At 67.1% G+C, this 57671-nt stretch carries 48 protein-coding genes (2 of these 48 only partly in view); 14 read left to right on the top strand and 34 right to left on the bottom strand.

What is annotated here, in order from left to right:
• Together ACUYV6_RS09305 and ACUYV6_RS09310 are read right to left on the bottom strand one after the other, a co-directional pair.
• Positions 1-380: the 5' portion of a hypothetical protein gene (locus ACUYV6_RS09305; protein WP_449278381.1), read on the bottom strand. Its footprint begins 31 nt before the window's first position; 380 of the gene's 411 nt are visible here — the first part of the coding sequence; it begins with the start codon at positions 378-380; its stop codon lies off the left edge, out of view.
• 82 nt (positions 381-462) lie between these two features.
• Complete coding sequence (locus tag ACUYV6_RS09310; protein ID WP_449278382.1) at positions 463-1686, bottom strand: phosphotransferase; 1224 nt, start codon at positions 1684-1686, stop codon at positions 463-465.
• A 90-nt stretch (positions 1687-1776) separates the two neighbouring features.
• On the opposite strand from ACUYV6_RS09310, the gene ACUYV6_RS09315 reads away from it, so the two are divergent.
• A complete protein-coding gene (locus tag ACUYV6_RS09315; protein WP_449278383.1) occupies positions 1777-3396 on the top strand; it encodes a sensor histidine kinase in 1620 nt (539 codons plus the stop codon).
• A complete protein-coding gene (locus ACUYV6_RS09320) occupies positions 3381-4055 on the top strand; it encodes a response regulator transcription factor (protein ID WP_449278384.1) in 675 nt (224 codons plus the stop codon). Before ACUYV6_RS09315 ends, ACUYV6_RS09320 begins: the two co-directional genes overlap by 16 nt.
• Before the next feature lie 11 nt (positions 4056-4066).
• Here the strand turns inward: ACUYV6_RS09320 and ACUYV6_RS09325 are convergent, their stop codons facing one another.
• Genes ACUYV6_RS09325 through ACUYV6_RS09335 form a run of 3 tightly spaced genes read right to left on the bottom strand, consistent with a single transcriptional unit; the run spans position 4067 to position 5653 of the window.
• A complete protein-coding gene (locus tag ACUYV6_RS09325) occupies positions 4067-4840 on the bottom strand; it encodes a hypothetical protein (protein ID WP_449278385.1) in 774 nt (257 codons plus the stop codon).
• A gap of 52 nt (positions 4841-4892) precedes the next feature.
• Positions 4893-5441, bottom strand: coding sequence for a DUF488 domain-containing protein (locus tag ACUYV6_RS09330; RefSeq protein ID WP_449278386.1), 549 nt, complete (start codon positions 5439-5441; stop codon positions 4893-4895).
• Positions 5438-5653: a DUF2945 domain-containing protein gene (locus ACUYV6_RS09335; RefSeq protein WP_449278387.1), complete on the bottom strand. Its 216-nt coding sequence runs from the start codon at positions 5651-5653 to the stop codon at positions 5438-5440. Before ACUYV6_RS09335 ends, ACUYV6_RS09330 begins: the two co-directional genes overlap by 4 nt.
• Before the next feature lie 457 nt (positions 5654-6110).
• Here ACUYV6_RS09335 and mgtE point away from each other — a divergent pair, with 457 nt between their 5' ends.
• The gene (gene mgtE, locus ACUYV6_RS09340; RefSeq protein ID WP_449278388.1) at positions 6111-7469 is read left to right on the top strand and encodes a magnesium transporter; all 1359 of its coding nucleotides are present in this window, start codon (positions 6111-6113) and stop codon (positions 7467-7469) included.
• 97 nt (positions 7470-7566) lie between these two features.
• Here the strand turns inward: mgtE and ACUYV6_RS09345 are convergent, their stop codons facing one another.
• The 8 genes from ACUYV6_RS09345 to ACUYV6_RS09380 all read right to left on the bottom strand — a co-directional run bounded on the left by ACUYV6_RS09345 (position 7567) and on the right by ACUYV6_RS09380 (position 18988).
• Positions 7567-8448, bottom strand: coding sequence for a lytic transglycosylase domain-containing protein (locus tag ACUYV6_RS09345; RefSeq protein ID WP_449278389.1), 882 nt, complete (start codon positions 8446-8448; stop codon positions 7567-7569).
• Between the two features lie 80 nt (positions 8449-8528).
• Positions 8529-9326 carry a class I SAM-dependent methyltransferase gene (locus ACUYV6_RS09350; protein ID WP_449278390.1) on the bottom strand — a complete coding sequence of 266 codons (798 nt, stop codon included), beginning with the start codon at positions 9324-9326 and terminating at the stop codon, positions 8529-8531.
• Positions 9327-9345: 19 nt separating this feature from the next.
• Entirely contained in the window at positions 9346-12063 is a 2718-nt protein-coding gene (locus ACUYV6_RS09355) for a choice-of-anchor M domain-containing protein (RefSeq protein ID WP_449278391.1), read from the bottom strand.
• Positions 12060-13034, bottom strand: a complete 975-nt coding sequence (locus ACUYV6_RS09360) for an anchored repeat-type ABC transporter permease subunit (RefSeq protein ID WP_449278392.1) — start codon at positions 13032-13034, stop codon at positions 12060-12062. Before ACUYV6_RS09360 ends, ACUYV6_RS09355 begins: the two co-directional genes overlap by 4 nt.
• Positions 13034-13780, bottom strand: a complete 747-nt coding sequence (locus ACUYV6_RS09365; RefSeq protein ID WP_449278393.1) for an anchored repeat-type ABC transporter ATP-binding subunit — start codon at positions 13778-13780, stop codon at positions 13034-13036. The genes ACUYV6_RS09360 and ACUYV6_RS09365 overlap by 1 nt, the downstream gene beginning before the upstream one ends.
• On the bottom strand, positions 13777-14769 hold the full coding sequence (locus ACUYV6_RS09370; RefSeq protein ID WP_449278394.1) for a choice-of-anchor M domain-containing protein: 993 nt from the start codon (positions 14767-14769) through the stop codon (positions 13777-13779). The genes ACUYV6_RS09365 and ACUYV6_RS09370 overlap by 4 nt, the downstream gene beginning before the upstream one ends.
• Positions 14766-16403, bottom strand: coding sequence for an anchored repeat ABC transporter, substrate-binding protein (locus ACUYV6_RS09375; protein ID WP_449278395.1), 1638 nt, complete (start codon positions 16401-16403; stop codon positions 14766-14768). The genes ACUYV6_RS09370 and ACUYV6_RS09375 overlap by 4 nt, the downstream gene beginning before the upstream one ends.
• A gap of 116 nt (positions 16404-16519) precedes the next feature.
• Entirely contained in the window at positions 16520-18988 is a 2469-nt protein-coding gene (locus tag ACUYV6_RS09380; RefSeq protein WP_449278396.1) for a choice-of-anchor M domain-containing protein, read from the bottom strand.
• Between the two features lie 157 nt (positions 18989-19145).
• On the opposite strand from ACUYV6_RS09380, the gene ACUYV6_RS09385 reads away from it, so the two are divergent.
• From ACUYV6_RS09385 to ACUYV6_RS09395, 3 genes are all read left to right on the top strand, one after another.
• The gene (locus ACUYV6_RS09385; protein WP_449278397.1) at positions 19146-19805 is read left to right on the top strand and encodes a GNAT family N-acetyltransferase; all 660 of its coding nucleotides are present in this window, start codon (positions 19146-19148) and stop codon (positions 19803-19805) included.
• Positions 19806-19868: 63 nt separating this feature from the next.
• Positions 19869-20828: an ATP-binding cassette domain-containing protein gene (locus ACUYV6_RS09390; protein ID WP_449278398.1), complete on the top strand. Its 960-nt coding sequence runs from the start codon at positions 19869-19871 to the stop codon at positions 20826-20828.
• Entirely contained in the window at positions 20825-21724 is a 900-nt protein-coding gene (locus ACUYV6_RS09395; RefSeq protein ID WP_449278399.1) for an ABC transporter permease, read from the top strand. Before ACUYV6_RS09390 ends, ACUYV6_RS09395 begins: the two co-directional genes overlap by 4 nt.
• Positions 21725-21775: 51 nt before the next feature.
• Here ACUYV6_RS09395 and ACUYV6_RS09400 read toward each other — a convergent pair whose 3' ends face one another.
• The 5 genes from ACUYV6_RS09400 to ACUYV6_RS09420 are packed head-to-tail and all read right to left on the bottom strand — an operon-like array spanning position 21776 to position 26669.
• On the bottom strand, positions 21776-22606 hold the full coding sequence (locus ACUYV6_RS09400; RefSeq protein WP_449278400.1) for an alkaline phosphatase family protein: 831 nt from the start codon (positions 22604-22606) through the stop codon (positions 21776-21778).
• Entirely contained in the window at positions 22603-23757 is a 1155-nt protein-coding gene (locus ACUYV6_RS09405) for an ABC transporter ATP-binding protein (protein ID WP_449278401.1), read from the bottom strand. The genes ACUYV6_RS09400 and ACUYV6_RS09405 overlap by 4 nt, the downstream gene beginning before the upstream one ends.
• Positions 23758-23788: 31 nt before the next feature.
• Complete coding sequence (locus tag ACUYV6_RS09410) at positions 23789-24568, bottom strand: ABC transporter permease (protein ID WP_449278402.1); 780 nt, start codon at positions 24566-24568, stop codon at positions 23789-23791.
• Positions 24569-24571: 3 nt separating this feature from the next.
• A complete protein-coding gene (locus ACUYV6_RS09415; protein ID WP_449278403.1) occupies positions 24572-25531 on the bottom strand; it encodes an ABC transporter permease in 960 nt (319 codons plus the stop codon).
• Positions 25532-25538: 7 nt separating this feature from the next.
• Entirely contained in the window at positions 25539-26669 is a 1131-nt protein-coding gene (locus ACUYV6_RS09420) for an ABC transporter substrate-binding protein (protein ID WP_449278404.1), read from the bottom strand.
• Positions 26670-26919: 250 nt separating this feature from the next.
• On the opposite strand from ACUYV6_RS09420, the gene ACUYV6_RS09425 reads away from it, so the two are divergent.
• A complete protein-coding gene (locus ACUYV6_RS09425; RefSeq protein WP_449278405.1) occupies positions 26920-27651 on the top strand; it encodes an HAD family hydrolase in 732 nt (243 codons plus the stop codon).
• 5 nt (positions 27652-27656) lie between these two features.
• Here the strand turns inward: ACUYV6_RS09425 and ACUYV6_RS09430 are convergent, their stop codons facing one another.
• Positions 27657-28301 carry a TrmH family RNA methyltransferase gene (locus ACUYV6_RS09430; protein ID WP_449278406.1) on the bottom strand — a complete coding sequence of 215 codons (645 nt, stop codon included), beginning with the start codon at positions 28299-28301 and terminating at the stop codon, positions 27657-27659.
• A 56-nt stretch (positions 28302-28357) separates the two neighbouring features.
• On the opposite strand from ACUYV6_RS09430, the gene ACUYV6_RS09435 reads away from it, so the two are divergent.
• On the top strand, positions 28358-29593 hold the full coding sequence (locus tag ACUYV6_RS09435; RefSeq protein WP_449278407.1) for a glycerate kinase: 1236 nt from the start codon (positions 28358-28360) through the stop codon (positions 29591-29593).
• On the opposite strand, the gene ACUYV6_RS09440 is transcribed toward ACUYV6_RS09435, so the two are convergent.
• The 3 genes from ACUYV6_RS09440 to ACUYV6_RS09450 all read right to left on the bottom strand — a co-directional run bounded on the left by ACUYV6_RS09440 (position 29582) and on the right by ACUYV6_RS09450 (position 32481).
• Complete coding sequence (locus tag ACUYV6_RS09440; RefSeq protein WP_449278408.1) at positions 29582-30553, bottom strand: aldo/keto reductase; 972 nt, start codon at positions 30551-30553, stop codon at positions 29582-29584. The genes ACUYV6_RS09435 and ACUYV6_RS09440 overlap by 12 nt on opposite strands.
• An 18-nt stretch (positions 30554-30571) precedes the next feature.
• Positions 30572-31498: a glycerophosphodiester phosphodiesterase gene (locus tag ACUYV6_RS09445; protein ID WP_449278409.1), complete on the bottom strand. Its 927-nt coding sequence runs from the start codon at positions 31496-31498 to the stop codon at positions 30572-30574.
• A 92-nt stretch (positions 31499-31590) separates the two neighbouring features.
• Entirely contained in the window at positions 31591-32481 is an 891-nt protein-coding gene (locus ACUYV6_RS09450; RefSeq protein ID WP_449278410.1) for a diacylglycerol/lipid kinase family protein, read from the bottom strand.
• A gap of 64 nt (positions 32482-32545) precedes the next feature.
• Here ACUYV6_RS09450 and ACUYV6_RS09455 point away from each other — a divergent pair, with 64 nt between their 5' ends.
• Positions 32546-33319, top strand: a complete 774-nt coding sequence (locus ACUYV6_RS09455) for a DUF1345 domain-containing protein (protein WP_449278411.1) — start codon at positions 32546-32548, stop codon at positions 33317-33319.
• Positions 33320-33331: 12 nt separating this feature from the next.
• Here ACUYV6_RS09455 and ACUYV6_RS09460 read toward each other — a convergent pair whose 3' ends face one another.
• The 4 genes from ACUYV6_RS09460 to ACUYV6_RS09475 form a co-directional block, all read right to left on the bottom strand.
• The gene (locus ACUYV6_RS09460) at positions 33332-35617 is read right to left on the bottom strand and encodes an ATP-dependent Clp protease ATP-binding subunit (protein WP_449278412.1); all 2286 of its coding nucleotides are present in this window, start codon (positions 35615-35617) and stop codon (positions 33332-33334) included.
• A gap of 129 nt (positions 35618-35746) precedes the next feature.
• Complete coding sequence (locus ACUYV6_RS09465; protein ID WP_449278413.1) at positions 35747-36484, bottom strand: TMEM175 family protein; 738 nt, start codon at positions 36482-36484, stop codon at positions 35747-35749.
• A gap of 9 nt (positions 36485-36493) precedes the next feature.
• Entirely contained in the window at positions 36494-41230 is a 4737-nt protein-coding gene (locus ACUYV6_RS09470; protein ID WP_449278414.1) for an NAD-glutamate dehydrogenase, read from the bottom strand.
• 211 nt (positions 41231-41441) lie between these two features.
• Positions 41442-42383 (bottom strand): TetR/AcrR family transcriptional regulator, encoded by a 942-nt coding sequence (locus tag ACUYV6_RS09475; RefSeq protein WP_449278415.1) that lies wholly within the window; start codon positions 42381-42383, stop codon positions 41442-41444.
• A gap of 82 nt (positions 42384-42465) precedes the next feature.
• On the opposite strand from ACUYV6_RS09475, the gene ACUYV6_RS09480 reads away from it, so the two are divergent.
• Both ACUYV6_RS09480 and ACUYV6_RS09485 read left to right on the top strand, forming a co-directional pair.
• Complete coding sequence (locus tag ACUYV6_RS09480) at positions 42466-43350, top strand: ATP-binding cassette domain-containing protein (RefSeq protein WP_449278416.1); 885 nt, start codon at positions 42466-42468, stop codon at positions 43348-43350.
• Complete coding sequence (locus ACUYV6_RS09485) at positions 43347-44138, top strand: ABC transporter permease (protein WP_449278417.1); 792 nt, start codon at positions 43347-43349, stop codon at positions 44136-44138. Before ACUYV6_RS09480 ends, ACUYV6_RS09485 begins: the two co-directional genes overlap by 4 nt.
• A gap of 63 nt (positions 44139-44201) precedes the next feature.
• Here the strand turns inward: ACUYV6_RS09485 and gap are convergent, their stop codons facing one another.
• The 3 genes from gap to ACUYV6_RS09500 all read right to left on the bottom strand — a co-directional run bounded on the left by gap (position 44202) and on the right by ACUYV6_RS09500 (position 47635).
• Complete coding sequence (gap, locus tag ACUYV6_RS09490; protein WP_449278418.1) at positions 44202-45200, bottom strand: type I glyceraldehyde-3-phosphate dehydrogenase; 999 nt, start codon at positions 45198-45200, stop codon at positions 44202-44204.
• A 288-nt stretch (positions 45201-45488) separates the two neighbouring features.
• Positions 45489-46430 (bottom strand): GlxA family transcriptional regulator, encoded by a 942-nt coding sequence (locus tag ACUYV6_RS09495; RefSeq protein WP_449278419.1) that lies wholly within the window; start codon positions 46428-46430, stop codon positions 45489-45491.
• Between the two features lie 35 nt (positions 46431-46465).
• On the bottom strand, positions 46466-47635 hold the full coding sequence (locus tag ACUYV6_RS09500; RefSeq protein ID WP_449278420.1) for an acetyl-CoA C-acyltransferase: 1170 nt from the start codon (positions 47633-47635) through the stop codon (positions 46466-46468).
• 57 nt (positions 47636-47692) lie between these two features.
• On the opposite strand from ACUYV6_RS09500, the gene ACUYV6_RS09505 reads away from it, so the two are divergent.
• The 3 genes from ACUYV6_RS09505 (at position 47693) to ACUYV6_RS09515 (ending at position 52183) form a co-directional block, all read left to right on the top strand.
• Positions 47693-49036, top strand: a complete 1344-nt coding sequence (locus ACUYV6_RS09505; RefSeq protein ID WP_449278421.1) for an MFS transporter — start codon at positions 47693-47695, stop codon at positions 49034-49036.
• Positions 49037-49063: 27 nt separating this feature from the next.
• Positions 49064-50299 carry a D-alanyl-D-alanine carboxypeptidase family protein gene (locus ACUYV6_RS09510; protein ID WP_449278422.1) on the top strand — a complete coding sequence of 412 codons (1236 nt, stop codon included), beginning with the start codon at positions 49064-49066 and terminating at the stop codon, positions 50297-50299.
• 363 nt (positions 50300-50662) lie between these two features.
• Complete coding sequence (locus ACUYV6_RS09515) at positions 50663-52183, top strand: MFS transporter (protein WP_449278423.1); 1521 nt, start codon at positions 50663-50665, stop codon at positions 52181-52183.
• On the opposite strand, the gene ACUYV6_RS09520 is transcribed toward ACUYV6_RS09515, so the two are convergent.
• The 5 genes in view from ACUYV6_RS09520 to ACUYV6_RS09540 are tightly spaced (at most 46 nt apart) and all read right to left on the bottom strand, a layout consistent with a single transcriptional unit that may run on beyond the window.
• On the bottom strand, positions 52173-53405 hold the full coding sequence (locus ACUYV6_RS09520) for an MFS transporter (RefSeq protein ID WP_449278424.1): 1233 nt from the start codon (positions 53403-53405) through the stop codon (positions 52173-52175). The two genes, ACUYV6_RS09515 and ACUYV6_RS09520, sit on opposite strands and share 11 nt — an antisense overlap.
• A gap of 11 nt (positions 53406-53416) precedes the next feature.
• On the bottom strand, positions 53417-55195 hold the full coding sequence (locus ACUYV6_RS09525) for a helix-turn-helix domain-containing protein (RefSeq protein ID WP_449278425.1): 1779 nt from the start codon (positions 55193-55195) through the stop codon (positions 53417-53419).
• A gap of 34 nt (positions 55196-55229) precedes the next feature.
• Positions 55230-55745 carry a flavin reductase family protein gene (locus ACUYV6_RS09530; protein WP_449278426.1) on the bottom strand — a complete coding sequence of 172 codons (516 nt, stop codon included), beginning with the start codon at positions 55743-55745 and terminating at the stop codon, positions 55230-55232.
• 46 nt (positions 55746-55791) lie between these two features.
• On the bottom strand, positions 55792-56718 hold the full coding sequence (locus ACUYV6_RS09535) for an ABC transporter permease (protein ID WP_449278427.1): 927 nt from the start codon (positions 56716-56718) through the stop codon (positions 55792-55794).
• Positions 56715-57671 carry the 3' portion of an ABC transporter permease gene (locus ACUYV6_RS09540; protein WP_449278428.1) on the bottom strand. 24 nt of this gene lie beyond the right edge of the window, so only the last 957 of its 981 coding nucleotides appear in the window; the start codon falls outside the window, past its right edge — the gene reads right to left on this strand; its stop codon occupies positions 56715-56717. The genes ACUYV6_RS09535 and ACUYV6_RS09540 overlap by 4 nt, the downstream gene beginning before the upstream one ends.

A 57671-nucleotide genomic window follows, 5' to 3' on the forward strand; every position in this document is an offset into this window, starting at 1 on the left:
ACGCTGGCCGGGGACTGCGCCGACGGAGCACTGACCGCCGAAGCTGCAGATGACGCTGATGCTGCTGAGGCCGCTGTTGCTGCAGACGCTGCGCTCTGCACTGAGGCTGCTGAGGCGCTCGACCCGGGCGAGCCCACGCTCGTCGCGGACGGGGCGCTCACCACGGTGACCGAGGAGTCGGCCACGGGAGCGCGATCATTCTGCAGAGCAGCGTTACCGCTGCCCGTGGCGTCGTCAGTGGTGATGGGGCCGCCGGATACGACGGTTCCGTCGGTGGTTCGCAGCTCCATCGCGTTCGCCGCAGCTGCGGCACCGCCCGCAAAGAGACCGAGTCCGACGAGACCCGTCGCTCCGTAAGCGATCCATTTCTTCTTGTCCATGAGGTCCTCCTCTATTCAGTCGGCGGTTGTGCCGATGTGTTCGGTTCACCATCCATGGTTGCGGCCTCGAGTAAGGCCATTCCTAAACATCGGTGAGAGCGTTCTTAGATAGGCTCCGGTCCGTCATCGCTGCAGACGGAACACCACCATCGAGCACCGCCTCGGCCGCGCTCAGCAGCTCGTCTTCCATGCTGCTTTCGCCTCGATTCCGAGCTCCGAGCGCGTGTCCGAGCATGTGGGTCGCGAATAGTGCTCGAACAGCAGGATCACCGCCCCAGCGTGCCATCGCCGCATCAGCGATCCCCCAAACGCGCCCTCGTGATTTGTTCTGGGTCAGCAACGCGCTTGCTGTTGCATGGGCGATGAACGCCGCTGGATCCTCCGCCTGGTCTCCGCGACCGATCGTGTCGATATCGATGACCCCGGAGAGCTCCCCTGCTGCGTCGACGAAGAGCTGACCGAGGTGGAGGTCGCCGTGCACGACCTGGGTGCTTCGGGACTCGTCACCTGGGGGCAGGATCGCGCGCACAGTATCCGCAATCCGTTCGATCCGCCGCACCAACTCGGCTCCTGCACGAGCCCGACCACGGCCTGCCGCGAGACTCGACGCGTACCACTGAAGACGCACGGCCACTCCGGGTACGCGGTCGGCCACGTCGACTGCCGAAATGCGTTCCCGTAATCGATCCACCTGATCCAAGAGCACGTCGGGCTCGCCTGCGAAGTGCAGTGCCGGCTTGCCTTCGGCCTGCGCCAGAAGCATGATTCCCTCGGGAGCCCAGCCCTGCGCCTCGGGCACGGGCAACCCGGCCTGCTCGCACGCCGCGTGCGTACGAACGATGCGATCGATCCGGCTCGGCTTCACGACCTTGACCCAGACCGCAGAACCATCGATTTCGATGCGCAGCACCGCGCGACGCCCGGGACGGTAGGCAACGAACTCGGGTGGTGCTGCCGCGCGGTGACCGATTCGCTCGAGCAGAACCTCTGCCGCACGGTGGAATGCCACCGGGCCGAGCGCGGGCAGGTGCGGGTCTGCCGGGTGCAACCACACGCGCGCCTCCGGGCGCGAGCTGCTCCCGAGCGCCAGTCCGGTCTCCTGCGTGACCGGCAGGCGCGAGGTATCGACGTAGTAGAGCAGGCTCTGCTCTTCGCCATCGACCTCGAACCCTGTGACGCTTCCGTCGCCCAACGGTTCGCGAGATGTCAGGGTCAAGCTGTCGGCCGACAGGTTCAGTGCTTCGCTGAGCAGTTCGGCCGCGGCGTCGGCGTTCTCCGCACAGACCTCCGGTTCCGATGTCTCCATTCGCCTATTGCATCACGGAGCCGCCCGCCGCAGGATGAGACATCTCTTAGACTCCGCGCCGACTTCGGTGAGGTTCGCGATACTGGAGTGGTGAATAGAGCCGCCAGCGTCTCGCCTCGGCGCCGAGCGGCGCCGAGCGGCTTGTCCGTGCGGACTCGCATCGTCACAGTCATCACCATCGTGACTGCGCTCGGGCTCATGGCCGTAGGCGCATCGGTGTACCTCGTCGAGCGATATCGCATCCTCGACCAGGTCGACGTACGTCTGGAGGCGAACCTCGACTCCGCGAGATACATCGTGGCCGACGGAGGTGCGCAGAACAGCGGCTGGAGTTCCTCCACCGACGCTCTCACCGCGGTTGTCGAGCGGATGAGCCCGGACGACAACACCGGCGCCATGGGCATGGTCGACGGTGTCATCACGACCGTGCCCGGAATGATGTTGGATCTCGACCTGCGCGATGAGAGCGCATTCGCTGAGCACGTCAACCGCGTGTCCCGAAACGGCGAACCGACGATCGGGACGTATGCCGAGGACGGTGTGGTCTGGCGCTACCTCGCAGCCCCGATCGCCGTCGCAGAATCTCCGGCCCCCTCCCGAGTGACATTCGTCATGGTCTACGACCTCGATGCCGAGCTCGCCGAGTTCAATCAGGCCGCAGGCATGTTCATCGTCGTATCGGCCATCGTGCTCATCGTCGTCGCGGCATCGGGCACGATCGTTGCGACCAGGTTGTTGCGTCCACTGCGTCAGATGCGAGAGACGGCCGATCGAGTGTCTGCCAGGTCGCTCGACGAACGCCTCCCGATCGTCGGAAACGACGACGTGGCTGAACTCGCGGAGACCATGAACCGCATGCTCGATCGGCTCGATGAAGCACTCGGTTCACAGCGTCAGCTGCTCAGCGATGTCGGGCACGAGCTGAAGACACCGATCACCGTGGTGCGCGGGAACCTCGAGGTGATGGATCCTGAGGATCCTGCGGACACACGCAGCACACGAGAACTCGCAGTCGATGAGCTGGATCGGATGAGCCGCCTCGTCCAAGACCTTGCAGCCTCTGCGACGTTGCACGGGTCGCGTCCCGTGCAACGTCGCTCCGTCGATGCCGCGGAGCTCATGCATCAGATCGTTCGGAAGGCTCGCGGTATCACCGGCGCCGAGGTCGAGGAGATGCCAGCGGCCAGGTGCGTCGCGGCGCTCGATCCGGAGCGAATCACCCAGGCCATGCTGCAGCTCGCGCAGAATGCCGTCACGCACGGAGGCGGCGAACTCGCGATCGGCAGTTCGGTTGACGTCGGCGCCAGTGGCGAACGCGACAGCCGCGTCGACGGGCCTCGCCTACGCCTGTGGGTGCGCGACTACGGTCCGGGTGTCGACGACGACACGAAGACGCAGATCTTCAACCGCTTCTACCAGGGTGGTGGCGCTCGAGCCCGCGGCGGCAGCGGGCTCGGCCTCAGCATCGTGCGGGTGATCGCCAGAGCTCACGGCGGCGATGTCTCAGTCGAAGACGCAGAGGGTGGCGGTGCGCGATTCACCATCACCGTGCCGATGGGCAGCGCGGATCCTTCACCAGCAGATCACCCGCACAATCCCGCGACTGCACCAAGTTCGACCGTCCCTGATGCAACCGCCCCCGATTCGGCCGCACCCGATTCGACCACCCCATCTTCAGCAGAGGAGCGTACCGCGTGGCATCGATTCTGATTGCAGACGACGAACCTCGTATCTCGGGCTTCGTGCAAAAAGGGCTGCGCGCGGCCGGGTTCGCCACTCGCGTCGCCGCGTCAGGAACTGAGGCTCTGCACCTCGCGCTCACGGATGAGTTCGACCTCATGGTGCTCGACATCAACATGCCAGGGCTCGACGGTTTTCAAGTGCTCGAGCAGTTGCGCGGATCCGGCTCGAAGATGCCGGTGATCATGCTCACCGCTCGCATCGAACTGCACGACACCATTGCCGGCCTCGAAGGCGGCGCCGATGATTACCTGGGCAAACCATTCCAGTTCGATGAGCTCCTCGCCCGTATTCGCATCCGCATGCGAAGCGATGAGGCACCTGCATCTGCCGATCTCGTCCATGGCGACCTGCGGCTGGACATCCGCACACGCAAGGCGCACGTCGGCCTTCACGAAGTCGAGTTGTCAGCCAGGGAGTTCGCCCTCGCGGAGGAACTGATTCGCAATGCCGGGCAGGTGCTCAGTCGGGAGCAGCTGCTGAGCCGAGTGTGGGGTTACGACTTCGACCCCGGGTCGAACGTGGTCGATGTCTACGTCGGCTACCTGCGGCAGAAACTGGGGTCGGATCTCATCGAGACGAAGCGCGGCGTCGGCTATCGCCTTGCTCCGGTCGTCGCTCAGAACTGAGGCTGCAAGCCTCAGCGTAAAGCCGGCTCACGCGATTCTGCAGGTGCCGCGAGGAGATCGTTCCGGATCACCAGCTGCGTCCCCTCGTCTGTTCGGGTGAATTCGAGCAATGAGATGAGCGCGGAGATCGCGATCGCGACGCCCAGCATCTCCAGGTTCTCCTCGATGGCGGAGAGCACCAGCATGAGCGGGGTGACCTCACCCGATGCGCGGTCCATCACCGCCCACCAGAGGGCCTCTGTACCGAGAGCCCCCACGAGAAACACTGCCGCACCGAGGAACAGCCCATTCCGCACCCGTCTCGGCAGATGCAGCACGAAACGCAGAAGTACCGCACCGACGATCAGTGCCACGACGAGCCCGGGGATCACCCAGGCTCCGATCGACGATGTGAGCTGATCGGGCAGCAATCTGTCGCCGACCGCCGAGAGACGCTCGTGAATCATCGCGTACTCATCGAGCGACGCGAACAGTCCGATCACCCCGAGAGCGGCAAACCCGATCCGTCCTGACCGCGAGGCCATCGCGAGGGCGATTCCCAGGACGCCGAGCGCGGCCCACAGCATGGACGCGATCCATGCAGGAATGTTGTGTTCATTGGTGAATTCGAACCCGAGGAACAGGTCTCTCGTGATGGGCGCGAGCGCGGTGCCTTCGGTCGCACGCGACAACGCATAGGTGGCGATGGCGCAGACATTCAGTACGAGGATGACACCGACCAGGCCGACCGGCACGCGGCGTCCTACCGGAATGACAGTCTGGCTCGGTGCCTCGGAAGTGATCATGAGCACATGCTAGAAGCCCGCTGGAGCCTGGATCTCGAAAATAAGAAAAGCCTCACGTCGACGGCGCCTCGACCGCCGGGTAAGTCACACTACCGTCTTCTCCGACGACCGCGCCCGAACTGAGCTCGGCCCGATCGGCCTGCCGAGCCCCGAGGATATGGATGACCTGCTCGCCTCTCGCAAGGAGGTGGTCTGCGATGATGCGGCGGTGGCACCGCCACCACACGGCCTCGGAGCACATGAGAGCGCATTGCCGGCCCTCTCCCCAGCCCATGAGCTCCTCGAGATCCTCGCGGAACTCCTCGGACAGCGCGTGATCGGCATAGTTGTGAAAGCTGCGGTTCTGCCACCAGGCGTTGACCTCGAAGGGAACGGTGCGGCTCACCGGGCGCCGCCCCGTGAGCCCCTCGAGCCGGCGGAAGCCGATCCTCTCATCGGCCAGCGCCTCGTCCAGGGCGTCGGCGTTGAACTGCGGGAATCTGGACGACCCCGCGAGCTTGCGGACGTCGACCACCACGCCGACGGAGTTCTCGGAAAGCAGGGCGATGAACTCGTCGAGGGAGCGGTTCGAGTGACCGATCGTGAGGAACGGTTCCATCATTCCTCGATCAGATGGAGCACTCCGCCCTTGTGGGCGGCAATGTGGTCGGTCTTGTCGCTCTTGATCTCATACTGCGGGTCATCCCTCGACGCGCGGCGCGTGTGTCCTTTGTAGTCGAAATCAGCCGTGTGCACTGTGATGATCCTGCCTGAAACCTGTCCGGCCTCGGAATTCCACCCCACGTGATCGCCCTCGGAGAAGCGCTTCGTCATGTCGACCTCCTACATCTGCGTACGGGTCATTCCATGGAAGCACGAGACACCGCGGAGTTCGACCCCTTGTGCAGCCGTGAACGCCTCGCCTTGGGGGTACCTCGCAGACGGCGATATACTGATCGCTGAAGATACGCTTGGAGTGCCCCGCACCAGACGCGGAGTCTTCGATACGAGCATGAGAGCGAGGTGAGTACCCGAATGAACGGTGACAGTCATAGGCCGGGTACCGCGCCCGCTCCGCTCGCCGCTCCACTCTCTCGCTGAGCAGCGACTCGGGTTCGCGCGGTTCTCGGCGCCCATCCCCTCCCCTGCACGCCCATACGGTGCAGGCTGTGCGCGGTCGCCTGACTGGACCCGCGCCGCCGATTCCGCGCTGCCGCGCCCTGCGCCGGCTCGCCCGACGCCGCAGCGCCAAGCTGACGCGATCGCTGAACGTGAGAAAGAGAACTTTGCCATGACGAATGAGCAGCTGCAGACACCGACGGTGCTGATCGAAACGATCGAGCAGTCCGTCGGCGATCATGACCTGACGAAGCTGGCCGCGGCGACTGGCAAATTGTCGACGAGACAGCTCGTGGATGTGCTGGAGCGGCTGAACTCCCGCCAGCGCGCCGTCGTCTATCGACTGCTGCCGAAACAGCAGGCGCTGGAAGTGTTCGAATCGTTGGAGCCGTCGTTGCAGGGCGAGCTGGTCGAGGCCCTGCAAGACGCGGAGGTCGCCGCACTGTTCGCGGAGATGGATCCGGATGACCGCGTCTGGTTGCTCGACGAGCTGCCGGCTTCGGTCGTGCAACGTCTCATGCGGGGCCTTCCCGAGCGCGATCGCCAGCTGACCGCCGCAGTACTCGGCTACTCGCAGGGTGCGATCGGGCGGCGCATGAGCCCCGAGGTTTTCTGGACGCACCCGGAGTGCACCGTGGCGGAGGCTCTCGAACGCCTGCGCGCGCACGTGCACGACGCGGAAACCATTTACACGCTGCCGGTGCTCGACCACGCGCGCAAGCTCGTCGGCGTCGTCAGCCTGCGCGACCTGCTCGGCGCCGACGAGACCGCTCTCGTCGACTCGCTGATGCGAGATGCCGACACGGCCCTCGCCACCGAAGCAGCCGAGGTCGCGGCCCGGCGTTGCGCGAATCTCGGCATGCTGGCACTGCCGGTCGTCGACAGCGAATCGCGTCTGGTCGGGATCCTCACCATCGATGACGCCGTGCGGATCTTGGAGCGCGAGGAGAGTGAGGATGCCGCCAGGCAGGGCGGCGCGGAACCGCTCAATCGGCCCTACCTCTCGACTCCCGTCATCAGCATCGTGCGGTCGCGGGTGGTGTGGCTGCTCGTGCTCGCGATCGGGGCGACGCTGACGGTGCAGGTGCTCTCGGTCTTCGAGTCAACGCTCGAACAGCTGACAGTGCTCGCGCTCTTCGTGCCGCTGCTGATCGGAACCGGCGGCAACACCGGCAATCAAGCAGCGACCACGGTGACCCGTGCGCTCGCACTCGACGACGTGCGGCCCGGCGACGTGCTCAAAGTGCTTGCACGCGAGGTGCGAGTCGGTGCGCTGCTCGGGCTGCTGCTCGGCGCCATCGGCTTCGGCGTCACGAGTCTGGTCTACGACCCCGGTGTCGGCACGGTCATCGGTCTGACGCTCCTCGCAGTCTGCACGGCGGCGGCCTCGGTCGGCGGGGTCATGCCGCTCGCCGCCCGAGCGATCCGCGTGGATCCTGCCGTGTTCTCGAACCCGTTCATCACGACGTTCGTGGATGCGACCGGCCTGGTCATCTACTTCCTCATCGCCCACGCGGTGCTCGGGCTCTGAGCGGGCGCTAGCCGCGAGACCCGCACGGAATACGGCACGAATGGTCGTTATCTGCCGCCGATAGCGACCATTTGACACCTATTGCTTCTCGACCGCCTCACGGTGCGAGCGCGGCGTAGTGATCGGCGGCCTCGGCGACCCGGTTGTTGTACTCGACTGTGTCGTTGTAGGCGGCCACCGCGGCGATCCAACGATCCGGCTGCGTCAGGTCGCCGCCGATCTCGCACAAGTAGCGCGCGGCCGCGAGCGAGCCGTCGTCGATATTCTGCGGATCCGCCTCGCCATCGCCGTTTCCGTCGGCGTTCCACTCCTTCCACGTGGAGGGGATGAACTGCATGGGACCGACCGCCCGGTCCCAGGTCGAGTCGTCGTCATAGAAGCCGTCGTCGGTGTCGGCGATGCGCTCGGTGCTCGTGCCGTCGAGCGCGATCCCGCGGATCGGCGGGGTGGTGTCGCCGGAAGGCCCGATGCCGCCTCCGTCGATCGTGCCGTGCTCCGATTCGACGTAGCCGATGCCCGCGAGCGTGTTCCAGCCGATGCCGCAGCCGGGGCTCTCCTCCGAGACCCTGAGAGCCGCGCCCGCGTAGGCCTGCAGGGCTCGCTTCGGTATCCCGGTCGCCTCGGCAGTCTCATCGGCCCAGGCGCTGTCGACCGCATCGATGATCCCCTTGGGCCGGGTCTCGGATTCCGACGACTCCGAGGCGATACGACGGGGATCGGGGGCCTCCGTCGGCGCCTCGGGGGCGGTCTCGTCGACCGGGGCGGCGTCAGCCTGGCCCAGCGCCACCGCGACGGTGCCGAGACATCCGAGGCCGAGCAGGATCGCGCCGGAGGCCACCACGAGCCCCCACCGCCCGGAGCGCCTCGCTACGGCCTCGGGCGCCGCGGGTGCGATGGCGGGCTCGGCGGGCTCGGATCGCACCTCGTCGACCGAATCGGAGATCAGCGCATCGAAATCGTCGTGCTGCTCGTCGCCCACCGTCACCTCCTCGCCTCATGCTTCGAGCGCCACGGGATCATCGCCCCGCGGTCGTCATCAACATCAGATGATATCTGGAGCTAGGCCCGCACCCCGACGCCGATCAGCGTCGTCGCGTCGAGCTCCGAGACCCCGGCATCGGCGAGCGAGCGCAGATACCCCTGCCGAACGTCCTCGACCTGTCCGTCGGAGAGCCCGTGCAGGGCGCCGACGAAGCCCGAGCCGGTCACCACGAGCCAGGCGATCTCCGGGCTCATCCTCACCGTGAGCGGCGACTCGACGACGTCCACCTGCCCGAGCCCGAGGCTCGTCAGCCACTCGGCATACGGCTCGGCGCGGTCGACGCGGTTCACGAGGTTCTCTGGGCGCTCCTCGCGCGCGCGACCGACGACCCGCTCAAGCGCCAGCTCGAGGTGGCGGCCCGCCTGCTCGACGGCGCCGTGCCGCCAGATCGTGAGGCCGACCCTTCCACCCCGCCTCGCCCGCGAGATCAGGTGCCGCGCGCCTGCCTCCATATCGGCGAAGAAGAAGATGCCGAGCACGCACTGCACGAGATCGTATCCATTCGCGTCCCAGGCGGTGGCATCTGCGCGGTGGGTGCGGAGCTGCGGCAGCCCGCGGCCGCAGAGGTCGAGGTTCCGGATCAGGTCTTCCGACAGGTCCACGGCGTCGACGAGGCCCTCCGCTCCGACGCGCTCGGCCGCGGGCAGCGCCGAGGCGCCGTTTCCGCAGCACGCGTCGAGCACCCGTTCGCCCGGCATCGGCGCGGTCCGTCGCACCGTCGCCTCGCCGATCGGGTACCAGAGGTACCGGCCGAGACGGTCGAAGTCCCCCGCGGCGCGGTCGAACACCGACCCCCGGCTCTGCTGTTCGGTCATCTCTCCCGTTCCTCTCCGTTCAGGCCGCCGCGACGGCGACCGGACCAGGCGCGATGCGCCTGAGCCGATTCACGTACCAGATCGTGCTGCCGGCGATGCCCGAGACGAGCAGTCCGCCTCCGAGGCCCACGAGGCCCGCGAGCAGCATCGGGTCTGCGTCGGTGCCACCGAAGAGCTCCGAGAGCCAGCCTCCATCGTCGCCGTCGCTCCCGCGCGAGCGAACGCTCTGCGCGTTCTTCCCGTCCGTCTCGCCCTTCTTCCCGTTCTTCGCGTTCTTCTGGGCCGCGGCGAGCGCGGCGGCCTCGTGTTCGTCGACGGCGGCGTTCACCGCCGCGGCGTCGTCGGCCCCCGGAAAGCCGAGGCCGCAGAAAGCGTTGCCGAGCGGCACGTCGCCGACCTGGAACACGTAGGTGTGCGTCGCGGTCTGGAGCTTCTTGCCGTTCGCGGGGTTCGTGGCGACCGCGTGAGCCGTCAGCTTGTAGACGCCCTTCTCGCTGAAGACCCACTGCGCATGCGTGTGGGCGGGACTCGGCTCCCGGATCGTGCCGGGCAGGCCGTACCCGCCGCCGTTCAGAAGCGGGCGCCACTGCCCCAGGGAGCCGGTGTACAGACTGACGGATCCAGGACCATCGACTCCAGTAATGCTGATCGACACGTCGGTGTACCCGCTCCCCTGGGTCCGGTTGGTGTCCCAACCGGGCCAGATCAGGTCAGTGTCCTGCGACAGCGGCAGCACGTATCCGCGCTTCGGCGTTTCGCCGGGGCCGGGGGCGCGGCCGAGCGCGCGCTCCTTCACCTTGAGCAGCACCGACTCCGGCTGACGCAGCACGCGGTGCCCCGTGACGTCCTCCCAGACCTGCATCGACGCCTTGCCGTTCCCCGCCGCGACGGCGAACGCATCGATATGACCGTGGTCGAGCGTCACCTCGGGGCGGCAATCCTGGCGGGCGGCCTTCTTACCGGGGCCGTTGCCTCCGCCGGAACCGCCACCACCGGGTCTATCGCCCGTGCCCCCGCCGCTGCCTCCACCGTCTCCACCACCGTCGGCGGGCGGTTTCGCGATCTCGAAACTGTCCCAGCCGATGAAATCGCCGACGGCGCCACCCTCGGTGTCCTTCATCAGGAGCCTCTGCTCCTTCGCCGCCTTGGCCCCCTCGAGGGAGACGCTGAAATCGCCGTTCATGTCGGCCTGCACGTAGCCGTACCAGGCGCTGCCGCTCTTCGGGTTCTTCTGCCCGGGCAGCCACACCGAGAGCCAGTGCCCCGCGTATGCGCGATCCTTCGCCTTCGCCCGCACATCGCCCCCGGCGGTCGCCTTGCGCCCATCGCTGATGACCACGACCTGATTGCGGAACGTCTGCCGCGTGACCTCCCCGGACGGGACGGGTCTCGTGTCGTCCTCAACTGGTCTGGTCTGCACCTCGCCCGCGACGTGCACGTTGACCGAGGCCGAGCTCGACCATCCGAAGTCGTTGCTCCAGGTCGGCACGTACTCGGCGACGAACCGGTGCGGTCCGGGTGCGAGTGCATCGGCGCGGAACTGCGCCTGCCCGTTCTCGACCGGGGTGTGACCGAGCACCGTGCCGGTCGCGTGGTCGCGGAACTGCACGGCTCCCTCCGCGCTCTGCGGATCCAGCTTCGCGGTCAGCAGCACGGGTTCGTCCTCATCGAGGTCCGTGCTGCTCGCCTCGATCGTCACGGCGGTGTCCTGCGTATGCGCACCGAGGTCGCCCACGACGAAAGTGTAGTCGTTCCGGGCTTTCTGCATCTTGCCGCCGACCCTTCCCTGCGCCTCGAACGTGAGCGTGTAGGTGCCTGGCTCGGTGAAGGCCCAGTTCATGTGGGCGTGCTGGGGCACGGTGATGCGCCAGGGCGAGAGGCGCACCTCCGAGCTGAAGACCCGGCGGGAATCCAGCAGCAGCTCGACCCGGCCCGGCCCTTCGACGTTCAGCAGGCTGATGTCGAAGGAGTCGGCCCGCCCGCCGAGATCCGCATCCTCGGTGCTGAACCCCGGCCAGACGACCGAGCGGTCCTGCACCTGCGGCGCCCACCAGAAGACGTCGCCCGGTTCGCCGAGGTAGCCGAGGCGGTCCCAGGCGTCTCCGGCCCTGATCGTGCGCTTGCCGCCTTCACCGCGTCCGTCCCCGTCGCCGAGATGGAAGAGCAGGCCCTGCGGATCGAAGCGCTTGCGCAACTGCCCGTCGACGTCGGCCTGGGATTCGAGCGCGAGCCTCCCTTGATCGAGGTACACGGCCACGGCGTCCGTGTGCACGTTCTCGAGCACGCGCTTCGCCTGACTCGGCGGGGCCGGCTGATCCGACTGCCCCTCGGGGGTCGGGATCTCGGCCCGGGACTTCTGCGCGGTCACCTTCGGCTCCGGTGCGGCACTCGGAGACGGGACCGGCCCGGGGGCTTCCTGCGGCGGGGCCGGCTCCTCGGGCGCGTGATCGCTCGGAGGCGCCTCCGATGGAGCCGGGGAGGGAGCGGGCTTCTCTTCGACGGGGGCGTCGTCCATCCCCTCGTCATCCGCCGGATCGCCGGATCCTCCGGTGTCCTCGGAGTCCTCCTGAGGAGGGGCCGGCTCCTCGAGCACCTGGGCCGCGACGCCGGGATCCGAGACGATCTCGGCGCGGGCGGGAACCGGCTCCGCGAAGCCGAGCACGGCCAGCACGAACGTCAGCAGTATCAGCGGAACGGCGCGCAGCCGTGAGCCGCGGCGCGAGGACATGGTGCTCATGGTGCGGCCTCCTCTTCGGATCGAGGTTCGGGAAGGATCAGCGGGCACGCCGGGACCACCGGCACGGTCTCACGCACGGGGCCGGCGGAAAGTGCAGGTTCGTCGTCGAGCCGCGCGCGCCCGTGCCGCCGCTTGGCGACGAGACCGTGCCTCGGAGCGAGGAACCAGGCGAGCAGGAAGACGACGGTCGCGACGAGAACGATCGTGCCGCCGACAGGGAGGTCGAGACTCCACGAGATGTACATGCCCGTGATCGCCGATGCTCCGCCGATGACCGGGCCGAGCAGCATCATGACCGCGAGCCGGTCGGTCAGCAGGCGCGCCGCAGCGGCAGGGGTGATCAGGAGGGCCAGCACGAGGATGTTGCCGATCGTCTGGATCGAGATCACGACGGCGATGGCGACGCAGACGTAGAGCAGCAGATCCAGCGCGAAGACCGGTATGCCGGTCGACCGCGCCATCTCGCGGTCGAGGGTGGCCGCGACGAACTCCTTGTGGAAGAGGAAGAGGATCACGAGCAGTATGACGCCGGTGATCGCGACGGTGAAGATGTCTTCGTCGGGGATGCCCGTGATCGATCCGAAGAGGAACTGCTGCAGCGATCCCGAGTACCCGGGCGACCGCGAGATGATCACGATGCCGAGCGCGAAGGCCGCCACGAAGAAGACGCCGATGACCGAGTCCTCCTTGATGCGGCGGTTCTGGGAGAAGGCGGCGACGAGGATCGCGGTGAGGACACCCGCGACGGCGCCGCCGAGCACGAGATTGCCCTGGATCACGAACGCGACCGCGAGCCCGGGGAAGACGGCGTGCGCGACGGCGTCGCCGATGAAGGCCATGCCGCGCAGCACGACGTAGCAGCCCACCACACCGCAGACGATGCTCGACATCACGGCGATGACGAGCGCCTTCGGCAGGAACCGCAGGTCGGGATTGAGCAGGTCCTGGACGAAGTCGATCGGGGAGAGCATCAGACCGCCACCCCCAGCGTGCGCAGCACGGGGTTCGTCGCCCTGATGTCGAAGGCGCGCATCCACACCTCGGGCTCTCGCAGGCCCTCGGGCGGGCCGTCGGCGATGATCGTGCGGTTGATGAGGCACAGCCGCGAGCACTCGTGCACGGCTCCGACGAGATCGTGCGTGGTCATGAGCACCGCCTTGTCCTCCTGCGAGAGTTCCCGGAACAACTCGATCAGCAGCTCCTGCGTCGGCATGTCGAGGCCGGTGAACGGCTCGTCGAGCAGCAGCAGTCTGGGCTGCAGCGCGAGAGCCCGGGCGACCAGCACGCGCTGCCGCTGGCCGCCCGAGAGCTCGCCGACGGGCCGGGCGCTCAGGTGCGACATCCGTACCCGCTCGAGCGCCTCGGCCGCAGCCGCGTAGTCGGCGGAACCCGCCCGGCGCAGCCAGCCGATGCGGCGCACGCGCCCGGTCAGCACGGTGTCCTCCACCGTGATCGGGAAGTCCCAGGCGAACTCGTGCCGCTGCGGGACGTACCCGATGAGGGACCGCGCCGCCTGCCCTGTGCGGCCTTCCACCGAGATGCGGCCCCGCTGGGCGCGGAGAAGGCCGAGGATCGCGCGGAGCGTCGTCGTCTTGCCGGCGCCGTTCGGTCCGATCAGGCCGACGAACTCGCCCGTATCGAGGGACAGGTCGACGTCGTGCACGACCTCGCGTCCGCCCAGTCGCACGGCCAGGCCCGCCACCTCCAGCGCACTCATTCCGTCGCCCCCTGTCGCGCGCGAGCCGCACGCGCACGGGCCTTGGCCCGGCGCGTCGCGACGATCACGACGAGCAGCGCCACGACGAGCGCCAGCCCCACCGCGCCGACGACGATCCAGAGCAGCGTCGACAGTCCGCCGTCGTCCTCCACCGTCTCGGCGGGAGCCTCCTGCTCGTCCGCGGCGGGGTCGTCGGCCACGAGCGACTCGTCGATCTCCATGCCGAACGCCTGCTGGGGATCGGTCTCATCCCCGACCGAGAAGCGCAGCGTGTCACGGGCGGTGACTGTCTCCCCTGAGAGCAGCTCGCCCTCGAACTCGACCTCGACCAGATAGATCCCGGGTTCACTGAACACCCAGTTGGCGTGCGTGTGCGTGTTCAGCTCGATCCAGGAATCCTGAGGGAACGACTCGTGGGTGGTCCACAGCGGCTCGACCTCTCCGAAGTTGCCGCTCTGCAGGAAGACCGTGAGGTCGCCCGGCCCCTCGACCCCGAGCATGCGCAGCGTCGTGCCGAGGTTCAGGTTCTCGAGTACGTTCGGCTCCTGGGTGTTCCATCCCACCCAGATCACCTCCGACTCCTGCACCTGGGGCACGATCCATACGTCGGTCCCCGGCTCCAGTCCGAGGAACTCGTAGTCCTCGGACTCCGGGACCTGCTTGATCGAGGCGTCGCTCACCTGGGCGACGACGTCCTCGGGATTCCTCCAGAACCGCGGGATCTCGGTGTCGTCGTGGATCTGGACCTTCCACTCCCCCGTGTTGAGCGTCGGCCCGAAGTCGATGTGCCCGACATCGCGCACGACCTGGCCGGTCCCCTGCGCCTGGTTCGGATCCAGCGTCTGCTGGAGCCCGTCGTCCTCCTGCGCGTGGGCGGCCCCTCCGAGGAGCGCGACGGGGGCGAGCACGGCCGTCGCCAGCAGGCCGGCTGCGGCGCGTCCGATCGTTCGCAGACGATTCCGCCGCCCGGCTCCGTGGGTGCGCATCATTCTCGGTTCTCCTTCGCAGTACCCGCCTCGGCCGCGGCGCTCTCGGAGCGCCCGGAACCGAGGCAGTCGCGGATCGAGTCCGCGTTGAATCGCATCATCTCGATGTAGGTCGTGACGTTCTCGTCGAATGCGTCGCCGTAGATCGGGCAGACCTCGATGTCCTGCTCCCTCGCGACCTCGACGAGCGTCGAGGAGCGGGAGGCGAGGTTCGGCTCGAGGAACACCGCGGGGACCTGCAGGTTGCGGATCGTCTCGGTCAGCCGCTTCCGTTCGGCCAGCGACGGCTCCACGGAGGGGTTCGGGGTCACGAAGCCCGAGATGCTGACGTCGTACGCCGCCGCCAGGTATCCGAAGGCGTGGTGCGTCGTGACGAGGGTCCGGCGCCCCTCGGGCACCTCCGCGATGGTGTCGCGCACCTCCGCATCGAGCTCCTCCAATTCGGCGAGGTAGGCCTTCGTGTTCCGCGTGTACTCGGCGGCGCCCTCGGGGTCGACCTCGATGAGCGTGTCGCGCATGGCCTCGACGTACGACATCGAGTTGCGCACGTCCTGCCAGAGGTGGGGGTCGATCTCGCCGTGCACGTGCTTGCCGAGCACGGCCTGCGGCAGCTGGTGGACGGGCTCGCCCGCGCGTCCGAGGAAGCGGTACGCCGGATCTCCCGGGATGTCGTGCAGGGCCGTGTTCGGCACTTCGACGACCACGTCGTCGAAGGAGAAGAACTCCTGGTGGTCCCCGCCGGTCCCCTGCTCGCGGTCGAGCAGCACCTCGAAGGCCTCCTCGTCGAGGTTCACGGTGAGATCCGAGTGCCCCGCGTTCAGCACGGTGGCGCCCTCCCGCCCTGGAACCGAGTGCGGGTCCACCCCGACCGCGAACACGACTTCGCCGGAGGCGACCTCTATCGGCTTCTGCTCCTGGGAGACCTGCAGCTTCGCCTGCAGGTCGAACGTGTAGACGCCCGGCTCCGTGAAGGCCCAGCTGAGGTGGGTGTGGGCGTCGGGCGGCAGCGCGACGGTGTCGTCGAGATACCCGCCCACGGGATCGAAGCCGTCGGAGGAGTCGAAGTAGATTTCGACGTCGCCGAAGCTCCCCGTGAGGTAGCCGATGAGCTCTCCCGGGCCTTCGGCGCCGGTCGCCGAGAGCAGTACGTCCGAGGCCCGCGTCGCCCCGAGCTCGGCGCCGTCGCCCTTGACCCGCAGACCGAGCCAGATGGTGTCCAACGACACATCCTCGACGAGCGGGATCACCTCGGCGGCGTACTTGACCGCCTCCTCGGCGAGGGAGACGTTGGGCACGTCCTCGCGCAGGTTGGTGTCGAGCATCTTGATGAGGTTCTGCTCCTCGAGCATGAGGTAGTTGGAGAACGCCACGTCGGCGTAGACGATTTCTCGGACATCGCGGAGCGTGGGCTCGTAGCTGTGCGGGTCGCCGCCCTCGGGGACGAGGGGGACGACTTCGGCGCGATCGCCGGCGACGTTCCGCGCGAGGTCGGCGAGCACGCCCGTCGTGGTGACGACGCGCACGGTGCCGTCCTCCGCGGCCACCGGCGTCGCGGCGCATCCCGCGAGCAGCGCCGTACCGACGATCAGGCCGGTCAGCGAAGCGGCGACCGAGAGGGTCGAGGATCGGAATCGCACGTGGATTCGAGACTCCTTGTCCAGCTGGAGTGGGGGTGGAACGGTGTCGGTGCGCTCGGCGCCGGGGTCCAGGGCCGAGCGCACCGACACCGTTCGTGCTGCGATGCGCGGTGCCGTTACTCGGCGATCTCCGCCTGCGACCGCCTGCGGGCCGCCACTGCGGTGACCGCGCCGGCGAGCAGCAGCAGGGTCGCCGCACCGGCGATCATGCCGCCGAGCTCGGCGCCGGTGGCGGCCAGGCCGTCCCCGCCCTTGCCTCCGGTACTGTCGGCGCCGTTGCGGTCGGCACCGCCGTTGCCGGAATCATCGGTGCCGGTGCCTCCGTCACCGTTTCCGTTGTCCTCGTCGCCGGGGTTCTCGCCGTCACCGGGGTTCTCGTCGGAACCGGCGGAGACGTTGAGGGAGACCGGCTCCGACTCCGCGATCGCGTGGTGATCGTGGTCGTACAGCACGGCCTTGATCTCCGCCCCGTCGTCGCCCTCGGCGATCGTGTACTCGAGGGTGCTGCTCAGCGCACCCGAGATCACCTCGAACTCGTCGGAGCTCTCGCGCTGGATGAACCAGTGCCAGTGATCCTCACCCGTATCGGGATCCTGCACCGCGTCGAGCTTTGCGACGTCGCCGACCTCGTACTCGTCGGCCAGACCCTCGATGGTGACGGTCGTATCGGGCTCGGGATGCTCGTGGTGGTCGTCGATCTCGATGGTCACCGGCTCGGACGCGACGTAGCGATCGCCGGTATCGTAGGTGAGCACGGCGCGCACCTGGGCGCCCTCGAGTTCCTCGGTCACCTCGAACGAGTAGCTCGACCCGTTCTCGCCCTCGGCCGCGACCCACTCGTCCGACCCTGTGCGCTGGATCTCCCACACGAAGCGGTCGAGCACCGACGCGGGGTCGACGCTCGCGGTCAGCACCGCGGTGTCGCCGGTGTGGTAATGCCCGGCGATCCCCTCGATGGAGACCTGCTGGTGCGGGGCCGCGCCGTGATCGTCGACCTCGATCGTGACGGGATCGGCCGAGGCGACGACCTCTCCATCGCCGTCCAGCAGGTTCGCGCTCACACGGGCACCGTTCAGCGCCTGCTCGGCGGTGATGCTGAAGGCGGCGGTGCTCTGCCCCTCGACGCGCACGGGCGCGTCCTGGTCGCTGCGCTGCAGGAACCATTCGTAGCTCGCGTCGTCGACCGCGGGGTCGGCCACGGCATTCAGCTCGATGGCTCCGCCCTGGTGGTAGTGGTGTCCGAGCCCCTCGATCGTCAGATCGGTCTCCGGGTGCTCGTGTCCGTGGTCGTCGACCTGGATCGTCACGGGGTCGGACTCCGCGATCGCGTGGTGATCGTGGTCGTACAGCACGGCCTTGATCTTCGCGCCGTGGTCGCCCTCGGCGACCGTGTGCTCGAGCGAGTCGGTCAGTGCGTCGGCGATGACGCCGAAGTCGTCGTCGCCCTCGCGCTGGATGAACCAGTGCCAGTGGTCCTCGCCCGAGTCGGGCTGCTGCACGGCGGTCAACGATGCGATGTCGCCCGTATGGTAATGATCCTGCAGCCCCTCGATGGTGACGGTGGTCTGGGCCGGATCGCCGTCGTCGGTCGCCTCGACGGTGACCGGGTCGGAGACGATCTCGATCGGCTGCGCCTGCGCGCGGTCGGGCTGGCCCTGGTAGTCCTTGCCGCCCGACAGAACGGCCCGGTACTGGGCCCCGTCGACGGCGGCGACGGTCAGCGTCTCGGAGGTCGCCCCGGCAACGGTCTGCCACTCGGCGGTCCCGGAGTCGCGCGTCTCCCAGGCCCAGCCCGGCTTGGTGAACGCCGCGCCGTCGGGGCCCTGAGCCGCGGTGAGCGTGATGTCGTCGCCGGCCTCGACCGGATTCTCGGTTCCCGCGACCTCGACGGTCTCGGGAGCGGGCAGCACCTCGAAGGTGTAGTTGGCCTCCTCGCTGGTGACGGTGCCGCCGCCGTCCACGCGCTCGGCTGTGGCCTGCGCGGTGAAGGTGTAGGTGCCCGGCTCGGTGAAGGCCCAGGCCGCATGGGCGTGCGCGGTGCTGTCCTGGTGGATCGTTCCGCCGAGGTCGAAGCCGCCGTCGGTGAACACCGACGTCGGGCCGCTGAATCCCATCTGGTAGAGGTAGGCCTCGCCCGGCCCGGTCACGTCGGACACCGTGATGTCGACGTCGGCGGCGCCGCTCTCGTCGGCGAATGCGGTCCCGTTCAGCCCGAGGCTGTCCCACCCCGGCCAGACGAGGTTCAGGTTCGTGTCCTGGCCGGCGGGAAGGCTGTAGAAGCTGTCGGGCGCATCGCCCGGGATCGCGGTGTCGCCGACGTTCGCGGAGTAGGCGTCGCTCTTCACCTGGAGCGTGGTGGCGTCCGGCGAGCGCAGTACGCCGCGGCCGGTGACGTCCTCCTTGAGGGCGAGCACCAGCGCGTCGCCGTCGGCCTCGAGACTGAAAGCGTCGACGTGGCCGCGATCCAGCGTGATCGGGGTCTCGTCGAGGTCGGCCGCGTATGCGGCAGCCGGGGCCGCCAGCCCGACGGCGAGCGCGAGAGCGCCGCCGAGGGCGCCGACCCGCAAGCGGGAAGATACGGTCATGGGTCTGTAACCTTTCCAATCGGCCGGAGCCGAACGATATTGATAGTGATTATCAATAGATAACCATAGGCTCGGACACGGCCGAAGGCAAGTCGGTGCCCTCCGCCGCCTCGGCTACTCTGACCGAAGAGCATCACTGACAAACGGGAGCGAAGAGATGACGAACCTCGAAGTTTGGAGCGGCGTGCCTCGGCCGCCGCGGGAGACGATCGAGGGACGCTACGCGATCCTCGTCCCGCTCGACCCGGATGCGCACACCGCGACTCTCTACGCTGCGGCGTCGGCTCCCGGCGCCGACGCCCGATTCCGTTACCTCCCCGACCTGCCCCCGGCGAGCGAGGGCGAGATGCGCGCTTGGACGGAGCAGGCTTCGGCGAGCGCCGACCCGCTGTTCTTCGCGGTGGTGGATCGCGTGACAGCTCGCGCCGAGGGCCGCCAGGCGATCATGCGCATCGACGAGGCGAACGGCGTCGCCGAGATCGGCCACATCATGTGGGGCCCGGCGATGACCCGCTCCCGAATCGCGACCGAAGCCTTCTTCCTCACCGCTGACCTGCTCTTCGGCCTGGGGTATCGCCGTTTCGAGTGGAAGTGCCACCACGCGAATGAACCGTCGAAGCGCGCTGCAGCCCGCTTCGGCTTCCAGCACGAGGGCACGTTCCGGAATCACCTGGTCGTGAAGGGCGAGAACCGGAACACCGAGTGGTTCTCCGTCATCGACGACGAGTGGCCGCGACTGCGAGCGGGCTATCTGCGCTGGCTCGATCCCGAGAACTTCGACGATGCAGGGCAGCAACTCACCAAGCTCACCTTCTAACGGCTGGGTCCTGAAATCGATGGTCTGACAGACTGGAGGCAGAGCACGAGGCGAGGAGGGCACGTGACGCAGCCAGGCACCATCGAGATCGCCGGACTCACCAAGCGCTTCGGCGACCTCGCAGCCGTCTCCGATCTCAGCTTCACTGCCGCCCCCGGCAGAGTCACCGGCTTCCTCGGCCCCAACGGTTCAGGCAAGACGACGGCGCTCTCCATGCTGCTCGGTCTCCTGAGGCCCGATGCCGGTACCGCGACCGTCGGCGGGGTGCCCTATGCACGGCTCGAACATCCCGCTCGCACCCTCGGATCCTCGATCTCGGCTTCCGCCCACCCGGCCCACACCGGGCGCGCACACCTCGACATCATGCGACGCGCGATCGGGGTTCCCGCCTCCGCCGTCGACGAGAAGCTCGAACTCGTCGGGCTCTCCGAGGCCGCCGACCGCAGAACCGGCGGCTACTCACTGGGCATGCAGCAACGTCTCGCTCTCGCGACGGCGATGCTCGGCGACCCCGACGTGCTGGTGCTGGATGAGCCCATTAACGGCCTGGATCCCGAAGGCATCCGGTGGATCCGCCAGTTCCTGCGCCATCTCGCCTCCGAGGGGCACACGATCCTGCTCTCCTCTCACCTCCTCAGCGAAGTGCAGCAGACCGTCGACGACCTTGTGATCATTCGCCGCGGCGCGCTCGTCTACGAGGGAACACTCGAGAGCCTCGGCGGAGAGGAGCGCGCCGTACTCGTCTCGACGCCCGACAACCGCGCGCTCGCCGCAGCCCTCGCACCGACCGGAGCCGCAGTGCACGGAGCGCGCGGCGAGGTCATGCGTGTCACGGGCGCCACTCCCGACGAGGTCGGCCGTGCGGCGCTCGCGGCTGGGCTTCCGCTGTCGCACCTCAGCGAGCAACGGGAAGATCTGGAGGCCCGGTTCCTCGCCCTCATCGATGACCGGGGCTCCGCAGAGCACGGTGCCGAGGAGTCGGCACCGAATCAACCCGGGCCGGCGATTGGAGATGAGCGATGAATCGGTTCACGCGCAGCCTCTCCTCGGAGTTCCGCAAGGTCACGGCGACCAAGATCTGGTGGATCCTCGGCGCCGTCATCGCCGCCTACTCCGCGATGATGGCGCTCACCTTCGCCTTCCTGTTCAGCGACATGTTCGCGTCGATCAATGAAGCGGCACTCGCATCCGCCGACGCCGAGACCGCCGCGAGCGCATCCATGCCGGCACTGCCCGCCGATGTCGACCTCGCCGGCATCGTCTATTCCACTGCGAGCACCTTCGGCTACGTCGTGCCCCTCATCTTCGGCGCGCTCATGGCTACCGGCGAACTGCGCCACCGTACGCTGGGGCTCACCTTCGCCGCTGAGCCGCGACGCGGCGTCGTACTCGGCGCGAAGACCGTCGTGCTCCTCGGAGTGGGTTTCGTGCTCGGCCTCCTCGGCCTGATCGGGGCGATCGCCGGCGGGGCGCCGATCCTCGCCATCGATGGTCATGGCGCCGGCTTCGACTCGGGCGAGACCTGGCTGCTCTGCCTCCGTGTCGTCACCGGGCTCGCGATCTGGGCGGTCGTCGGCTTCGGGCTCGGCCTGCTCGTGCGCAACCAGGTCTTCGCCATCGTGCTCGCGCTCGTGTTCACGCAGTTCTTGGAACCCGTGTTGCGCGCCGGAGCCCAGTTCTGGGACTGGAGCGCCGAAGTCGCCAAGTATCTGCCGGGCGCCGCGACCGACGCATTCGTCGGTGCAAGCGTGATGAGCAGTGTGAGTACGGGTGACGCTTCGATGCCTGATGCCTCGGCGGCCGCAGAGAGCGCGGCGACGCTCGGCGTCTGGGGCGGACTCGCGGTACTGGTCGCTTACGGGGTCGTCACGATCGCACTCGGCTGGTGGCTGCGTTGGACCCGTGACGTGACTGTCTGATCTCGGTGGTCTGGTTCGATCAGGATCGGCTCTCGCGCGCGCTGACGCGTCTCAGGCTCCTGTGAGCCCGGCCCGCACCCGCAGCAACCACTCGACGTATTCGCGCGGCGCCAGAGACTCGGGGCGGTCTGCGGGCAGCACGCCGCCGCGCACTGCCGTCACGAGGAACGTCTGCCGCTCCTCGGGCGTCGAGCCACCGTGTCCCCCGGCATCGAGGTGGCCGTGATCGGTCGTCGCCGCGACGACCCAGGTCTCTCCGTGATCCCGAACACGGGCATCGACCGCCTCGAGCAGTATGCCGAGATGACGGTCGGAGTTGCTCACCGCCTCGTCGTACTGGGGCGAGTGCACGCCGAAGTAGTGGCCGGCATCATCGATCTCGCAGAAGTACACGAACGAGAGGTCGGGGCCGGCATGCTCGATGGCGAGCCGTGCCCGGGCTGCGATCTCCGGATCAATGGCCCGGTACCCGTACAGTTCTCCGTTCAGGCTGACGACATGGTGCCGACCGTCGTCGATATCGTCCTGTCGCAACCTGATGATGGGGCCGACTCCCGCAGGGTCGGTGAGGTTCGGCCAGCCCGCCGCGGCGTAGGTGGTGACTGCGGGATCTGCCGCCGCCTCCCGGCTGAGGAAGTCCGGGCAGTCCCTCAGCCGGTGTCCACGCATGTCGTTGTCATCGATGCCGTGCTGGGCATGCGTCGCTCCGGTCAGGATCGTGGCCCAACTCGGCCCCGAGATCGTCGGCCCCTCGACTTCGGCGTGCAGCAGGAAGCCCTGAGCGGCGAGCAGGTCCAGCGTCGGTGCGAGTCCGGTGCCGAAGGCACGATCAACGCGCAGGCCATCGAGGCCGACGAGCAAGAGCTTCACGTCGCGGCTCATGCGGCAGACTCCCCGGGCTGCGCGCCTGCCACGTCATGGCCCGATGCTGGCAGCGCGCCGTCATGGCCAGAAGCGAGCATCGCCGAGTCACGTCGTGAGACCCGCTTCGCCACGCGCACACGCACATTGTCGCCGGCGCGCAGCGAGGCTGCTTCTCCGGTGGGGATGTCGACGCGCACGCTTCTGTCGAGGTCGTCGAGCAGCACGCGCACGCTCGTCACGCCGCCGCGCAGGGTGAGGTCGGTGATGATGGCGCGGCTGTCGTCGTCCGGGGCCTCCTTCGGCTGCACCCGCAGCTCTTCCGGGCGAATCAGCACCTCCCCCGACTCATCGATGGTCACCGCCGAGCGCGGCAGCGTCTCGCCGAAGAGTCGCACCGCGGTGGCGGTGAGTTCTTCCGGGCGTACGCGGTTCATGACGCCGATGAATCGCGAGACGAATCCTGGCGCCGGGTTCCGGTAGACGGCCTGGGGAATGTCGAACTGGGCGATGCGGCCCTCATGCATGACGGCCACACGATCGGCCATGGCGAGCGCTTCTTCCTGGTCATGGGTGACCATGACCGTGGTGGTGCCGCGTTCACGATGGATCCTTACGATCTCCTCGCGCAATCGTTCGCGCACCAGCGCGTCGAGGGCGGAGAGCGGTTCGTCGAGCAGTAGCACCCGCGGTGCGACGGCGAGCGCACGCGCGAGGGCGACTCGCTGCTGCTGGCCGCCCGAGAGCTGGTGCGGATACTTTCCGCCGTGCTCTTCGAGGCCGACGAGCGCGAGCAGCTCCTCACTGCGGGCTCTTCGCTGCGCCTTGCCGACCTTCTGCACTTTGAGCCCGAACTGGATGTTCTGGGCGGCAGTGAGGTGTGGGAACAGCGAGTACTGCTGGAACACGATACCGGTGCCGCGTTCGCGGGCGGGGGTACGCGTCATATCGGTGTTGCCGATGCGCACGGTGCCCGATGTGGGCTGCTCGAAACCGCCGATGATCTTGAGCGCCGTCGACTTGCCGCAGCCCGACGGGCCGAGCAGGGTCACGAGCTCGCCTGGCCTGACGTCGAGGTCGATGGCGTGCAGCACCGTCTTGTCGCCGTATGTCTTCGTCAGCTGCGAGAGCTGCAGACCGGCGGCGGTGCGGGAAGTGGGGTCGATCTTCATGATGCCTTTCGGGGAATATACGGCTGCGCGTTCAGATCGCGAACTGGGTGGCCCGTACCGTGCGGTTGCGGCTCTGCCCGGCAAACACCATGACCGCCATGAGCAGCCACGATCCGACGATCGAAATGAAGCTGAGCGCCGCAGCGAGTCGTACCTGCGACTGCCCCAGCTCGATGAGCAGCGTCGGGAATGTGCGGTGCAGGAGCAGCTGGGCCATGACGAGCTCGCCCGACGCCATCATGACGACAAGCAGCGAGCCCGACACGATCGCGGGCCACAGGTTCGGCAGCACCACCCTGAAGAGGGTGCCGACCGGAGTCGTGCCCAGGCTCTCGCTTGCACGCATGAGCGTGCGCAAGTCGAGGGATCGGAGCCCGGAGTCGATCGTGCGGAACATGAACGGGAGCGTCATCAGCACGTAGAAGGGAACGAGGCTGTAGATGCTCACGAAGAGGCCTGGAAAGAGCGGCCGCAGCACGAGGTTCACGCCACCGACGAGGGCGATGGCGGGGATGATGTAGGGCAGCAGCGACGTGGTTTCCGCGAAACCGAGGGCCCTGGGCACTCGCAGGTGCATCCAGATCAGGCTCGGGATCACGATCGCGTATCCGAGGATGACCGTCAGCACGGTCAGAATCACGGAGTTCGTGATCGCCTCGACTACCCGCGGATTGCCGATCAGCTCGAGCACCGGCTCGACCGTGAATCCGTCGCGCACATTCACGAAGCCGAACATGCCGACCGCGACCAGGGGCAGGCACGCTGCGATCAGGGATGCGATCAGCACGATATGAGGGAGCACACGCTTCATGGTTCAGTCCTCCTGCAACGACCACCGGGTCGCACGCCTCAGGAGGATCGCGCGCAGCCCCATCACGACGAGCATGATCGCGACCATGCCGGTGATGAGCGCGGAGGCGAGCCCCTGGTTGACGAGTACGTTGCCCGAGAGGAAGAAGCCGATGAGAATCGGGACGAGACTCGCTGAACTGCCGGCCATCGCGTAGGCGGCCGCATAGCCGCTGAACGCGTTCGCGAAGAGCAGCAGGACGCCTCCGACGAGCGACGGGGCGAGGATCGGGAGCGTCACGGTGAAGAGGATGCGCGCGCGGCCGGCGCCGAGGCTCATGCCGCCGTCGATCCATTCCGTGCGAATCCCCTGCAGCGCGGGGATCGAGAGGATCGCCATGAGCGGGATCTGGAAATAGAGGTAGGCGCAGACGATGCCCCAGAACGAGGCGATCGGGATCACCTCGTTCAGCGAGAAGCCGAAGAGGTCTTGCAACCACACGGTGAGCAGGCCCTGCGTGCCCATGAACGCGATGAACGCGTAGGCGAGCGGCGGGCCACCCGACTGGGAGGCAACGGCTGCGAGCGAGGTGACCAGTTGGTTCAACCATCGGGGCCTCGTCGCGTTCACGAGCGCCCACCCGACGACGAGACCGAGCACGCCGCCGATCACCGACGTCACCAGTGAGAGGGAGATCGAGTTGACGAAGGCGTTCACGTACTGCTCTTCGCCCAACTGGGCGAAGTTCGCAAGCGTGAATGCTCCATCGGCATCCCGGAAGGCCGTGACCACCGTGACGACGACCGGTACCACGAGGAACAGGCCGACGAAGAGGAAGTACGGCAGGGTACCGAGCAGGTCGAGCAGTCCGCGTGCGCGGGAGGAACGAACGTTCCTCCCGCGCCGGGAAGTGTGCGGACCGGGGGCGACCACACGCGCGGGTGCAGCGCTCTCCCGATCCTGATCAATAAGCGTGGCCGACATCGATCCGTCAGAAGCCCATCTTGCCGGTGACCTCGGTACCCCACTCGGCCATGATCAGCTCGGTGGCGGCGTCATTCTGCTCCGGCGTCGGGAAGGTGATCTGCTCGACGATATCGGCCGGCGGCAGCTGCTCGAGCACGTCGGCGGGAATCACGTCGTTCTCCACGAGGCTCTCGTAGCGGGCCGGGATGGCCCCCGACTTCGCGTACGAGATCGCACCTTCGTCGCTCAGCAGGTGTTCGATCCAGAGCGCGCCGGCGTTCGGCTGGGGGCTGTCGGCGGTGAGCGGCTGAGCGTAGTACGTACCGAACACGCCGTCTGCCGGGGTGCTCACCTGCAGGTCGACGCCCGACTTCTCCATCTCCGCGGTGATACCCGGGAAGTTGAAGTTCCAGTCGAGCATGACCGCAGCCTCACCCGTGGCGAGCGACTGCGAGCTCGACTCGGTCGAGACGAGGTACCCCTCTTCAGCGAGCTCCGAGAAGAACTCGATGCCCTGCGAGATATCGTCGGCCGATCCCCCATTGGCGAGACTTGCCGCGAAGACCTGCGCGAGCTGCGCCGCACCCTCGCGCGGATCACCCATCGCGATCTTGCCCTTGTACTGCGGGTCTTTCAGATCAGCCCAGGTCTCGGGAACATCGACCTCATTGGCATTCACACCGATGCTCATGACGCCGTAGTACGCGGCGGTCCAGTTCCCGTCAGGGTCCTTCAGTGCATCGGGAATCTCATCGAACGTCGAGGGCTTGTACGGGGTCACGAGCCCGTCATCGATCGCCTGCGACGTGAACGTTGCACCGATATCGAGCACGTCAGGCTGCGTGTCCTGTCCCTTGAGATTGCGGACGGCTTCGAGTTCTTCGGCGCTCGAACCGTCGGGGTTCGAGACTTCGACCTCGAGGCCGGTCGCCTCGGTGTAGATCTCGAACGACTCCTTGTAGTTCGCCCAAGATTCCGGGTAGGCGATGAGGTGTACCCGTCCCTCATCCTTGGCGAGTTCGGTGATCTCATCCAACGAAGTTCCCAGCGCGGGCTTTGCTCCCGCTTCGGCGTCCGTAGACGCGCAACCGACAAGTCCGAGCAGACCGAGGGCGAGCGCCGAGGCGCCGATCGTCCGCACGACGCGGGTGTTCATATGAGGCAATGCAGGTGTCCTTCTCTCGAAGCGGATCAGTCGTCGATCATCATTCGCCACCAACGTTTCCGGCCCCTCACCGAACGGCGACCTCCAGGTGAACTCTGCTTCACACCGAGTTCACACCGGGCGCGTAGAGTCGCCCACGAGCACACCCAACTGCGCCGACGCACTTCGGCCGGAGTCGCACCCGAAGCACACGGACGACATGGAGTACACGGGGCACGTGACGAACGAAGGGCACTGACTGATGACCGAGAACGCTGTCATGATGACCGAGAACGATGTCCGCGCCGATGTCGCTGCCCTCCTGGATCGGGCTTCGACGGTGCTCGTGGACTTCAACGGCACGCTCTCCGACGACGAGGAGCTGATCGCAGACCTCGTCGTCGAGATCGCGGTGGAGGAGTTCGGCGTCGTGATCGACCGAGATCGATACTTCGAGGATCTCGTCGGTCAGACCGAAGCTGCGATGTTCGCGATTCTCGCCCGAGAGGCCGCGCGCGAGCACGGCATCGACGTCTCCGGGGTCGACACCTCCGGTGCGCTGGTCGCCAAGTTCAACCGGCGCTACCTCGATCGGGTGAGTGGTGAGCGCCGCATCTCGCCTGCCGCCGAGGACTTCGTGCGCGCCGCGAAGGCCCGTGGCAAGGCCGTCGGCGTCGTCACCGCGGCGAGCAAGGCCGTCGTCGTGCCGACGCTGAACCAGCTCGACCTGCTCGAGGTGATCGACGCGGTCGTGGCGCTCGAGGATGTCGAGCACTCGAAGCCCGAACCCGATTGCTACCTGCTCGCACTCGGCGCCCTCGAGACCGATCCGTCGGACGCGGTCGTGTTCGAGGACTCGCGCACGGGCCTGGCGTCGGCCCGCGCGGCGGGGATCGTCTCAGTCGTCGTCGGAGACGCGCTCCCCGAGACCGAGCGCTCGGAGTACACGGAGTACGCCGTTTCCGAGCTGCGGCCCGAACTCTTCGAGCGCTGAAGCGCTCAGCGGGGTCGCAGCGTCGAGCGCTGCATCACCCAACTGTGCATGGCCACCGCTGCCGCGGATGCGGCATTGATCGAGCGGGTGGATCCGTACTGCGTGATCTCCACCACGGACTCGGCAGCGGCCAATGCCTCCGTCGACAGTCCGGGTCCTTCCTGCCCGAAGAGCATGACGCAGCGCTCCGGCCACTCGAACGTCTCCATCGGCACCGAGCCGGGGATGTTGTCGATCGCGATGATCGGCAACCCGGCCTCACGCGCCCAAGCAACGAGTGCGTCGATGTCTTCGCGATGCTCGACGTGCTGGTAGCGGTCGGTGACCATGGCACCGCGCTTGTTCCAGCGACGTCGACCGACGATGTGCACGGTGTCGGCGGCGAACGCGTTCGCACTGCGCACGATCGTGCCGATGTTCATATCGTGCTGCCAGTTCTCGATCGCGACGTGGAAGGGGTGCCGCTTTTCGTCGAGATCCGCGACGATGGCCTCCATGCGCCAATAGCGGTAGCGGTCGATCACGTTTCGACGGTCGCCGTGTTCGAGCAGCTCTGGATCGTAGCGCTCCTCACTCGGCCACTCCTCGCGTCCGCCCGGCCACGGCCCGACGCCCGCACGACTCGCTTCTGCGGTCAATCGCTCATCCATCCCCCTATTCTCCTCTTCTCCGCGGGGCTCCGCGCGCGGCACTCTAGGCTGTGACCATGGAAGCAGGGGAGGCGGATCACCCGCTCATCGTCGTCGCACCGGACTCGTTGAAGGGGAGCTGTTCGGCTCCCGAGGCAGCGGCGGCTCTCGCACGCGGTATCCGGTCAGTCTTCGGGGAGCGCGTACGGGTGCGCGAGATTCCGATGGCCGACGGCGGCGAAGGCACGCTCGACGCGCTGACTGCGGCGTGGAAGGGGCGCATCCTGACCGTTCCGACAACCGACGCGCTCGGGCGAGCGCGAATCGGTCGCGTCGGAATCTCACCTGACGGTGCGACTGCCATCGTCGAAGCGGCCGAGGCGAATGGGCTCCCGCTCGTCGCCGATCTTCCGCCGCAACCGCTCGATGCCGACTCCGCCGGCGTCGGTGCGCTCGTGCGTGCCGCTCTCGATGCCGGTGCGCGAGAGATTCTGCTGTGCATTGGAGGATCCGCGACGAATGACGGCGGTGCCGGCCTGCTCCGCTCACTCGGTGTTCGGCTGCTCGATGCTGCGGGGGCCGAGGTGCCGCCGGGTGCGCATGGGCTCCTCGAGTTGGATCGCGTCGACCTCTCCGGGCTCGACCCCGTCGCGCGGGAGGCGCGCTGGCGCATCGCCGTCGACGTGGAGAACCCACTCGTCGGGCCAAGAGGTGCTGCGGCTGTCTTCGGGCCGCAGAAGGGAGCGTCATCCGAGCAGGTGCCACTCATAGATGCAGCGCTGACGCGGCTCGCCGAGGCGCTGGCGTCGGCAGTCTCTTCTGGCGCGAGGTCCGGCATTGCTGGCGCGAGGTCTGGCACTGCGACCGCGGCCGACCTGCAGACGCGTCCGGGGCTCGGTGCCGCGGGCGGCCTCGCCGTGGGGCCCGTCGCGCTCTTCGACGCCGAGACGGTACCCGGTGCCGAGCTCGTCGCTCAAGCGGTCGACCTCGATGCTGCCGTCGCCGAGGCCCGTCTCGTGATGACCGGCGAGGGACGCCTTGATGCCCAGTCCCTGGATGGCAAGGTGGTCTCTCGTGTGGTTGCGGCGGCGGCCGAACGCGTCCCCGTGATCGTCGTCGCGGGATCCCTGGCCCTCACCGCCGAGGCGTGTCGAGACGCCGGAATCACAGCGGCGGTGTCGCTCGCCGACGGCCCCGCGACGTTGGCGGATCTCGCGGCGCGCACGCCGGAGCTGCTCGCCGAGACGGCGGCGCACCTCTGCCGGCTCTTCGACCTGCGCAGTGGTTTCAGCGGCGAGCGCTCAGCCCTCTGAGGCGTCAGTCAGCGCCTCGAGCTCGTCGCGCGAAAGCTCGAGCGACGCCGAGGCGAGCAGCGCGGGCAGCTGTTCAGGAGTACGCGCACTCGCGATCGGAGCGGAGACGGTCGGTTGCCCGGACAACCACGCGAGGGAGACCGTCGCGACCGGGGCACCATGCGAGGTCGCGATATCGTCGAGCACCGCAAGTACTCGCTCGCCTCGGGCATCAAGGTACTTCGCCGCACCCTCCGCACGCGGGCTCACCGCCCCAGCGGTCCCGGCAGCGCCCGCATCGGTTCCTCGATACTTCCCCGCCAAGAAACCGCTCGCGAGCGCGTAGTAGGGGAACACCGCGAGATGCTCCCGCTCGGCGACCTCGCGGAGTCCGTTGGTCTCGAATCCTCGCTCGACGAGGTTGTAGTGCGGTTGCAGCGCGACCGGGAGGTGGTAGCCGCCGTCGCGAGCGATGCGGAACCACTCATCGATTCGCGCTGCACTGTAGTTCGAAACGCCGATCGCGCGCACCTTGCCCTCGTCGACGAGTCGGGAGAACGCGGCGACGGTCTCCTCAAGTGGAGTCTCGGCGTCGTCGAAGTGCGCGTAGTACAGATCGATGCGATCGGTGCCCAGCCGCTGCAGCGATGCGTCTGCGGCGGCCGCAATGTTGTCGGCAGCCAAGCCGGTGAACTCGGGGTGGGTCGAGACCTTCGTCGCGATCGCGACACCGTCCCGATTGCCGCGGGCGCTCAGCCACTCCCCGATGATCGTCTCGGACTCGCCTCCGCCGTTATCGGGGGCCCAGTGGGAGTACCCATCGGCGGTGTCGATGAAGTCGCCGCCGTCTGCGACGAACGCGTCGAGCACGGCGAACGAGGTCTCCCGATTCGCGGTCCAGCCGAAGACGTTGCCTCCGAGCGCGAACGCGGCGACGTCGAAGTCCGATGATCCGATGCGGGTACGGGGAAGGGTGGTCATACGTACATCCTCACTTGCTCAGCGTTCGTCGTCAGGTTCCAGCACCCCGACGGCTTCACGCCAATCGTAGAGCCCTACGGGGTCATCCGTGATGATGAGGTCGTTGCCGCGTGCCACCGCACGGTCCCACGATTCCTCATCGTTCAGCGTGTAGACGAGAGCCCCCATACCGAGGTTTCTGATCTGTGCGGCGACCTCGGGTGACTCATCGAACAGCCCCTCGCGCGCGCCGATCGCCGACACTTCGACATCGAGCGCGAATTCGAGTGCGTGTGCGTCGAGTTCACGCGTCAGTAGCATCCGGGCGAACTCCGGCGCCAACTCGTGCAGCAGCACGAGCGTGCCCGTCTCGAACGATTCGAGCACGATACGGTTCATCATGCCGTGCGTACGCAGCAGCTCGATGACGGCCTCGACATCGGCGCGCGTCCACTCTCCTTTGAGCTCGATCATCGCGCTCGTGGGGGTCGCCTCGATGGCATCGATGAACTCCGCGAGGGTCGGCACCGGTTCACCTGCGAAACTCTTCGCAAACCACGATCCGGCATCGAGTGAGCGGATCTCGGCGAGCGTGCGCTCGGTGACGAGACCCTCACCGTTGGTCGTGCGCGCGAGGTCTGGATCGTGCATGAGCACCACTTCGCGGTCGGCGGTGAGCTGCAGGTCGACCTCGATGAAGTCGGCCCCTTGCCGGGCGGCGATGTGCGTGGCGGCGAGCGTATTCTCGGGTGCGATGGCTGCGGCGCCGCGATGCGACACGATGCCGATGTCTCCGTGCCGTTGCAGGGCACCGTGCTGTTGCAGCGGACTCGCGCGCGCATCGTGCGGGTTGAGGCCGAAGATGATGACGAGGCAGAGCGTCAGGGCGCCGGCGATCAGCCCGGCCCGGAGCGCGCCGCGATGATGCGTCAGGATCCCCTCGGCTGCCATCCCCTCGGCCGACACGTTGCGCCTCCTTGCCCCGCGCTGCCTCGCGCAGTGCCTCACAGCTTAGCGAATTCCGTTACCGTTCTGTGATCTTTCTGGGGTGCCTCAATTCAGGTCGCGGGCACGAGCACGCTGAGCCTCCCGGGCAGCAGCGTGAAGTTCACGCGGCCGGATCCGACCCGCTCGCCATCGGCGTACACAGTGATGCCGCCGCCCATGATCTCGAGGCGTTCGGCACGGAACTGCGTCACTTCGGGTCGATCCCGGTGCCGTGCCCGCAGCAGAACAGGCAGCAACCGCAGCAACCGGGCCCGCCCGATTGTCGTGGCGTGAGTGACGTCGAAGCGCCCATCACCCGGGTCGGCCTCGGGGCACATCGGGATCCCGCCGCCGTAACTGCGGGTGTTCCCCACGGCAATCAGGATGCCCGGCATCGCCACCGGCTCGGCCCCATCGATACCGACAGTGAAGTCGATTCCGCGCAGCCGGATGAGCTCGATCACGATCGCAAGGTAGTAGCGCAGGCGCCCGCGCGGGTACCGCAGCCGATTGGTGCGATCGGCGACGCGCGCGTCGAAGCCGAGGGCCGCAATCGTCACGAACCGTGAGATCCCCTCCGCACTCTCCACCTGGCCGACATCGACGGCTCGCGGCACTCCCCGCACGGCGAGCTCGGCTGCCTGCGCCGGATCCTGCGGCAGGCCCAGGGAGCGTGCGAGGTCATTGCCGGTTCCGGCGGGCACCAGCGCGAGCGGAATGCCCGCGTCGAGCACCTCGTCCACGACCAGTGCGAGCGTGCCATCCCCGCCGACAATCGCGATCGCGTCGGGTCGCGACGCGACGGCCGCAGCGACGCGAACCCGCATGTCGTCGACCGAATCGCCGACGAATACGTGCACGTGCGCGCCGAACTCCCGCAGGCGCTCCACGGCGACGTCCGCCGCTGCACTGCCGCGGCCGCGGCCCGCAACCGGGTTCACCAGCACGGCAATGCTCTTCACGCTGTCAGTGTGACACAACGGCCGATGAGGCACCGCGACCGGGCCCGATCGGTACGCTGTCCTCATGCGACGAGTGCGACGTGCCCGAGCACATCCAGGAGCCCGCGAGGCCCGAGGAACGCGACGAAACCGACGAGAGATCCCGCTCGCCTATGACGATGACTTCCGCAATATCTGCACCTACCTGATCCTCGGAGCACCGATCCTCGTGTTCGCGTTCATCGGATACGACGGACGCTTCGACCTCGCACACACCATCGCGTTGGCTTGCGTTGCGACTGCGCTCTCATCGCTCGCCTACCTGATCTGGACCCACCTGCTCTTCACCCGTGCACCTCACGAGCGCGCGATGAGGATCGCAGCCGCGCAGTACCGGAAGAAGCGTGGGCCGCTCGCCCGATGGTTCGGCACAGGTCAGAGCCACGACGCGGGCAGCATGTCGCTTTCGGCGGCAGGCCTGACACTGGTCCTCGCGATCGCCGCGATCCTCGTCGGCGGAAGCGGCCGCGGGCTGCTGCTCGCCGCCCTCGTGCTCGCGACAGCCGCCACCTCGTGGGCGACAATGCTCTACTCCTTCGCCCTCAGGTACTTCCGCCTGCACGCCGCCGGCGAGCGCATCACCTTCGACATCGACGAAGCGCCCGATTTCACCGACTTCATCTCGATGTCGACCATGGTCTCGTCGGTCGGTGCGATGTCTGCGGGCACCCCGCGAACTCGCGCCGGGCTCCGCGCCGTACGCACGCACACCTGGATCGCGTTCATGTTCAACGCGCTCGTCGTCGCCATGACCGTGTCGATTCTCGGCGGCATGGTCTCCGCGATGAGCGGCGGGTGACCGCGAGTCCGATTACTCGTCGAGCAGCTCGGCTTCGATCACGTCGTCATCGTCGCCGCCGACCCTCGGAGCACCCGAGCCAGGGATTCCGTCGCCCGGGAACACCCCTCCCGTACCACTCACGGGAGGCATCTCGACCCGGGAGAGCTCGAGCCGCTCACCATCGTCTGCGAGTCCCACGCGCACGGCGTCTCCGTCGTGCACCTGTGCCCCGAGCAGCGCCCGAGCCAGGCGGTCGTCGATCTCCTTCTGCATGAGGCGACGCAGCGGGCGTGCACCGTAGATCGGATCGTAACCGCGCGCCGCGAGCCAGGCCCGCGCCTCGGGTGTGACGCCCAACGTGAGGCGACGCTCGGAGAGGCGATCCTGCAAGCGATCGATCGACAGCTCGACGATCTGCGCCAGATCTTCCTCCGACAGCGGCCGGAAGATGACCATCTCGTCGAGGCGGTTCACGAACTCGGGCTTGAAGGCCCGCCGCACGGTCTCGCGCACGGCGTCCTCCTTTGCAGCCCAAGCCATGTCGGGGTCGATGAGGTACTGGCTGCCGAGGTTCGAGGTGAGGATCAGGATCGTGTTGCGGAAGTCGACCGTGCGCCCCTGACCATCGGTGAGTCGCCCGTCGTCGAGCACTTGCAGCAGCACGTCGAACACCTCGGGATGCGCCTTCTCGACCTCGTCGAGCAGCACGACCGAGTACGGGCGACGGCGCACGGCCTCCGTCAGCTGACCGCCCTGCTCGTAGCCGACGTACCCGGGAGGTGCGCCGACGAGCCGCGAGACCGAGTGCTTCTCGCCGTACTCCGACATGTCGATGCGCACCATGGCGCGCTCGTCGTCGAACAGGAACTCGGCGAGCGCCTTCGCGAGCTCCGTCTTGCCGACGCCGGTGGGGCCGAGGAAGAGAAAGGATCCGGTCGGCCGGTTCGGGTCGGCGATGCCGGCGCGTGTGCGTCGTACCGCATCGGAGACGGCTGCGACCGCATCAGCCTGGCCGACGAGGCGTTTACCGAGCTCGCTTTCGAGCTGGAGCAGCTTCTCGGTTTCACCCTGCATCAGTCGTCCGACAGGAATCCCCGTCCAGGCCGCGACGACCCCGGCGATGTCTTCATCGGTGACCTGGTCGTTCACCATACGGGGCTCGCCGTCGACCTCACCGGCCATCTCCGCCTGCTCCGCCTCGGTGAGCTGTTTCTGAATGACCGGGATCTCACCGTAGAGCAGCCTCGACGCCTTCTCGAGGTTGCCCTCGCGCTGCGCCACCTGCGCCTGCATGTTCAGCTGGTCGAGCTTCTCGCGCAGTTCGCCGACACGGTTCAGAGACGAGCGCTCCTTCTCCCAGCGCGCCTCGAGCACGTCGAGTTCCGCCTGCTTCCCCGCGAGATCGTCCCGCAGCTTCGCCAGGCGCTCCTTCGACGCTGCGTCCTTCTCCTTCTTGAGGGCGAGCTCTTCGAGCTTGAGGCGGTCGACCGCGCGGCGCAGCTCGTCGATCTCCATGGGCGCAGAATCGATCTCCATGCGCAGGCGGCTCGCGGCCTCGTCGATCAGGTCGATCGCCTTGTCGGGAAGCTGACGGGCGGTGATGTAGCGGTTGCTCAGTCCGGCCGCGGCCACAAGCGCCGAATCAGCGATCGTCACCTTGTGGTGCGCCTCGTAGCGCTCCTTGAGTCCGCGCAAGATCGCGACCGTGTCTTCGACGGACGGCTCACCGACATAGACCTGCTGGAAACGGCGCTCAAGCGCCGCATCCTTCTCGATGTACTCGCGGTACTCGTCGAGGGTCGTCGCGCCGATGAGCCGCAGCTCGCCGCGCGCGAGCATGGGCTTCAGCATCTGCGACGCCGCGACCGACGATTCGCCGCCACCCGCGCCCATGAGCGTGTGGAGCTCATCGATGAAGGTGATGATCTCTCCATCGCTCTCCTTGATCTCGGAAAGCACGGCCTTCATGCGCTCCTCGAACTCGCCGCGATACTTCGCACCGGCGATCAGCGCCGAGATATCGAGGGAGATGAGCTCCTTGTCTTTGAGGGACTCGGCGACGTCGCCTGCGACGATGCGCTGAGCGAGCCCTTCGACGACGGCCGTCTTGCCGACGCCGGGTTCTCCGATCAGCACGGGGTTGTTCTTGGTGCGCCTGGTCAGCACCTGGCTCACCCGCCGGATCTCGGAATCTCGTCCGATGACGGGGTCGAGTTTGCCCGACCGGGCGACCTCCGTGAGGTTGACGCCGAACTGCTCGAGAGCGCTCTGCTCTTCGTCGCCGCCTCCCGAGGCGGGCTGCCAATTCGCCTGCATCTGGATCCTTTCTCGTTCAGCAGACTGCTGCTGTTCGGCTCCGCTGCCCGATACGTTGACCGGGATCACGGTGCCGAACTCAAACTTGAGTTGATGTGACTCAAGTTTATCCGAGAGGTGCGAAATTCGCTAGGGATCGATCGGTCCCGTGGCAGTATCCGGTCGGATGCTCTCTGTCGGAGCACTTGCCGCGGTCCGAGCCCCTGGCAGGTGATCGTCCTCCGAGGCGACGCGTTCACTCCACCGCCCGGTCACGAGGCCGACCGGAATCAGCAGCGCCCAGCACAGCTGGCCCCACTCCGCCGCCGCGAGAAAGGCCACAGGAATCGACACGGCGAACACTCCGATCTGCGCCAGCAGATCAATGCGGCTCGCCCAGACACCCCGCGCAGCCGAAAGCTGTGGCAGCAGACCGCGCCGCCACCCGATCTCGCGAACCGCGCCGTGCGCGGCGATCGCCAGTGCGACATTGAGCGCGTAGAGCGCCGTCGCCAGCGGATAGTCGGAGATCTGAGGATCGCTGATCGCCTGGGTCGTGAACGGGATCAAGACGATCAGGCAGGCGAGCACCAAGTTGGCGGCGATGACCGCACCATCGATGCCGCGAAACCCGGCGAGCAGCGCGGTGTTGTTCCGCCAGAAGAGCGCAATCACGACAAAACTGATGAGAAACCCGAGCAGTTGCGTGCCGATCCCGCTGTCGAGCAACGCGGACGCGTCGCGCCACGCATCAGACGGCGGCAGGTCGATATTCGCCACCAGCAGCGTGATGGCGAAGCCGTAGATCGCATCGAGGAAGCCGAGCCCGCGCCCGAACTCGGCCCCCTCACGTCCGAAGAAGCTGTGCGTCGTCACCGTCCGCACCATGGTGCCCGCCTACCGCACGAGGGAACGCAGGCGCCGCTGCGCCACCGAGAGCGTCGCGAGGCCGGTATCTGCGCCGGCACGGGCGGCGGCGAGTGCTTCGTCAAGCGCGCGTTCGGCCGCAGGGCCGCCCTGCGCGAGCCACTCCTCGACTCGCTCCTCGGGGCTTCCCGCATCGGAGCCCGTCTGCGCGATCGCCGACGCGACGAGCGCACTCATCACGGCGTACAGGTCGTCGCGCATGGCGGCTCTCGCCATGGCGCCCCAGCGGTCGTCCTGCGAGAGCTGGGTGACGCGAACGAGCAGTTCGTCGAAGCGCATCCGCGACGACATCGCGAAGTAGACTCCAGCGACCTCGTCGAGGTCCCAGTCGTGCACGCGCGCCTGCTCCACGATGTCGAGGAGCGCGAGCGAACTCAGCATGCCCGCACCCCGACGCGCCAGCTGCGCCGGCACGCCGGCCTCCTCGTGCTGAGCGGCACGCTGCTCGAAGCCCTGCAGGTCGTCGCCCCGCATCAAGCTCTCGAGGCGCTCCGCCAGCGAAGCGACCGACTCCGAGAAGCGCGCGATCTCGGCACCGATGTCGATGCCCTCCGGCCGGTGCTGCACGAACCAGCGGGTCGCCCGGTCGAGCACCCGCCGGAAGCGCAGATAGAGATCGGTCTGCACCGCAGTAGATACGACGTTGTCGGTCGCTTCGACCTCGCGCACGAAACCGGCGAGGTCGAAGATCTCACGCACCACCACATAGGCTCGAGCGATCTGCTCGCTCGTGGCACCCGTCTCGTCTTCCGCACGGTACGCGAAGGTGATGCCGCCGCGGTTCACCATCGAGTTGACCACCGAGTTGACGATGATCTCCTTACGCAGCGGATGCGACTCGAGGTCGTCGCCGTAGGCTTCGCGGATCGGCTCCGGAAAGTACTCGGCCAGCGTCCTCGCGAACCAGGGATCGTCGGCCAGATCCGACGCTGCGAGGTCGGCCTTCAACGCCAGCTTCGAGTATGCGACGAGCACCGCGAACTCCGGTCGAGTGAGGCCCTTGTCTTCGGCGATGCGCTGCTGCACCTCCGACTGCGTCGGGAGGAACTCGAGCTCGCGGTCGAGCTCATCGCGATCCTCAAGCCACTCGATGAGTCGCTCATGCGAGGGGAGCATCGCAGCCGCACTCTCACGCGAGTTGCCGAGCAGCACATTCTGCTCGTAGTTGTCGCGCAACACCTGCTTCGCAACCTCGTCGGTCATGGAGCGCAGCAGCTCATTGCGCTCCTCCCGGTCGAGACGACCGTCGCGCTCGACAGCGCCGAGCAAGATCTTGATGTTGACCTCGCGATCGGAAGTACCGACACCGGCCGAGTTGTCGATGGCGTCGGTGTTGATCCTGACCCCCGCCTTCGCGGCCTCGATACGACCCCACTGGCTCGCCCCGAGGTTGCCGCCCTCGCCGACGACCCGCACCCGCAGCTCGTCGCCGTTCACACGAATCGCGTCGTTGCCGCGGTCGCCGATCTCGGCATTGGTCTCGGCACTGCCCTTGATGTAGGTGCCGATGCCGCCGTTCCAGAGCAGGTCGACGGGCGCGAGCAGCACGGCCCGCTTCAGCTCGACCGGGGTGATCGACCCGACCGACGGGTCGAGGCCGAGCGCCTCCGCCATCTGCGGGCTCACCGGAATGGACTTCGCGCTCAGCGGGAAGACCCCGCCGCCCTCGGAGATAAGAGATCGATCGAAGTCGTCCCACGACGAGCCGGGGAGGTCGAAGAGTCGCTGTCGCTCGACGAAGGTCGAGGCCGCATCGGGCTCGGGGTCGACGAAGACGTGCCGGTGGTCGAACGCCGCAACGAGCCTGATGTGCTCGGATCGCAGCATGCCGTTACCGAACACGTCGCCAGACATGTCGCCCACGCCCACAACCGTGAAGTCTTCGGTCTGCGTGTCATGACCCATCTCGCGGAAGTGCCGCTTGACCGACTCCCACGCACCGCGGGCGGTGATGCCCATCCCCTTGTGGTCGTAGCCGGCCGATCCACCCGACGCGAAGGCGTCGGCGAGCCAGAAGCCGTACTCCTCGGAGATCGCGTTCGCCGTGTCCGAGAACGACGCCGTGCCTTTGTCGGCCGCGACCACGAGATAGGGGTCGTCACCATCGTGGCGCACCACGCGCTCGGGCGGCAGCACCTCGGTACCCGAGCGGTTATCGGTGATGTCGAGCAGACCGCGGATGAACGTACGGTACGCATCCTTGCCCGCTTCGACCCATGCAGCCCGATCAGTCGGAGCCGGCAGCCGCTTCGCGTAGAAGCCGCCCTTCGAGCCTGTCGGCACGATCACGGCGTTCTTCACCATCTGCGCCTTCACGAGACCGAGCACCTCGGTGCGGAAGTCCTCGCGGCGGTCGCTCCACCGGAGGCCGCCCCGAGCGACCTGCCCGAATCGCAGATGCACGCCCTCGACCTGGGGAGAATACACCCAGATCTCGGCCATCGGATGCGGCTTCGGCAACCCCGGAACGCGCGGGCAGTCGAGCTTCATCGACACCCACGGCTTCGGCTCGCCACTCGCATCGCGCTGGTAGAAATTGGTACGCCAGGTCGCCTCGATCACACCGATGAACGAGCGCAGGATCCGATCCTCATCAAGACTCGACACCCGGTCGAGATCTTCGCCAAGCGACGCGGTGAGCTGCTCCGTGAGCGCATCGCGGTCGCCAGACTCGTCAGGGTCGAAGCGAATCTCGAACAGTCGCACCAGCTTCGCCGCGATCTCTGAATTGGCGACGAGCGCACGTTCGATGTACGGGACGGAGAACGCCGCACCGGTCTGGCGCAAGTACATGGCGATGGCACGCAGGATCACGATGCGTCGCCAATCGAGACCGCCGAGCAGTACGAGCGCGTTGAGACCATCGCTCTCCGCGGCGCCGGTCCACACCGCGACGAAGGCATCCTCGAACTCCTGCCGCCACGAGGGGTCGCGCCATGCCTTGATGTCAGGAGCTGTGAGCCCGAAGTCGGAGAGGAAGAACGTGGTGCCGTCGGCGAGCGTCACTTCGTAGGGCCGCTCATCGACGACGTCGACGCCGAGGTCGGTGAGCACGGGCAGCATGCGCGTCAACGGGTACTCTTCGCGCGACGCGACGGTCAGGTAGCGCTTGCCCTTGTCGTGCTTCTCGGGCTCGTAGAGGTGCACCGCGAAGTTGCAGCCGAGCCGCAGTTGCTCGAGCAGCGCGATGTCTCCGACGGCGTCCTCGGGTGTGATGCTCTCCTTGTAGGCGCCGGAGAACGCAGCGGCGTAGCGGCCGAGCAGCTCGGCGGCCTCCTCTTCATTGTGCTTCTGGTGGAGCGCGTCGACGAGGCTTTCCTCCCAGCCACGGATCGCGGCCTCGAAGCGAGGCTGGAGCTCCGCAGCCGAGACATCCGGCACCTGTACGCCCTTCGGCATGCGCACGACGAAGTGCAACTGCGCGAGCGGAGAATCCCCCACGCGCGTCGCGTGATCCACCTGCTCGGCACCGAAGGTCTCTCGCAGGAGCTCCTGAATGCGCAGGCGCACCGTCGTGTTGTACCGGTCACGAGGCAGGTAGGCGAGCGCGGAGACGAAGCGACCGAACTCATCTCGACGTAGGAAGATGCGGGACCGGCGGCGCTCGCGCAGGCGGCTCGCCTCGGTCGCGACCTCGTACAGGTGCTCCGCCGTGTCTTGGAAGAGTTCGTCACGCGGGTACTGCTCAAGAATCTGCAGCAGGTCTTTGCCCGAGTGCGAGGTGGCCGCGTAGCCGGAACGCTCGAGCACCGCCCGAATCTTGTCGCCGATGATCGGGAGCGTGAGCACGGGCGAGGCATATGCGGCCGAGGTGAACATGCCGAGGAAGCGACGTTCTCCGGTGACGTTGCCCTCATCGTCGAAGGTGCGCAGCCCGATGTAGTCGAGGTAGACGTCGCGGTGCACGGTGGCGCGCGAGTTCGCCTTCGTAACGCTCAGCAGGATCGGATCGCGAGCCGTCCGCTGCGCTTCCGGGGTGAGGCGCGCCGCAGTCGTCGTCGGCTTGCGCAGAATGCCGAGGCCCGTGTGCGGCAGGGGCCGCAGCACCTCCTCGCCGTTCTCATCGGTCTCGAGCACGTGCTCGCGGTACCCGAGGAACGTGAAGTTGTCTTCCGCGAGCCAGCTCAAGAACTCGTAGGTCGGGCGCACGCTCTCGGGGTCGACCGACTCCGGGGCCTCGGTACGGAGATCGGTGATGATGTCGAGGCAGGCACGACGCATGGCGCGCCAATCGTCGACCGCCGCGTGCACGTCGCCGATGACGCTCTGCAGCCGATCCTCCAGTTCCTTGCGCTCCTCTTCCGTCGGCACCCGATCCACCTCGATATGAATCCAGGATTCGAGATGGCCTCCGTGCGCACCGAGTTCGAGCAGCCCGCCCTCATCGTCGCGCCGCACCGACACAACCGGGTGCATGAGCAGGTAGACGGAGAGCCCGTGCCGCGCGATCGCGGCGGCCACCGAGTCGACCAGGAAGGGGGAATCGTGCGTGCAGATGTCGACGATGGTGCGGCGCGAAGTCCAGCCGTGCTCCTTGAGCGTGGGCGTGAAGACGCGGACGAGTGTGTCGCGTTGCTCGCGGCGATCGCCGAGTTCGCGCATCGACAGCACGGCACCGACGACATCGCGCGGCTCGCGCTCGGCGAGCTCCTCGGAATCGAGCTCTCGGATGAGCCGTTCGAGGCCTTGGCGGAGCTCGGGGTTCACCGCCTCAAGGGCTTCATGGACGGATGCTAATGGGGTATCGCCACTGCTCAACTTCTTTGTCCCGTCTGGCCGAAATCATCGGTCGCAAGGTCATTGCCGGTAATCCAACCCCAGCATAGCCCCGGTTACATTCCCATGGGCGGGGCATTTCAGTCAACCGTCGCCGAACCGTCGGGAGTCAGTACGGTCTACTCCCGACTGCCTATCGCTGTCATCCCCCTTGACGGCGCGCGAGTTTCTCTCGGGCCTCTCGGGCGGTCTGACGCTCGCGCTTACGCGCCTCGCGGAGGGCCTTCTCCGCGTCGCGCACCGCCTTGCGCGCTTCGCGGTAGCGCTTGTCCTCTGAAATATCGGCGTCCTCGACCCGCGGCCACGCGGCAGCTTCCTCGCGCGCATCGCTCGCCTCTCGCCCCTTGGTCTCGACGCTCTCGATATAGGCGGCCACTCCATCGAGGCTGCGCTCGAGCCCGAACGCGAAAGGATCGCCGTCGTCAAGGAACACGCCCGAGTCGATGGCGGCGCGCAGCGCGGGGTAGGCGTCGGCCGTGACGAGTCGGCGGTAGAGCGCGTCCTCCTGCCGGGCGATGTCGGTGTCACTGAGGTCGAGTGCGCGCTCGGTTCGCGCATACCCGGCCATCACCATGCCGGCCCACCGGGCCTGGCCCGTGACGAGCAGCATGACCGACAATCGTTCGTCGTACGTCAATGGGGTCTCTTCGAGGGAGCTCAGCCCCGCATCCATCCACGCGGCGCTGCCGGGCGTGATCGGTGCGCCGCTGATGGGGATGTCGAGTGCCCACGGGTGTTGCAGGTAGGTCTGCAACTGCGCCCGGTACAGCGCGCGCAGGCGATCCCGCCAGGTCCCTTCGGCCATGGCCTCGGGAGGGATACCGGTCGCTTCCTCCTGCATCAGCAGAATCAGATCATCCTTCGCGCTCACGTAGCGGTACAGCGACATCGGCGTGTATCCGAGCTTGGCGGCGACGGCCGACATCGAGACGGCGACGAGACCCTCGGCATCCGCGATCTCGACCGCCGCCTCGACGATCCGTTCGACGCTCATTTCACGTTTGGGGCCGCGCTGGGGATCGGCGGCCACACCCCAGGCGAGCGCAATACCGCGGGGGAGATCGAGGTCGGCGGCATCAGTCATTTCAACAGTCTAAGACTGTCTATGGCATAAACAGTATGTTACTGTCATAAACAGTTTTACTCATACACAGAAAGGGAATCCCATGATCGAACCTCAACCAGCCATCGCCCTGCGAGGTGTGCGCAAGTCGTTCGGGCGTCGAGTCGTGCTCGAACGGCTAGACCTCACCGTGTCACGCGGCGAGGTATTCGCGCTCCTCGGGCCGAACGGAGCCGGCAAGACTACGACGATCGGGGTGCTCACCACCCTCGTCGTACCCGACGCTGGAACGGCACACGTCATGGGCACCGACGTCGTGCGCGACCCGAAAGAGACCAGACGACGCATCAGCCTGACCGGCCAATCCGCCGCGGTCGACGACGGTCTCACGGGGCTGGAGAACCTCGTGATGCTGAGTCGACTCTCCGGCCTCTCATCGCGTGACGCACGGAAGCGGGCGGCGAACCTGCTCGAACGCTTCGATCTCGTCCAGGCCGCATCGCGCAGGGTCGCGACGTACTCGGGCGGCATGCGCCGACGCCTCGACCTCGCGCTCAGCTTCGTCGTCACCCCGGAGATACTGTTCCTCGACGAACCGACAACCGGGCTGGACACCCGCAGCCGTCGGCAGCTCTGGGAGACCATCCGCGGGCTCGCCGATTCGGGCGTGACCGTCTTCCTCACAACCCAGTACCTCGAAGAGGCGGACCAGCTGGCCGACCGGATCGCCGTGCTGCACGACGGCCGGATCGTCGCCCTCGGCAGCCCGGCGGAACTCAAAGCCGCGACCGGATCCGATGTGCTCGAAGTTCACGATGAGCAGGGAGCCCTTCTGCACGAAGCACACGTCGACGGCACCGTCACCGGCGTGAAGGCAGCGCTCGACACACCCCTCGCCGGCGATGGCATCGTGTCGCTGCGTCGCCCCACGCTGGACGACGTCTTCCTCTCCCTGACTGACAGCGATGCCGAGGCGGTGGCGGCATGACTGAGATGACTCCCTCGCTCCGCCCCCGCATCGGCGGCCTCATCGCCGAGCGCGTCTTCGTGTCACGCAGTCTGAGGCATTCCCTGCGTGATGGCGAATCGCTACTCATGGCGATCACACTGCCCGTCATGCTCATGCTGCTGTTCACCTTCGTCTTCGGCGGCGCACTCGACCCAGCGGGTGGCTATGTCGACTACATCGTGCCCGGCATCATTCTGCTGTGCGCGGGCTTCGGAGCATCGTCGACCGCCGTCTACGTGGCGAATGATATGAAGACCGGCATCATCGACCGCTTCCGGACGATGCCGCTCCGCTCCGGTGCCGTACTCACCGGCCACGTCGTCGCGAGCCTGGTGCGCAACCTCCTCGCGACGGGAGTCGTCATCGGCGTCGCACTTGCACTGGGCTTTCGCCCGACAGCTTCACCCCTCGCTTGGCTCGCCGCCCTGGCACTCGTCGCTCTCTACATCCTGGCGATCACCTACCTGTTCGCCGCGATCGGGTTGGCCTCAGGAAGCCCCGAAGCAGCGAACGGATACGGCTTCATTCTCCTCTTCCTCCCCTACCTCTCCAGCGCATTCGTGCCGGTGTCGACGATGCCTCGATGGTTGCAACCGATTGCAGAACACCAGCCCGTTACCCCGATCATCGAGACGATCCGCGGACTGCTCATGGGGTCTCCGCTCGACGCGCACCCCTGGATCGCCCTCGCCTGGTGCCTCGCGATTCTGGTGGTCGCCACAGCATGGGGCGCCTGGCTCTTTCGTCGCCACGCCGGGCGGCGGTAGGCCGGGCCGGTCGGCGGTCAGACCGGTCGCCACGCCGGCCAGCGGCTGGCTGGGAGGCGAGCGTTACCTTGCGAGGATATCGAGCACATCAACGATTCGGTTCGAGAAGCCCCACTCGTTGTCGTACCAGGCCACCGCCTTGGCTCGCCGGCCCTCGACGCGCAGCAGACCGGCATCGAAGATCGAGGAGGCCGAGCGTCCGACGATGTCACTCGACACGAGTGGTTCCTCGGAGAATTCGAGCACGCCAGCCATGCGACCTTCCGCGGCCTCGCGGTACGCGGCGAGCAACTCGTCGACCGAGGTGTCGCGCTCGAGCGAGGCGTTCAACTCGACGATGGACCCGACCGGAACCGGCACACGGATCGCGTCACCGCTCAGCCGACCCTCGAGCTCGGGGAGCACGAGGCCGATGGCTTTGGCAGCGCCGGTCGAGGTCGGCACCATGTTGAGGCCGGCGGCACGGGCACGACGCAGGTCGCGATGCGGCGCGTCGACCAGGTTCTGATCCTGCGTATACGCGTGCACCGTCGTGACGAAGCCCTGCTCGATACCGGCGGCATCGTGCAGCACCCGCGCAAGCGGGGCGAGCGCGTTCGTAGTGCATGACCCGTTCGAGACGATGCGATGGAGATCAGGATCGAAGCGATCCTCATTCACCCCGCGCACAACGGTCAGGTCGGCGCCCGACGACGGCGCGCTCACCAGCACGCGAGCGGCACCGGCGTCGAGATGAGCACGGGCTTGATCCGCCGCGGTGAACCGACCGGTCGCTTCTACGACGACATCGACGCCCAAGTCCTTCCACGGCAGTTGCGTTGGATCGGGCTGTGCGAGAAACCGCGCACGCTGCGTTCCGACGACGAGGTCGTCGCCCTCCACGCGGGCCGCCTCAGCCGGTGCGCCGTAGACGGAGTCGTGGTTGTAGAGATGCGCGAGCACCTCCGCATCCGCGAGATCGTTGATCGCCACGACTTCGAGGTCGCGGCTCTGCTGCACGAGCACGCGCAGCACCGCCCTGCCGATGCGTCCGAAGCCGTTGATCGCGATTCGCTGAGCCATGTTCCTTATTCCCCTCGAAGCAGATGCACTGCGTGTTGCATCTGCGTGATGTGTCTCGCTTGTGTGATGCGCGGACTGCGCCGAACCTGTGGTCCTCAACCGAAACCGCGCTCACGCGTCCGCCTGACTCCGATTCTGGCCGGGTGCACGACGGACTTCGAGTGGCTGAAATGCCGATGTTCGAAAGGATCCTGCCAAAGGCCCGCTGGTGCCTATCTCGGTGCACGCGGCCGATCAGAGCTCGGCTGTCCCTCCGGCCGATCAGAGCTCGGCTGTCCCTCCGGCCGATCAGAGCTCGGCAGAGAATGTGCGCCGGTACTGTGTGGGCGTCGTGCCCAGCACGTTGCGGAAGTGCAGGCGGAGGTTCGCTGCAGTACCCAAGCCGACGAGACCCGCGATCTCGTCAATGCTCCGCGTACCGCTTTCGAGTAGCTCGCGAGCGAGGTCGACCCTGGCCCGCATGACCCAGCGCATGGGCGAATACCCGGTTTCTGCGTGGAACACCCGGGCGAACGTCCGTTCCGAGACCTTCGCATGCGCTGCGAGCCGCGCCACAGTCAGGTGCTCGTTGAGATGGTGCAGCGCCCACTGCCGGGTTCCCGTGAGCCGCTCCCCCGTGGTCGACGGCACGCTGCGCTGCACGTACTGGGCCTGCCCACCGCTGCGATAGGGCGCGGCAACGAGCCGCCTTGCCGCGTGGTTCGCCGGGCCGACGCCGAGTTCATCACGCAGGATGTGCAGGCAGAGATCGATCCCTGAGGCGGCCCCTGCCGAGGTCAGCAGCTGCCCCTCGTCGACGAAGAGCACCCCCTCGTTGACCTCGACGAGGGGGAACCGCTCCGCGAATGCTTGGGTGTAATGCCAATGCGTGGTCGCCCGGTGCCCGTCGAGCAGACCGGTTGCGGCGAGCGCGAACGCCCCGGTCGAGATCGCCGCCAACTTGGCCTCGCGCTCGTGGGCAGCTCGGAGCGCGTCGATGAGTGCTTGCGGCGGCGTCTCAGCCGCGGGGTTCAGGTAGCCGGGGATGAAGACGAGGTCGGCTTCGGCGACGGCCTCCAAGCCGCTGTCGACCTGGTACGAGAGCCCATCGGCACCGGAAACCATGCCCGCACGCACCCCGCACACCTGTACGGAGTAGGGCATGCTCTGCCGAGTGGTGAAGACCTGAACCGGGATCCCGACATCCAGGGGCTTCGCCCCCTCGAGCACGACCACCGCGACGCGTCTCAAGGGTGCGTCCTCACACCGTCATATAGCCCCAAGCTCTACACTGCTCGCAGCACCAGGGCGCTGCCCTGGCCGCCACCGCCGCAGATGCCGACGGCGCCGAGCGTGCCGCTCCCGGCGGCGGCGAGGGTGCGGGCGAGCGTGCCGACGATACGGGCGCCCGAGGCCCCGATGGGGTGCCCCAACGCGATGGCGCCGCCGTGGACGTTCACGATCTCGGGGTCGATGCCGAGTTCGCGCGTCGACTGCACCGCGACCGAGGCGAACGCCTCGTTGATCTCTACGGCTGCGAGGTCCGAGGCAGACGCATCGAGCTTCGCAAGCGCCGCCGTGATGGCCCGCGCGGGCTGCGAGTGAAGATGCAGGTCGGGGCCTGCGACGAGCGCGGTCGCCTCGATCGCTGCGATCGGCTGCACACCGAGGCGCTCGGCCGCGGCAGCGCTCACGAGAACGAGCGCGGCGGCTCCGTCGGTGATCTGCGAAGCATTCCCCGCCGTGATCGTGCCGTCCTTCGCAAAGGCCGGCCGCAAGCCTGCAAGCGATTCCTCACTCGTCTCGGGGCGCACACCGTCATCGGCGGATACGACCGTGTCGCCGCGTCGCGACGTCACCGTGAAGGGCGCGATCTCGCCGCCGAGAAACTCTGCGGACTCGGCAGCCAGTCGGTGGGACCGTGCGGCGATCGCATCCTGCTCCTCCCGCGAGATCCCGAGCTTCCCATTGCCCGTCTCGGTAAGCGACCCCATGGCGGCCTGTTCGAACGCGTCGCTCAGCCCATCATGTTCGACGGTGTCGACGAACTGCGATCCGCCATATTTCACCCCCGCGCGCAGGTGCGCGACATGAGGCGCGAGCGACATCGACTCCTGCCCGACAGCGACGACAACATCGGCTTCGCCCGCCCGAATCAGTCGAGCAGCCTGGCTCACCGCCTCGGCCCCCGAGAGGCACACCGCGTTGAGCGTGATCGCCGGCGCATTGAGGCCGATCCCCGCCCCCACTGCGGTCTGCCGCGCCGGATTCTGACCCGCGCCGCCCTGCAGCACCTGACCGGCGACCACGGCATCGACCGCGTCTGCGGCGATGCCCGCTCGTTCGAGAGCCGCCTTGACCGCGTGCGCTCCGAGCGCTGTCGCTGGTTGCCCTGCGAGCTGCCCGGTGAAGCGGGTGAAGGGGGTGCGTGCGTAACCGGCGATCAGGGCGGTCATGGGGGCTCCTTCCATACGGATGCAAGATCCACGCTACCGCGCGATAGGCTCCGCAGTGTGACCAATTCCGCTGCCCGTACGACTCCCCCGGCGCGTCCTTGGGTACTCATGTTCATCGCGGTATGCCTCGTTGCCGCGAACATGCGCATGACCATCATGGGTATCGGGCCGCTGCTCGACGACATCGCCGCCGATCGCGGCGTCCGTCCGGCGACGCTCGGCATGCTCGCCTCGCTGCCGCTGATCGCCTGGGGAATCGTCTCGCCGTTCGCGCACGGGGTGAGTCAGCGCTTCGGCATGACGCGCACGGTGTCGTGGTCGCTCGTGCTGCTGATCGCGGGTACGGTCTGGCGTTCCCTGCCCGGCTCCCCGATCGGGCTCTGGGCGGGCACCGCCCTCACCGGCGTCGCGCTTGCCTTCGCGAATGTGCTGCTGCCTGCCGTGATCAAGCGCGAGTTTCCGACCCGCCTCGCCCTCGTAATGGGCATCTACAGTGCACTGCTCGGAGGTACCGGCTCCGTAGCATCGGGGCTCGTGGTGCCGATCGCGCACTTCGACCCGGGTTCGGGGGAGCTCGGCTGGCGGGTGGCGCTGCTCGCCACGGGAGTGCTGATTCCGCCTGCGCTTGTCATCTGGGTGTGGGCGACGCGCGGCACCGATGCTCGGCGAGGCGATGCGGGTCCGGATCACGAAGCGACGGAGCCGCTCGGTATCGGGGCCCCGTTCGAGCCGGCCGTCCCCGCGGTGAACGCGGCTACGCGCACCGGGCGAAACCGCGGCACGAGGCGCGGCGGCGGCGCAGGGCGCAACGCCGGCACCGGTCGCAGAATCTGGGGGGATGGTCTCGCCTGGCAGGTTGCGCTCTACATGGCCGCTCAGTCGGTGCTGTTCTACATGCTCGTCACCTGGCTGAGTCCGTTGCAGATCTCACGCGGCATGAGTCACGTCGCGGCCGGGCTCGATGTCATGCTGCTGCAGGTGGCAGGAGTGATCGGGTCGATGCTGAGCCCACTGCTCTTCCGCGGGCGTATCGACCGGTGGGCACCGATGCTGATCCCGTTCACCGTCGGAGCCACGGCGATGGGCATCGCGTTCGTGCCGTCGTTGATCTTCGTGTGGCTGCCGGTCTGCGGAATCGCGTGCGGAGCCTCACTGAGCGCGAGTCTCATGCTCATGGCGGCACGGGCACGCACTGCCGAGGGCGCCACGGCGCTCTCTGGTATGTCGCAGTCCGTCGGGTACCTCGTCGGCGCGCTCGGCCCAGTGGGCTTCGGCGCGCTCTACGAGATCACGGGCGGCTGGACGACCCCGTTCCTGATCTTCTTCGTGATCGCGGTGGGGCAGGCGGCGCTCGGCATTTCGGTGGGCCGCAAACGGTTCGTGCTCGAACCTCGCGGCTAGCTCGAACCTCGCGGCTAGGCTGGAATGGTGAACAGACGGAGGATCGCGGCGGGCACCGCAGCTCTCGTGCTCCTCGGCGGCGGGTACGTCGCAGTCTGCGGGCTCACGCCGCTCCCGGGGCTTCAGGTCGCTCTCGATGTAGCCGATGCGCAAGAGTTCTCGGTCGCTTCCGAGGGTGGGCAGGAGCTCGTCTCGGCGTATTCCACGCCTACGGCACTGGGGTGGCTCGACGGCGGAGAGCCGTGGGCCAACTCCGAAGAGGCCGTGCCGATCGCAAGCCTGACGAAGCTCGTCACTGCGCTGGTGTCTCTCGAGCACAAGCCGTTCAAGGCGGGCACGGATGGGCCGAGCTACACGGTCGGGGCCAACGATGCCGGGCTGCGCGCCGAGGTGCTGCGCCAGGACGGCATCGTGCACGATACTCCGGAAGGCCTGCAGCTCACCGCACGTCAGATGCTCGAGCTCATGCTGCTGCCCTCGTCGAACAACTACGCGATCTCATACGCCGAGTGGACGTTCGGCTCTGAAGAGGCGTTCGTCACGGCCGCAGCCGACTGGGCCGAGGCGCATGAGCTCACGACGCTCCGCATCGTCGAGCCGAGCGGTCTCTCCTCCGGCAACGTGGCTGCGCCTGCCGACATGATCGAGATCGCGCGACTCGCCCTGGAGCATCCGGTCATCTCCGAGATCGTTGCCGAGCAGCAGGCCGATATCCCCGGCATCGGCCTGATCGAGAGCACCAATCCCCTCCTCGGCGAGCCGGGCATCATCGGCTTGAAGACCGGCACGCTGTTCGCGAGCGGCTACAACCTGGTTGCCGCACGAGAGCAGACGGTTGAGGATCGCCCGCTCACCAGCATCGCAGTCGTGATGAGCCGCGCAGACGAGATGGCCCGAGCGTCGGATGCGCGCGCCCTGCTGGCCGGGGCGGAGCAGTCCGTCGAGGAGGTCGAGCTCATCGACGACTCCGAACGCATCGGCACGGTGACCGTCTGGGACGGCGCCCAGGTCGCGGTTGCCGCTGACGCCGGCGCATCGGCAGTGCTGCGTCCGGGTGAGACAGCCGAGCGCGTCGTCGAGGTGTCGGATCGACTCTCCGAGTCCCCCGCAGGCACGCAGGCCGGTTCGGTGAACGTCACAACACCCGAAGGCACCTACGGCATCGACATCGTCACCGAAGCGGCGATCGCCGAACCCGATCTGTGGTGGCGTGTGACGCATCCTGCGATCGTGCTCGGGTGGGCTGATCCCGAACCACGATAAGCGGATTGACACCTTTGGCTGGGGCGTCGCAAGTCGGCGCGCACGGGACTCTCCACCGATTCCTGCCGGTAATCCGCAAAAGAAGCGCAAGAATTTCGGTCGACCTCACTAACTGTCACCTGTAAGCTCCATTCCCGGTGGCCGTCTGCAGAGGCCCCTATCCCTACCCCTCCCCTACCCCCTACCCCCTAGTTCGCCAGAAGCGATCCCGTGCTCCCGTCGCTATCCGCGACCCCGCCTCGCCGCCACAAGCGTCCCTTCCCACGGCGAGGCATGCGGGAATCCAGCGTGCAGCATGCCACCCGAGATTCCGCGATGCCTCAGCTCTTGCACTCCTTTGTTTCACACAGAAAGCAGACAATGATGTCAGCTGAAGAAAATCCCATCGTTCATAAGCGCCTGGCTCCCCCTCGCCCGAAGGAGGCGCCGACGAATCGTCGACTCGAAGTCGACGACATCATCATCGCCGACAAGAAGCAGCTGAACATGGCGCAGATCGGCGCCGGTGTCGGCAACTTCATCGAGTGGTACGACATCGGCGTCTACGGCTACCTCGCCGTGACGATGACGGCGGTGTTCACCGCCGGCCTCGACCAGGGCATGGGCCTTGTGGTCACCCTGCTCGGCTTCGCGGTGTCGTTCATCGTGCGCCCGCTCGGCGGTATGATCCTCGGCCCGCTGGGGGACAAGATCGGCCGTCGCCGGGTACTGTTCTTCACGATCGCCCTGATGGCCGCGGCGACCACGCTGATCGGCTGCCTGCCGTCGGCTGAAACCGTCGGCCTGTGGGTCATCATCCCGCTGTACCTGCTGAAGATGGCGCAGGGCTTCTCGACCGGCGGTGAATACTCAGGCGCCGCCACCTACATCGCCGAGTTCTCACCCGACAAGCGCCGCGGCTTCATGACCGGCCTCCTGAACTCGGGATCAATGCTCGGCTTCGCAGCCGGCGCCGGCATGGTCGCACTCACGACGTCCTTCTCCACGTCACTCTGGGGCGAGAACGCGATGATCGACGGCGCCTGGAGGATCCCATTCCTCATCGCGCTGCCCTTGGGCCTGCTGGCGATCTGGTTCCGCAGCCGCATCCCCGAGTCGCCCGCCTTTGAGCTCGTCGAAGACGTCGAAGCGCACGCCGGCAAGAATCTCAATCCGATGTTCGAGCGCCACGGCCTCGGTGGAATCCTGAAGCGCTACTGGCCGGTGATCCTGATCGGTATCGCTCTGATCGCCGCCGACGGGTCGGCGTCATACATGCTGACCAGTTATATGCCGACCTATATCGAGATCGAGACGGGCGTGCACGCCTCGCAGACCGCACTCGCCGCAGTCGTAGTGCTGGTCTTGCAGGCCGTCCTGATCCCGATCTTCGGTGCCTGGGGCGACAAGATCGGCCGCAAGCCGATCTATTACATGGGAGCGATCGGGAACATCATCCTGTTGATTCCGGCGTTCGCACTCGCGCAGACCGGCACCACCTGGTCGCTGTACCTCGTGCTGTTCATGCTCTCCGTGCCGAGCGCGATGTTCCTTGCCAACACCGGTGCCGTGATGTCCGAACTCTTCCCGACCGCGTCACGCTACGGATGCGTCGGCTTCACGCACAACGTCGCGATCTCAGCGTTCGGCGGCACGACGCCGCTGTTCAGTCAGATGCTGCTGAACGGCACCGGCTTCGCGTACGCCCCCGCGCTCTATGTGATGTTCTTCTCCGTGGTCGCACTGTTCGCAATCTGGAAGATGCGCGAGTCGGCGCACCGGCCTCTCCTCGGGTCGGTACCGGTCGTCGAGACGCGTGAGGAGGCCATCGATCTCGTTGTCTCACAGGAGACGAACCCTGATATCGATACCTCCACCATGCCGTTGCACATCGTCAGGATGTGACGGGCGATACGGGCTCCATCGCCTCGCCACGGAGCTCCCTCCGGAGCAGCGCGGTAAGCACCAGCGATACGCCGCACAACCCGATGAGCATCAGCAGTCCGATGGTGAACGAACCGAACAGGTCTTTGAACCACCCCATGGCGAAGGTCGCGAACAGCGCACCGATGTTGGCGAACATGTTCGAGAAGCCGTTGATGCTTCCCGCGAACCGGGAGCCGAGCACGCGCACGGGGATCTCGAAGAGCGGCCCGAAGTAGATCTGCAGGAAGAACTGGTTGATAGCGATGAGCACCACGAGCGGGGCCAGGTCGTGCACCGCGATGATGCCGACGAATGTTCCGGAGATCACGAGCAGAGAAACGACGATGACGGTGAGCGGTCTATTGAATCGATCGGAGACGTAACCGCCGCAGATGTTCGCCGGGGCCGTGAGAGCGGCCCCGGCAGCGAGGACCAGCCCCGCCGTCGTGAGGTCAAAACCCTTCTCCACGACCAGATAGGTCGGCCACCACGCCATCGTCGCCATCGTCACCGCGAGGCGCACGAATTGGATGCCTCCGCAGAGCCACAGCACGCGACCCCGCATGATCTCGAGCAGGTCGCGCACACGGCTACCCCGCAGTTCCGATCGCGGCGCATCGCGATCGGGCAGGAGCACGTAGAAGACGACGAACAGGAGGCCCAGACCGGAGAAGATCATGAATAGTGTCCGCCACCCGAGGTCGTCGACCAGCAGAGGGCCGAAGATGTTGAGGAAGACGTTCGAGGAGAAGCCGAGGGCTACGAAGAGCCCCATCGCCGTCGCCCTTCGATCACTCGGGAACTGCCGCGTCACGAGGAGCATGCCTGACGCGAACATGAGGGAACGGAAAACGCCGGACACCGCCTGATTCGCGATGAGCCAGTGGAAGGTCGGGAGGATCGAGAAGCTGAAGGCGAGCAGGTTCACGCCGATCGCACCGACGAGATATACGCGTTTCGCACCGAAGCGATCGGAGAGGTACCCGGCGGGGATCTGCATGAGGGCGTAGCTCGCCGTCGTCGCGACGGCGAGCAGACCGGCCTGCCCGTAGCTGATCCCGAGGTCGGAACGGATGAGGGGGAGGAATAGCGAGATCCCGACCATCGCAAGCGATTGCGACGTCTGCACCAGGACCACGGCAGTGACAATCCACGCGCGCATCCTCCCCGTCGCGGCGGCTGAGCCCCCTCCCTCTTCCATTCCCGCTCCTCCTAGGCCGCGGTCTGACCGGATACGACCGGCATGAGGTCGAGCGCGAGCATCACCCGAGTCAGGTCCCGGTACGAACGGAGGTTTGAACCGGAGAGCTCCTCGATGCGCGCGAGCCGCTTGTGCAGGGTATTGACGTGCACCGACAGGGCCGACGCGGCCTCGGGCGCCTGCCCGTTGTTCTCGACGTAGGTCTTCAGCGTCTTCAGCAGCTCGGCGTTGCGTCGCGCATCGTACTCCTCGACCGCCCCAAGTGTCTGAGCCACGAAGTCGCGGATCTGCTCGAGGGACATGCCCCCGGTGACGTCGACGAACGATCCGAAGTCGTCGTAGTAGGCGACGGAATTGCTGCTCGCCGCGATCCCTACGGCGAGGCGGGCCTGCGAGAGACCATCCCCCAGATGCTCGAGACCGTCGACGAGGGAGCTGACCCCCACGCAGCCCACCTCCTGCAGGCGGCCGAGGATCGCATCGGCGTTCTCGCGGCTCGGGAGTTCTCCGCGCAGCAGCACGAGCACATCGGCGTCGTCCGCCACGGCCGTGACGACGTGCCAGCCGGCGGCCGAGAAGACACCCGTGCGGCGGCTCAGGCGGAACGCGGCCTCCGGCGTGGGAGTGCTCACGAGCACGAGGCCGAGTCTGGTATCCATCGGCAGTTCCAGCAGCGCGCGCATCTCCTTCAGCTGCGACGTGCTGAGCAGCCCGCGGCTCATCGCAAGCAGGGCCAGGGGAAGGGCGTGGTTGGTCATCGCGCTGTTCGCCGAGCGCGCCTGGATGTGGGCCCCGATCACGAGCGCCGCCTGCTTCGCGACGACGAGATTGAAGTCCTCGTCGGCGCCGATACCCGGAGCGAGCACGATGAGGCCGGCGGGTCGACCGGCCGATCCCCCGTCGATGCGCACGATCGAGTAGTCGGCCCCGTGGGGAAGTGCGGAGACCCCCAGCTTCACGGGCGAGTGCTCCTGCGCCGCGGAGCGCAACGTGTCGAGGTGGGCCCGGTCGGCCTCGATCGCGAGCTCCTCGCCGCCGGCCCCGCACACGAGCACCGAGCGCTTCAGCGCGGACGAGAGCAGGCGCGCGGTCTGCTCGACGGTGAGCGCGGATTGATCGGCGAGCAAGCTGATCATCCGCGACTGTGCCATGTGGATGTTGCGCAGCTGCGAGTTGTCCTCCTGCAGCCGGTGATGCACGTCCTCCAGCCCCTGTCGCAGTCGTTCCCCGTTGTCGGCGATCGTCGCGGTCGCGAGACTTACCGAGGCGAGGCGGGCCATGAGGCGGACCGTCTCGGCCTCACTGTCAGTGACCTCGTGATCGGTCGGCCAGTAGCAGTTGAGCACGCCGACCGCGACTCCTTCGCGCATGATCGGCGCGTAGTACATGGAGACCGCGCCCATGCGGTCTAGACGCTGCCTGGCGAGCGTCTCCTTTCCGAAGTCCGCCGTCCGCACGCGACGGGGCTGCCCGGAGCTGAACACCTCCACGCTGGGGTTCCTCTGCCCGGGGAGGTACTGGGAGAAGGTCTCGTCTCCGAGCCCCTGCGACTCGTCGAAGTCGTCGGGGAGCTCCTCGCTGTGGCCGCCGACCGCGAGCTGATCGGCGTTCGAGCGCACCCGGATCACCACGCCGCTGCAGCCGAGCGCGTCGTTGACGAAGTCGCAGATGTGGTTCAGCGTCTCTTGCGGCGGTCGGAACGTATCCGTTCCGAGCGCGGTCTCCGCAATGAGGAGCAGGCTGTCGATGGCGAAATCCTCGGAGCTGGTGGGTGGGGCCGTGTCAGTCATGGCGTGAGTACTCTCTTCTTCTGTTCTCGGAGATCTACGGGCGGGGGCCGGCGAGCGGGTACATGTCTCGTTGGTAGTAGGCGAGTGGCGTCTCGTCGAGCTCGTCCTGTCCGGCTGCGACCACCTCGCCGAAGAAGAGTCCATGCGTGCCCATGTGCTGCACATCGACCACCCGGCAGTCCATCCAGGCGGCGGCACCGGCGACGACCGGCGCCCCCGTGACCTTGGGTTCCCACTCGACGCGGCTGAACCGCGCTTCCTGGGACAGCCCCGGGGTCGCGAAGAGCTGCGCGATCTTGCCGTGCGATCCCCCCAGGATGTTGACGCAGTAAGCCCCGGACTCCTTGATGGCCTCATAGCCGCGATTGCGCGTGTTCAGGCAGATCAGCACGGTCGCCGGGTCGAGGGTGATCGAGGTGAAGGAGTTGATCGTCATACCGACCGGCCCCTCTTCGGTGCGCGCGGTGGCGAGCACGACGCCCGTCACGAGACGCGACATCGCCCCCCGGAGATCGTTTGGGTTCACCGCCGAGTGCGGTTGCTGGCTCATGCTCGGCCCTTCCTTCCTTGCGTTCGGGTTTCTGCGGAGCTCCCGGTCATCGTGCGGCGCTCGGGTTGAGGTGGCCACGGAGCCAATCGGCCACGAGGTTGATGCCCACGACGATCACGAAGATCGCCGCACCCGGGATGATGCACAGCCACGGGTTCGCCACGAGATACGCCTGGCCTTCCGCGATCATGCTGCCCAGGCTCGGCGCCGGCGGCGGCACGCCAAGCCCAAGGAAGCTCAGCGCCGCCTCGATCAGCACGATGTTCGCGGTGGAAAAGCTCGCGATCACGGTGATCTGCGCAGTCAGGTTCGGAAGCACGTGCCGCACGATCGTGCGGGAGTTCTTCGTGCCCAGCACTTTGGAGGCCTCGATGAACTCCTTCTGCTTGAGCGACATCGCCTGTGACCGCACGACGCGCGCATAGACCACCCATCCGGTGAGCGCGAGTACCAGGATCAACGTGTTCGTGCCGGGTCCGAGCGTGGCGACGACCAGCAGGATCAGCAGGATCTCGGGGAACGCGAGCTGGATGTCAGCGATGCGCATCACTACGACGTCGAACCAGCCCCCGAAGTATCCCGAGAGTAGACCGATAACCGTGCCGATCACGATCGAGGCGAGCATCGCGACGAGCACGATCCACAGCGAGTTCTGGATCCCGCCCGCCAACCTGGCCAGGACGTCCCGGCCCACGGAGTCGGTGCCGAAGAGATGCTCGACCGTGCCGCCGCTCCACGCGGGCGGGGCGAGGCGCAGACCTAGGTCCTGTTCCATGGGATCGGGTGAGGAGAGGGGGCCGAGGAAGGCGAACCCGAGGACCACGACGATGCAGATCGCACCCGTGATGGCCTGGCGGCTGCGGCGGAACGACCTCCACCAGCCGCCGGTCGCGGGCCTGCGTCGCGCCCCGACGGTCGACAACATTTCCGTCTTCGGACGCGATACCGCGCCGGTTCTGGGGTGATCGCTCATTTCTTCTCTCCGAACGTGATGCGGGGGTCGAGCCAGGAATAGCTGAGGTCGACCAGCAGGTTTACCAAGGTCACGAGCACGGCCGCGTAGATCGCGATGGCCTGAGTTACGGCGTAGTCGCCCTGCACGATCGACTGGTAGAGCAGACGGCTCACACCGGGGATCGAGAACACCGTCTCGATAATCACCGTGCCGGCGATCATGAGGCTGAACTGCACCCCGAGCACCGTGATGAGCGGCAGCAGACTGTTGCGGAACGCGTGCCGGAAGAAGACCCGCGAACTGCGCACTCCCTGCGCGTATGCGGTTCGTATATAGTCGCGGCCGAGGACCTCAATCATCTCGGCGCGCACGACTCTGGCGAACTGGTTGGCGCTGTTCGCGCCGAGTGCGATGACCGGCAGGATCAGGTGGCCCCAGGTGCCGTATCCGCCCGACGGGAGCATGCCCAGCGTCACGGAGAACAGCAGGATCAGCAGCACGCCGAGCCAGAAGGCCGGCAGCGCCTGCCCGAGCATCGAGACGGTCATCACGGCCGAGTCGATCCAGCTGCCGCGCTTGATGGCCGCCAGGATTCCGACGGCGGTGCCGACCAGCAGGGCGACGCCCAGCGCGATCAACACCAGCGTGAACGTCACCGGCACGGCGTTCGCGATGACCTCGGTCACCGGCATACCGTAGACGCGGGAGCTGCCGAAGTCGAAGGTGACCACTCCGCGGAGGAACTCCAGGAACTGCACGATGAACGGCCTGTTGAAGCCGAGCTGCTCTCGGAGAGCATCGACCTCGGCCGCCGACATGTCAGGGCTGACATACGGCGTCATCGGATCGGACACGGTGCGCTGGATCAGGAACACCACGACCACGACGCCGAGGACCACGAACAGGGCCTGGGCGAGACGCTGCGCGATCCCCACGAGCACGCGCGGCGCTCCGAATCCGCGCCGCCTATC

The organism is Leucobacter sp. GX24907 (assembly GCF_053567335.1).

Bases quoted from the DNA above. Each gene is read 5' to 3' on its own strand.
- ACUYV6_RS09455 (WP_449278411.1), top strand. From the start codon at position 32,546: ATGCGACGAGTGCGACGTGCCCGAGCACATCCAGGAGCCCGCGAGGCC.
- ACUYV6_RS09440 (WP_449278408.1), bottom strand. From the start codon at position 30,553: ATGACCACCCTTCCCCGTACCCGCATCGGATCATCGGACTTCGACGTC.
- ACUYV6_RS09410 (WP_449278402.1), bottom strand. From the start codon at position 24,568: ATGAAGCGTGTGCTCCCTCATATCGTGCTGATCGCATCCCTGATCGCA.
- ACUYV6_RS09360 (WP_449278392.1), bottom strand. From the start codon at position 13,034: ATGCTCTCCCCGATCGACTTCGTCCAGGACCTGCTCAATCCCGACCTG.
- ACUYV6_RS09310 (WP_449278382.1), bottom strand. From the start codon at position 1,686: ATGGAGACATCGGAACCGGAGGTCTGTGCGGAGAACGCCGACGCCGCG.
- ACUYV6_RS09380 (WP_449278396.1), bottom strand. From the start codon at position 18,988: ATGACCGTATCTTCCCGCTTGCGGGTCGGCGCCCTCGGCGGCGCTCTC.
- ACUYV6_RS09355 (WP_449278391.1), bottom strand. From the start codon at position 12,063: ATGAGCACCATGTCCTCGCGCCGCGGCTCACGGCTGCGCGCCGTTCCG.
- ACUYV6_RS09515 (WP_449278423.1), top strand. From the start codon at position 50,663: ATGTCAGCTGAAGAAAATCCCATCGTTCATAAGCGCCTGGCTCCCCCT.
- ACUYV6_RS09485 (WP_449278417.1), top strand. From the start codon at position 43,347: ATGACTGAGATGACTCCCTCGCTCCGCCCCCGCATCGGCGGCCTCATC.
- ACUYV6_RS09435 (WP_449278407.1), top strand. From the start codon at position 28,358: ATGGAAGCAGGGGAGGCGGATCACCCGCTCATCGTCGTCGCACCGGAC.
- ACUYV6_RS09330 (WP_449278386.1), bottom strand. From the start codon at position 5,441: ATGATGGAACCGTTCCTCACGATCGGTCACTCGAACCGCTCCCTCGAC.
- ACUYV6_RS09520 (WP_449278424.1), bottom strand. From the start codon at position 53,405: ATGGAAGAGGGAGGGGGCTCAGCCGCCGCGACGGGGAGGATGCGCGCG.
- gap (WP_449278418.1), bottom strand. From the start codon at position 45,200: ATGGCTCAGCGAATCGCGATCAACGGCTTCGGACGCATCGGCAGGGCG.
- ACUYV6_RS09530 (WP_449278426.1), bottom strand. From the start codon at position 55,745: ATGAGCCAGCAACCGCACTCGGCGGTGAACCCAAACGATCTCCGGGGG.
- ACUYV6_RS09395 (WP_449278399.1), top strand. From the start codon at position 20,825: ATGAATCGGTTCACGCGCAGCCTCTCCTCGGAGTTCCGCAAGGTCACG.
- ACUYV6_RS09325 (WP_449278385.1), bottom strand. From the start codon at position 4,840: ATGATCACTTCCGAGGCACCGAGCCAGACTGTCATTCCGGTAGGACGC.
- ACUYV6_RS09335 (WP_449278387.1), bottom strand. From the start codon at position 5,653: ATGACGAAGCGCTTCTCCGAGGGCGATCACGTGGGGTGGAATTCCGAG.
- ACUYV6_RS09425 (WP_449278405.1), top strand. From the start codon at position 26,920: ATGACCGAGAACGCTGTCATGATGACCGAGAACGATGTCCGCGCCGAT.
- ACUYV6_RS09525 (WP_449278425.1), bottom strand. From the start codon at position 55,195: ATGACTGACACGGCCCCACCCACCAGCTCCGAGGATTTCGCCATCGAC.
- ACUYV6_RS09430 (WP_449278406.1), bottom strand. From the start codon at position 28,301: ATGGATGAGCGATTGACCGCAGAAGCGAGTCGTGCGGGCGTCGGGCCG.
- ACUYV6_RS09460 (WP_449278412.1), bottom strand. From the start codon at position 35,617: ATGCAGGCGAATTGGCAGCCCGCCTCGGGAGGCGGCGACGAAGAGCAG.
- ACUYV6_RS09420 (WP_449278404.1), bottom strand. From the start codon at position 26,669: ATGAACACCCGCGTCGTGCGGACGATCGGCGCCTCGGCGCTCGCCCTC.
- ACUYV6_RS09415 (WP_449278403.1), bottom strand. From the start codon at position 25,531: ATGTCGGCCACGCTTATTGATCAGGATCGGGAGAGCGCTGCACCCGCG.
- ACUYV6_RS09475 (WP_449278415.1), bottom strand. From the start codon at position 42,383: ATGACTGATGCCGCCGACCTCGATCTCCCCCGCGGTATTGCGCTCGCC.
- ACUYV6_RS09480 (WP_449278416.1), top strand. From the start codon at position 42,466: ATGATCGAACCTCAACCAGCCATCGCCCTGCGAGGTGTGCGCAAGTCG.
- ACUYV6_RS09385 (WP_449278397.1), top strand. From the start codon at position 19,146: ATGACGAACCTCGAAGTTTGGAGCGGCGTGCCTCGGCCGCCGCGGGAG.
- ACUYV6_RS09370 (WP_449278394.1), bottom strand. From the start codon at position 14,769: ATGATGCGCACCCACGGAGCCGGGCGGCGGAATCGTCTGCGAACGATC.
- ACUYV6_RS09400 (WP_449278400.1), bottom strand. From the start codon at position 22,606: ATGAGCCGCGACGTGAAGCTCTTGCTCGTCGGCCTCGATGGCCTGCGC.
- ACUYV6_RS09465 (WP_449278413.1), bottom strand. From the start codon at position 36,484: ATGGTGCGGACGGTGACGACGCACAGCTTCTTCGGACGTGAGGGGGCC.
- ACUYV6_RS09365 (WP_449278393.1), bottom strand. From the start codon at position 13,780: ATGAGTGCGCTGGAGGTGGCGGGCCTGGCCGTGCGACTGGGCGGACGC.
- ACUYV6_RS09350 (WP_449278390.1), bottom strand. From the start codon at position 9,326: ATGACCGAACAGCAGAGCCGGGGGTCGGTGTTCGACCGCGCCGCGGGG.
- ACUYV6_RS09500 (WP_449278420.1), bottom strand. From the start codon at position 47,635: ATGACCGCCCTGATCGCCGGTTACGCACGCACCCCCTTCACCCGCTTC.
- ACUYV6_RS09405 (WP_449278401.1), bottom strand. From the start codon at position 23,757: ATGAAGATCGACCCCACTTCCCGCACCGCCGCCGGTCTGCAGCTCTCG.
- mgtE (WP_449278388.1), top strand. From the start codon at position 6,111: ATGACGAATGAGCAGCTGCAGACACCGACGGTGCTGATCGAAACGATC.
- ACUYV6_RS09535 (WP_449278427.1), bottom strand. From the start codon at position 56,718: ATGAGCGATCACCCCAGAACCGGCGCGGTATCGCGTCCGAAGACGGAA.